At 59.7% G+C, this 56,366-nt stretch carries 54 protein-coding genes and 1 tRNA gene (2 of these 55 only partly in view); 36 read left to right on the top strand and 19 right to left on the bottom strand.

All coding sequences use genetic code 11. From position 1 onward, the window contains the following. From QMK58_RS18070 to QMK58_RS18010, 13 genes are all read left to right on the top strand, one after another. On the top strand, positions 1–1,044 hold the 3' portion of the coding sequence (locus tag QMK58_RS18070) for a phage tail sheath family protein (protein ID WP_320395179.1). It extends 120 nt beyond the left edge of the window; 1,044 of the gene's 1,164 nt are visible here — the last part of the coding sequence; its start codon lies off the left edge, out of view; the stop codon is at positions 1,042–1,044. Between the two features lie 12 nt (positions 1,045–1,056). Then, positions 1,057–1,560, top strand: coding sequence for a phage major tail tube protein (locus QMK58_RS18065; RefSeq protein WP_159390087.1), 504 nt, complete (start codon positions 1,057–1,059; stop codon positions 1,558–1,560). A gap of 11 nt (positions 1,561–1,571) precedes the next feature. Beyond that, complete coding sequence (locus tag QMK58_RS18060) at positions 1,572–1,880, top strand: phage tail assembly protein (RefSeq protein WP_320395178.1); 309 nt, start codon at positions 1,572–1,574, stop codon at positions 1,878–1,880. A gap of 143 nt (positions 1,881–2,023) precedes the next feature. Next, entirely contained in the window at positions 2,024–4,375 is a 2,352-nt protein-coding gene (locus QMK58_RS18055) for a phage tail tape measure protein (RefSeq protein WP_320395177.1), read from the top strand. A gap of 9 nt (positions 4,376–4,384) precedes the next feature. Beyond that, positions 4,385–5,242 carry a phage tail protein gene (locus QMK58_RS18050; RefSeq protein ID WP_320395176.1) on the top strand — a complete coding sequence of 286 codons (858 nt, stop codon included), beginning with the start codon at positions 4,385–4,387 and terminating at the stop codon, positions 5,240–5,242. Then, positions 5,217–5,423 carry a tail protein X gene (locus QMK58_RS18045; RefSeq protein ID WP_104449514.1) on the top strand — a complete coding sequence of 69 codons (207 nt, stop codon included), beginning with the start codon at positions 5,217–5,219 and terminating at the stop codon, positions 5,421–5,423. The genes QMK58_RS18050 and QMK58_RS18045 overlap by 26 nt, the downstream gene beginning before the upstream one ends. 80 nt (positions 5,424–5,503) lie before the next feature. Continuing rightward, positions 5,504–6,538 carry a phage late control D family protein gene (locus QMK58_RS18040; RefSeq protein WP_320395175.1) on the top strand — a complete coding sequence of 345 codons (1,035 nt, stop codon included), beginning with the start codon at positions 5,504–5,506 and terminating at the stop codon, positions 6,536–6,538. 200 nt (positions 6,539–6,738) lie between these two features. Beyond that, positions 6,739–7,533, top strand: coding sequence for a DNA adenine methylase (locus QMK58_RS18035; RefSeq protein WP_320395174.1), 795 nt, complete (start codon positions 6,739–6,741; stop codon positions 7,531–7,533). Positions 7,534–7,792: 259 nt separating this feature from the next. Next, the gene (locus QMK58_RS18030) at positions 7,793–8,131 is read left to right on the top strand and encodes a hypothetical protein (RefSeq protein WP_320395173.1); all 339 of its coding nucleotides are present in this window, start codon (positions 7,793–7,795) and stop codon (positions 8,129–8,131) included. A gap of 99 nt (positions 8,132–8,230) precedes the next feature. After that, complete coding sequence (locus tag QMK58_RS18025) at positions 8,231–9,487, top strand: TolC family protein (RefSeq protein WP_320395172.1); 1,257 nt, start codon at positions 8,231–8,233, stop codon at positions 9,485–9,487. Beyond that, complete coding sequence (locus QMK58_RS18020) at positions 9,484–10,965, top strand: efflux RND transporter periplasmic adaptor subunit (protein WP_320395171.1); 1,482 nt, start codon at positions 9,484–9,486, stop codon at positions 10,963–10,965. The genes QMK58_RS18025 and QMK58_RS18020 overlap by 4 nt, the downstream gene beginning before the upstream one ends. Beyond that, positions 10,962–14,120, top strand: a complete 3,159-nt coding sequence (locus tag QMK58_RS18015; RefSeq protein ID WP_320395170.1) for an efflux RND transporter permease subunit — start codon at positions 10,962–10,964, stop codon at positions 14,118–14,120. The genes QMK58_RS18020 and QMK58_RS18015 overlap by 4 nt, the downstream gene beginning before the upstream one ends. Next, complete coding sequence (locus QMK58_RS18010) at positions 14,117–14,467, top strand: copper-binding protein (protein WP_320395169.1); 351 nt, start codon at positions 14,117–14,119, stop codon at positions 14,465–14,467. The genes QMK58_RS18015 and QMK58_RS18010 overlap by 4 nt, the downstream gene beginning before the upstream one ends. Positions 14,468–14,665: 198 nt before the next feature. On the opposite strand, the gene QMK58_RS18005 is transcribed toward QMK58_RS18010, so the two are convergent. The 3 genes from QMK58_RS18005 to QMK58_RS17995 form a co-directional block, all read right to left on the bottom strand. Next, positions 14,666–15,637: a 2-hydroxyacid dehydrogenase gene (locus tag QMK58_RS18005; RefSeq protein WP_320395168.1), complete on the bottom strand. Its 972-nt coding sequence runs from the start codon at positions 15,635–15,637 to the stop codon at positions 14,666–14,668. Between the two features lie 80 nt (positions 15,638–15,717). Next, on the bottom strand, positions 15,718–16,488 hold the full coding sequence (locus tag QMK58_RS18000; RefSeq protein WP_320395167.1) for a class II aldolase/adducin family protein: 771 nt from the start codon (positions 16,486–16,488) through the stop codon (positions 15,718–15,720). 52 nt (positions 16,489–16,540) lie between these two features. Further along, positions 16,541–17,380, bottom strand: a complete 840-nt coding sequence (locus QMK58_RS17995; RefSeq protein ID WP_320395166.1) for a TauD/TfdA dioxygenase family protein — start codon at positions 17,378–17,380, stop codon at positions 16,541–16,543. A 211-nt stretch (positions 17,381–17,591) separates the two neighbouring features. Here QMK58_RS17995 and QMK58_RS17990 point away from each other — a divergent pair, with 211 nt between their 5' ends. Then, positions 17,592–18,272 carry a TetR/AcrR family transcriptional regulator gene (locus QMK58_RS17990; protein WP_320395165.1) on the top strand — a complete coding sequence of 227 codons (681 nt, stop codon included), beginning with the start codon at positions 17,592–17,594 and terminating at the stop codon, positions 18,270–18,272. Positions 18,273–18,391: 119 nt separating this feature from the next. On the opposite strand, the gene QMK58_RS17985 is transcribed toward QMK58_RS17990, so the two are convergent. Continuing rightward, positions 18,392–18,601 carry a hypothetical protein gene (locus tag QMK58_RS17985; RefSeq protein WP_320395164.1) on the bottom strand — a complete coding sequence of 70 codons (210 nt, stop codon included), beginning with the start codon at positions 18,599–18,601 and terminating at the stop codon, positions 18,392–18,394. Positions 18,602–18,896: 295 nt separating this feature from the next. On the opposite strand from QMK58_RS17985, the gene QMK58_RS17980 reads away from it, so the two are divergent. Beyond that, positions 18,897–19,364, top strand: coding sequence for an HNH endonuclease (locus tag QMK58_RS17980; RefSeq protein WP_320395163.1), 468 nt, complete (start codon positions 18,897–18,899; stop codon positions 19,362–19,364). A gap of 198 nt (positions 19,365–19,562) precedes the next feature. Here QMK58_RS17980 and QMK58_RS17975 read toward each other — a convergent pair. Continuing rightward, a tRNA-Ser gene (locus QMK58_RS17975) sits at positions 19,563–19,650 on the bottom strand. 122 nt (positions 19,651–19,772) lie between these two features. On the opposite strand from QMK58_RS17975, the gene QMK58_RS17970 reads away from it, so the two are divergent. After that, positions 19,773–20,444 carry a Bax inhibitor-1/YccA family protein gene (locus tag QMK58_RS17970; protein ID WP_053158434.1) on the top strand — a complete coding sequence of 224 codons (672 nt, stop codon included), beginning with the start codon at positions 19,773–19,775 and terminating at the stop codon, positions 20,442–20,444. A 65-nt stretch (positions 20,445–20,509) separates the two neighbouring features. Here QMK58_RS17970 and QMK58_RS17965 read toward each other — a convergent pair whose 3' ends face one another. Then, a complete protein-coding gene (locus QMK58_RS17965) occupies positions 20,510–20,947 on the bottom strand; it encodes an Lrp/AsnC family transcriptional regulator (RefSeq protein WP_007987480.1) in 438 nt (145 codons plus the stop codon). A gap of 135 nt (positions 20,948–21,082) precedes the next feature. On the opposite strand from QMK58_RS17965, the gene QMK58_RS17960 reads away from it, so the two are divergent. Then, positions 21,083–21,976: a DMT family transporter gene (locus tag QMK58_RS17960; protein WP_053158435.1), complete on the top strand. Its 894-nt coding sequence runs from the start codon at positions 21,083–21,085 to the stop codon at positions 21,974–21,976. A 15-nt stretch (positions 21,977–21,991) separates the two neighbouring features. Here QMK58_RS17960 and QMK58_RS17955 read toward each other — a convergent pair whose 3' ends face one another. Together QMK58_RS17955 and QMK58_RS17950 are read right to left on the bottom strand one after the other, a co-directional pair. Continuing rightward, positions 21,992–23,029, bottom strand: coding sequence for an FUSC family protein (locus QMK58_RS17955; protein ID WP_053158438.1), 1,038 nt, complete (start codon positions 23,027–23,029; stop codon positions 21,992–21,994). Positions 23,030–23,076: 47 nt separating this feature from the next. Further along, positions 23,077–24,702 (bottom strand): NADP-dependent glyceraldehyde-3-phosphate dehydrogenase, encoded by a 1,626-nt coding sequence (locus QMK58_RS17950; protein WP_320395162.1) that lies wholly within the window; start codon positions 24,700–24,702, stop codon positions 23,077–23,079. Between the two features lie 256 nt (positions 24,703–24,958). Between QMK58_RS17950 and QMK58_RS17945 the strand changes: the two genes are divergently transcribed. The 10 genes from QMK58_RS17945 (at position 24,959) to QMK58_RS17900 (ending at position 34,034) form a co-directional block, all read left to right on the top strand. After that, complete coding sequence (locus tag QMK58_RS17945) at positions 24,959–25,846, top strand: Dyp-type peroxidase (protein ID WP_320395161.1); 888 nt, start codon at positions 24,959–24,961, stop codon at positions 25,844–25,846. 237 nt (positions 25,847–26,083) lie between these two features. Continuing rightward, positions 26,084–26,836, top strand: a complete 753-nt coding sequence (locus QMK58_RS17940) for a GntR family transcriptional regulator (RefSeq protein ID WP_053158449.1) — start codon at positions 26,084–26,086, stop codon at positions 26,834–26,836. Next, entirely contained in the window at positions 26,833–28,563 is a 1,731-nt protein-coding gene (locus QMK58_RS17935; protein WP_320395160.1) for a fumarate reductase/succinate dehydrogenase flavoprotein subunit, read from the top strand. Before QMK58_RS17940 ends, QMK58_RS17935 begins: the two co-directional genes overlap by 4 nt. Positions 28,564–28,589: 26 nt before the next feature. After that, entirely contained in the window at positions 28,590–28,835 is a 246-nt protein-coding gene (locus QMK58_RS17930; RefSeq protein ID WP_003180418.1) for a ferredoxin family protein, read from the top strand. Positions 28,836–29,110: 275 nt separating this feature from the next. Beyond that, positions 29,111–30,535 (top strand): ABC transporter substrate-binding protein, encoded by a 1,425-nt coding sequence (locus QMK58_RS17925; RefSeq protein WP_320395159.1) that lies wholly within the window; start codon positions 29,111–29,113, stop codon positions 30,533–30,535. Between the two features lie 118 nt (positions 30,536–30,653). Further along, the gene (locus tag QMK58_RS17920) at positions 30,654–31,436 is read left to right on the top strand and encodes an ABC transporter permease (protein WP_320395158.1); all 783 of its coding nucleotides are present in this window, start codon (positions 30,654–30,656) and stop codon (positions 31,434–31,436) included. Next, positions 31,436–32,284 carry an ABC transporter ATP-binding protein gene (locus QMK58_RS17915; protein WP_320395157.1) on the top strand — a complete coding sequence of 283 codons (849 nt, stop codon included), beginning with the start codon at positions 31,436–31,438 and terminating at the stop codon, positions 32,282–32,284. The genes QMK58_RS17920 and QMK58_RS17915 overlap by 1 nt, the downstream gene beginning before the upstream one ends. Continuing rightward, entirely contained in the window at positions 32,281–33,243 is a 963-nt protein-coding gene (locus tag QMK58_RS17910) for a HEAT repeat domain-containing protein (protein ID WP_320395156.1), read from the top strand. Before QMK58_RS17915 ends, QMK58_RS17910 begins: the two co-directional genes overlap by 4 nt. Next, on the top strand, positions 33,240–33,518 hold the full coding sequence (locus QMK58_RS17905) for a DUF971 domain-containing protein (RefSeq protein WP_053158468.1): 279 nt from the start codon (positions 33,240–33,242) through the stop codon (positions 33,516–33,518). Before QMK58_RS17910 ends, QMK58_RS17905 begins: the two co-directional genes overlap by 4 nt. Before the next feature lie 147 nt (positions 33,519–33,665). Further along, the gene (locus QMK58_RS17900; RefSeq protein WP_053158471.1) at positions 33,666–34,034 is read left to right on the top strand and encodes a DUF427 domain-containing protein; all 369 of its coding nucleotides are present in this window, start codon (positions 33,666–33,668) and stop codon (positions 34,032–34,034) included. A gap of 142 nt (positions 34,035–34,176) precedes the next feature. Here QMK58_RS17900 and QMK58_RS17895 read toward each other — a convergent pair whose 3' ends face one another. Together QMK58_RS17895 and QMK58_RS17890 are read right to left on the bottom strand one after the other, a co-directional pair. Then, complete coding sequence (locus QMK58_RS17895) at positions 34,177–35,799, bottom strand: MFS transporter (RefSeq protein WP_053158474.1); 1,623 nt, start codon at positions 35,797–35,799, stop codon at positions 34,177–34,179. A gap of 199 nt (positions 35,800–35,998) precedes the next feature. Continuing rightward, positions 35,999–37,645 (bottom strand): GMC family oxidoreductase, encoded by a 1,647-nt coding sequence (locus QMK58_RS17890; RefSeq protein ID WP_320395155.1) that lies wholly within the window; start codon positions 37,643–37,645, stop codon positions 35,999–36,001. A gap of 133 nt (positions 37,646–37,778) precedes the next feature. On the opposite strand from QMK58_RS17890, the gene QMK58_RS17885 reads away from it, so the two are divergent. Continuing rightward, complete coding sequence (locus tag QMK58_RS17885) at positions 37,779–38,675, top strand: LysR family transcriptional regulator (protein WP_053158480.1); 897 nt, start codon at positions 37,779–37,781, stop codon at positions 38,673–38,675. 103 nt (positions 38,676–38,778) lie between these two features. Here the strand turns inward: QMK58_RS17885 and QMK58_RS17880 are convergent, their stop codons facing one another. Both QMK58_RS17880 and QMK58_RS17875 read right to left on the bottom strand, forming a co-directional pair. Further along, positions 38,779–39,879 (bottom strand): DNA alkylation repair protein, encoded by a 1,101-nt coding sequence (locus tag QMK58_RS17880; RefSeq protein ID WP_320395154.1) that lies wholly within the window; start codon positions 39,877–39,879, stop codon positions 38,779–38,781. Next, positions 39,876–41,699, bottom strand: a complete 1,824-nt coding sequence (locus tag QMK58_RS17875; protein WP_053158486.1) for a monovalent cation:proton antiporter-2 (CPA2) family protein — start codon at positions 41,697–41,699, stop codon at positions 39,876–39,878. The genes QMK58_RS17880 and QMK58_RS17875 overlap by 4 nt, the downstream gene beginning before the upstream one ends. 219 nt (positions 41,700–41,918) lie before the next feature. Between QMK58_RS17875 and QMK58_RS17870 the strand changes: the two genes are divergently transcribed. Next, the gene (locus QMK58_RS17870; protein ID WP_053158489.1) at positions 41,919–42,257 is read left to right on the top strand and encodes an FKBP-type peptidyl-prolyl cis-trans isomerase; all 339 of its coding nucleotides are present in this window, start codon (positions 41,919–41,921) and stop codon (positions 42,255–42,257) included. Further along, positions 42,250–42,756, top strand: a complete 507-nt coding sequence (locus tag QMK58_RS17865) for an MEKHLA domain-containing protein (RefSeq protein WP_082344454.1) — start codon at positions 42,250–42,252, stop codon at positions 42,754–42,756. The genes QMK58_RS17870 and QMK58_RS17865 overlap by 8 nt, the downstream gene beginning before the upstream one ends. Before the next feature lie 7 nt (positions 42,757–42,763). Here QMK58_RS17865 and QMK58_RS17860 read toward each other — a convergent pair whose 3' ends face one another. Then, positions 42,764–43,885, bottom strand: coding sequence for a cytochrome P450 (locus tag QMK58_RS17860; RefSeq protein ID WP_053158492.1), 1,122 nt, complete (start codon positions 43,883–43,885; stop codon positions 42,764–42,766). Between the two features lie 79 nt (positions 43,886–43,964). On the opposite strand from QMK58_RS17860, the gene QMK58_RS17855 reads away from it, so the two are divergent. Continuing rightward, positions 43,965–44,720, top strand: a complete 756-nt coding sequence (locus QMK58_RS17855) for an ArsR/SmtB family transcription factor (RefSeq protein ID WP_053158495.1) — start codon at positions 43,965–43,967, stop codon at positions 44,718–44,720. Between the two features lie 97 nt (positions 44,721–44,817). On the opposite strand, the gene QMK58_RS17850 is transcribed toward QMK58_RS17855, so the two are convergent. From QMK58_RS17850 to QMK58_RS17830, 5 genes are all read right to left on the bottom strand, one after another. Next, entirely contained in the window at positions 44,818–45,837 is a 1,020-nt protein-coding gene (locus QMK58_RS17850; protein WP_053158498.1) for a branched-chain amino acid aminotransferase, read from the bottom strand. A gap of 212 nt (positions 45,838–46,049) precedes the next feature. Then, a complete protein-coding gene (lpdA, locus tag QMK58_RS17845; protein WP_053158501.1) occupies positions 46,050–47,432 on the bottom strand; it encodes a dihydrolipoyl dehydrogenase in 1,383 nt (460 codons plus the stop codon). 18 nt (positions 47,433–47,450) lie between these two features. After that, positions 47,451–48,725, bottom strand: a complete 1,275-nt coding sequence (locus QMK58_RS17840) for a dihydrolipoamide acetyltransferase family protein (RefSeq protein WP_053158504.1) — start codon at positions 48,723–48,725, stop codon at positions 47,451–47,453. Continuing rightward, positions 48,726–49,784 (bottom strand): alpha-ketoacid dehydrogenase subunit beta, encoded by a 1,059-nt coding sequence (locus QMK58_RS17835; protein WP_053158507.1) that lies wholly within the window; start codon positions 49,782–49,784, stop codon positions 48,726–48,728. A 1-nt stretch (position 49,785) separates the two neighbouring features. Next, positions 49,786–51,021 carry a 3-methyl-2-oxobutanoate dehydrogenase (2-methylpropanoyl-transferring) subunit alpha gene (locus QMK58_RS17830; protein WP_053158510.1) on the bottom strand — a complete coding sequence of 412 codons (1,236 nt, stop codon included), beginning with the start codon at positions 51,019–51,021 and terminating at the stop codon, positions 49,786–49,788. 184 nt (positions 51,022–51,205) lie between these two features. On the opposite strand from QMK58_RS17830, the gene bkdR reads away from it, so the two are divergent. Next, positions 51,206–51,694 carry a Bkd operon transcriptional regulator BkdR gene (bkdR, locus tag QMK58_RS17825; RefSeq protein ID WP_007915088.1) on the top strand — a complete coding sequence of 163 codons (489 nt, stop codon included), beginning with the start codon at positions 51,206–51,208 and terminating at the stop codon, positions 51,692–51,694. A 144-nt stretch (positions 51,695–51,838) separates the two neighbouring features. Here bkdR and QMK58_RS17820 read toward each other — a convergent pair whose 3' ends face one another. Further along, entirely contained in the window at positions 51,839–52,702 is an 864-nt protein-coding gene (locus QMK58_RS17820) for an MBL fold metallo-hydrolase (RefSeq protein WP_053158513.1), read from the bottom strand. A gap of 118 nt (positions 52,703–52,820) precedes the next feature. Here QMK58_RS17820 and QMK58_RS17815 point away from each other — a divergent pair, with 118 nt between their 5' ends. From QMK58_RS17815 to QMK58_RS17800, 4 genes are all read left to right on the top strand, one after another. Further along, on the top strand, positions 52,821–53,162 hold the full coding sequence (locus tag QMK58_RS17815; protein ID WP_007976596.1) for an ArsR/SmtB family transcription factor: 342 nt from the start codon (positions 52,821–52,823) through the stop codon (positions 53,160–53,162). A gap of 175 nt (positions 53,163–53,337) precedes the next feature. Next, positions 53,338–54,582, top strand: coding sequence for an FAD/NAD(P)-binding oxidoreductase (locus QMK58_RS17810; protein WP_320395153.1), 1,245 nt, complete (start codon positions 53,338–53,340; stop codon positions 54,580–54,582). 9 nt (positions 54,583–54,591) lie between these two features. Then, a complete protein-coding gene (locus QMK58_RS17805; RefSeq protein ID WP_320395152.1) occupies positions 54,592–55,398 on the top strand; it encodes a sulfite exporter TauE/SafE family protein in 807 nt (268 codons plus the stop codon). Between the two features lie 248 nt (positions 55,399–55,646). Next, positions 55,647–56,366, top strand: the 5' portion of a protein-coding gene (locus tag QMK58_RS17800) for a porin (RefSeq protein WP_320395151.1). 465 nt of this gene lie beyond the right edge of the window; 720 of the gene's 1,185 nt are visible here — the first part of the coding sequence; it begins with the start codon at positions 55,647–55,649; its stop codon lies off the right edge, out of view.

The raw sequence follows: 56,366 nt of genomic DNA, 5'->3' as shown, positions 1-56,366 counted from the left end.
GCCGCGGCCAACGAACTGCTGCTGATTACTCGCGAAAGCGAAGCGGTTGCCGCCTGGGGCCCGGATGCGGCGATCACCCAGGACTGCAAGGCCATTTTCAAACGGGCCAAGGCCGTGATTGTTGCCGTCGGTGTGCCCGTCCTGGAGGACGAGGCGGAGCAACTGTCGGCCATCATCGGCGGGGTATGGGCCGACGGTAGCCGGACCGGCATGCAGGCGTTGCTCAACGGCAAAAGCCAATTCAACGCACAGCCGCGGCTGTTGGTGACGCCGCAGTACTCGGCGACGCTGGCGGTAGCCACCGAGCTGGTCGCGCTGGGCGACAAGATGCGCGCCATGGCCATCATTGACGGGCCGAACACCACCGACGAAGCGGCCATTGAGTATGCCGCCAACTTCGGCAGCAAGCATGCCTACATGGTCGATCCGGGGGTGCAGTTCTGGGACACCGGGACCAGTGCCACGATCAACGCGCCGGCTTCGGCCTGGACCGCCGGTTTGTTTGCCTGGACCGATGCCACTTACGGTTTCTGGGCTTCGCCGTCGAACAAGGAATTCGTCGGCATCACGGGCACCACGCGGCCGATTGAGTTTCTAGACGGCGATCCCTCTTGCCGGGCCAACCTGCTGAACAACGCCAACATTACCACGATCATTCGTGATGACGGCTACCGGCTGTGGGGCAACCGTACGCTGTCCAGCGACCCGAAATGGAAGTTCGTCACCCGTGTGCGCACGCTGGATATCGTCATGGACGCCATCCTCTACGCACACAAGTGGGCGGTGGACCGCTCGATCACCGCGACCTACGTCAAGGACGTGACCGAAGGCCTGCAGGCGTTCATGCGCGACCTGAAAAATCAGGGCGCGATCATTAACTTCGAGGTGTATGCCGACGAGGAGCTGAATACGTCCAGCGAACTCAGCGACGGCAAGGTGTACTGGAACATCCGTTTCACCGACGTGCCGCCGGCCGAAAACCCGAATTTCCGCGTGGAGGTGACCGATCAGTGGATCACTGAAGTGCTGGATACCGCTGCCTAAGGAGGCCGCTTTATGATTCCGGAAGTGCTCTACAACACCAATCTGTTCGTCGACGGCATCAGCCTGCAAGGCGATGTGCCGAGCCTGACCCTGCCCAAGCTGACCCTCAAAACCGACGAGTACAGAGCGGGTGGTATGGACGCCGCGGTGGAACTCGACATGGGTATGGAAAAGCTGGAAGCGAGCTTCCTCACCAATGGCGTGCGCCGCGAAGTGCTGAAGTTCTTTGGCCAGTCTGACCTGACCGGATTCAACGCCTCGTTCCGCGGCGCATTCAAAGGCCAGAAAGGCTCGGTCAAGTCGGTGGTCGCCACCCTGCGCGGCAGCCTCAAGGAAGTCGATCCGGGGGACTGGAAACCGGGTGAAAAAGGCGAGTTCAAGTACGCCGTCGCGGTGACCTATTACAAACTGGAGATCGACGGCAGCGTGATGTTTGAAATCGATCCCCTCAACTCGATCCGCGTCATCGACGGTGTCGACCAACTGGCCGCCGTGCGGTCTGCCCTGGGCATGTAAGGAGCCACACCATGAGCAATACAAAAGACAACGTCCTGCCCAAGTGGCTGCAACTGGGCGATGGTATTGCCACCATCATGTTATCCAAAGCGAGCCAGGCGAATGGCATTCAGGTCGACAAACTGACCCTGCGTGAACCGACAGTGCGCGAGATGCGCGCCGCCACGTTGCAGGGTGGGACCAACGAAGAAGAGCAGGAGATGGTCCTGTTTTGCAGTTTGGCGAGCATCGGCCGCGCAGATCTGGAGGGGCTGCTGATGCGGGATTACCGTCGTCTGCAGACCGCCTATTTTCGTGTGGGAGCAGATGACGGGGTTTAACCCCAAGCTGCAAAAAGCCCTGGCTAAACGTTTGGCCGTCGAGCTGAATTTTTCGGCGGCCGAGATTCAGGGGCTGTCGTTTTCCGAGATGGTCTGGTGGCTCACGGACTGAGCCCAACCCCCTTTGCAAACAGGTACCCTGCATGGCGAACAAACTCTCGCTCGGGCTGGTGATTGGCGGCGCCGTGGATTCATCCTTGGGCGCCGCCTTCAAAAACGTCAGCGGCGAAATGAAAAAGCTCGAGGCGCAAACCGTACGCGCCAAGGGCTTGCAGAAAGTCATCGGCGAGACCATGCGCCTGCGCGAGGAATGGAAAAAAGCCCATGACAGCGGCGCGGCCAATGCCGGCGCGCTGCTGAAAAAGCTCGAGGCCAACAACACCAGTCTGCGCAAGCAGGGTATTGAGGTGGGTCGCCTGCGTCAGGAGTATCTGGCGCTGGGCAAGGTGGTGCGCAGTGCCGAGTTCAAAGCGCAAGGCATGGCGCAGGTCCAAGAAGGGCAAGAGAGTCTGCGCAGCGGATTTGGCACGGCGGTGGCCGGCACCACCCTAGCGGCGGTGCCGACCAAAGTCAGCGCCGATTTTCAGGCGATTATTCGCGACATCGCGATCAAGTCCGGTACCGCCAACACCCAAGAGGAAGTGGACACTGTCCGCGACATCGTCCGAACCTCAAAAGACACCGGCATGGCCAACACCCAGGTGGCTGACCTGGTGAACCAACTGGTCGGTGGCGGTATGGACTTGGCAGAGGCGCTGAAGTACGCCCCGGTAGCCGCCAAGTTTGCAGTCGGGCAGGGCGCCTCGGGCACCGACACGGCGAAGATGATTCTGGCGATGCAGAACAACGCCAAGATCACCGACCCGCAAAAAATGGAACAGGCCTTGGCATCGGTGGCGTTACTGGGCCAGCAAGGCAGCTTCGAGGCGGCCGACATGGCCAAGTGGTTTCCGGAACTACTGGCGCAGATGGCCAGCAGCGGCATCACTGGGCAGGATGCGGTGACCCAGCTAGGCGCCATGTTGCAGGTGCAGATCAAGAGCGCCGGCAGTGCCGATGAGGCAGCGAACAACCTGAAAAACTGGATCGCGAAAATCGGTTCCGGGGAAACGGTGAAGGGTTATGCCGATGCCGGCATCGACTATCAGGGCTCGATGAATGCCGCCCTTGGCAAGGGGCTTTCGACCCTGGAAGCGAGCTTTGAACTGGCTCGTCAGTACGTGGCCAAGACCGACCCGAAAAAGGCTCAACAGCTGGAGCACGGGCTGACCCAGATCAGCCAGGAGACCGATCCGGCCAAGGCGCAAGTGATGGCCGACGCGCTGGCCGCGACCCTGCGTACGGGCGACGTGTTTGCCGACATGCAGGTGAAGACCGCGCTGATGGCGTACACCCAAAACAAAAAACTGTATGCCGAGCTGAAACGCGATGCGGTAAACCCCAACGGTCTGCGCAAGAACATTCTCGACAAAAACCTTAATGAACGGCGCGAAGCCTCGTCACAACGCTGGGCCGAAACCGGTCAGGCGTTCAACGATTCGCTGCGGGCCATCGGTGACGCCCTGCGACCGGCGACGGATGCACTGGCGACCGGGCTGGGTGGGGCGGCGCGGGGTTTGACCGCGTTGTCCGAGGAAACGCCCAAGGTAGTACTGGGGCTGGCTGCGGTGAGCGCCGGTGCCTTGCTCGCGGGCAAGGCCTGGGCGGCGTTGAAGATCGGCCGGGGGCTGATGAACATCGCCCGTGGTTCGGTCGACAGGTCCAACATCGTGCAGCGGGTGTTTGTAACCAACGCCGACGACGTCGGTAACGACATTCCGGATCACGGCAAAGAGCGGAAGAGAGGAAAGGGCAAGGGTGCCGCAAGTCGGGCCTCTCGCGGCACCCGCTTCCTGAAAGTGGGTGGGGCACTGGCGGCGGTCGGTGCCGGCGTGCAGGTGTTGGACACGTATCAGAACGCGACCACCCGTGACGAAAAGGCCGAAGGCTACGGCGAAGCGGCCGGTAGCCTGGCCGGTGGTCTGGCGGGTGCAGCGGCCGGTGCAGCTATCGGATCGGTCATTCCACTGATCGGCACCGCGATTGGCGGAATGATCGGTGGCGCGCTCGGCGCATGGGGCGGTGGTGACGTGGGCGCGACCCTGGGCAAGGCGTTGCTTGGCGGGCGGGACACGCCGGCCAAAGCGCCCATCGGCATCTTGCCCATGGCCGCCGGCCAAGGGGTGGGGGCGGTCGTGCGGTCGATGGAAAACACTCCAGCCGCGCCCGTGACGGCGGCGGCCTTGATGTCGACCACGGCAGCAAAGACACCCCAATGGCCGAAGGTCGATCAGCAATTCACCTTCGCCCCGGCCCCGGTTTTTCAGGTACATGGCGATGTGAAAGACCCGGCGCAGTTTGTTCAAGAAATGATGCCGTACCTGCGGCGCCAGTTTGACGACTTCGCCCGGGAAGCGCGTGACCGCCAGTTGTTTGATGCCCCTCATGTGGGCTAGGGAAAAGTGATGGCGGATGAAAAAAACTACCTGGAGCACCTGCAGGGCGGCCTGAAGTTTATGGTCGACGCCGGTGAAGCCGGCCGCACGGATATCGAGTCGATGACCGGGCCCATGAATGGCGCGCTCAATGAAATCAGCGGGGCAGCCGATGCACTGGAAGGTTTGCCGTTTCTCAGCGATGACCTCAGTGACAAGACCCGACGACTGCAAAGCGCAATCAACTCGGCGCAGGCCAAGCTCGGCAAGGTGTCCAGCTTCTACAACCAGACCCAGCGTGCGCTGGCACAGTTTGATGAGCACTTTTCCGCGCTGACCGAACAGATCGGCCGCTTTGGCGCGGCCTTCAACAAAGTCGCCGGAAAGGCCAATGCCGCGTTGGGCAACATCTTCCCCACCGAATGGTTTGCTGGCGACATGACGCCGATCCCCGATGCGGTGAAGCCGTTTCCGCACCTGCTGATTCTCTATCCGCTCAAGGCCAATGAGCGGCCGTATTACTTCAACCTGGACACCGCGGCGTTTGACGAGCTGCGGCGGCAGACCGCGTTTCGCTGGGCCGCACAGGAGCGTTTGACCCGGCGCCCGGCGCAGCAGGCCGTGGGGCTGGGGGAGGAGAAAATCACCCTCAAGGGCGCGATCTACCCGAGCTTCAAAGGCGGACTCAAACAGCTGGATAGGCTGCGCAGCATTGGTGCCAAGTTGTTGCCGCTGAACCTCACCACCGGTTATGGCGAGGTCTTGGGCAACTGGGTGTTGACCAATATCGAAGAAGAGCAAACCGCTTTGCTGCCCGGGGCGATCCCGCGCAAGCAGGGCTTTTCATTGGAGTTTGTGCGTTATGGCGATGACCTGCAGAACGGCTGATGGGGACTTGCTTGACACCCTGTGCCACCACTATTACGGCCACCTGAACCGCAGCGTCGAGGCGGTGCTGGCGGCCAATCAGGGGTTGGCGGATGAGCCACAGCCATTCCGGGCCGGCGTGCTGATCACGCTGCCGGACCTGGTGGTCGAGCCGGACAGCGTCATTTCGTTGTGGGATTGATGAACTACACTGGTGTCGCTCATCGTTTAATACTCCTTACTTTCTTGCCCGCCTCGTGCGGGTTTTTTTTGGAAAAATCCATGACACCTAATTTTCGTATCGTGGCCGACGGTGCCGACATCACCAATCTAATCAATGATCGTCTGGTGTCGCTGCAACTGTCTGATCGGCCCGGCATGGCCTCAGATTCCTTTGAGCTGCGCATCGATGACCGCGACGGCGCGGTGTCGCTGCCAGTGCGTGGCGCGAGCATCGAGGTCCATTTGGGGTATGCCGGCGCCGACCTGACCCGCATGGGCCGATACACCGTGGACGAAGTGGCCGTCTCCGGCCCACCGGACACCTTGGTGATCAGCGGCAAGGCCAGCGACATGCGCGGCAGCGGCAAAACTACGCGCAGCGGCAGTTGGGAGGACGTCAGTCTGGCGCAGATCGTCGGCGATGTCGCGGCGCGCAATGGCTGGCAGCCGTCGTGCCCGGTCGATACCTGGATACCGCGCATGGATCAGCTCAATGAATCCGACTTCAACTTCATCACCCGCGTGGCCAAGAAACACGACTGTACCGCCAAGGTGGCCGACGGCAAGCTGCTGGTCCTGCCGCGACAGGGCGGGCAGAGCTCCAGTGGCAAGGCCTTGGCTGTAGTCACCTTGCAACGCAATGACGTGACGCGCTGGCAGTTTCGCTTCAGCGACCGCAGCACCCATCAGGGAGTCAGTACCCAGTACCAGGACCCAGCCAGCGGCGAACTAGTGATCTCGCACCTGGACAATCCAAACGTGCCCGAGGGCTTGCCGCCGGTGCACACCGACCGCCATCTCTACCCAGACCGTACGGCGGCGGACGAGGCGGCCAAGGCGCGCCTAGCCGCGTTCAACCGATCCACCGCCTCGGTGCGCCTCGACTTGCCGGGCCGGACCGACCTGTTTGCCGAATGCATGATTCAGGCGCAAGGCTTCAAGCGCGGGCTGGATGGCGAGTACTTGGTGGAGTCGGTAGATCACACCTTCACCCCTTCCGGATGGACGGTGTCGGTGGAGTGTAATGGCGGCAAGGAGGGCAAGGCCAAGGCCTCCGGCAAACCACAGAAAGTGGTACTTGAAGTGGCCGATTGATCGCCCGGGCGCGCAAGTCGTTCCGAGTCAGCGTTTCAAAAATAAAAGTAAATGGAGCGGTCAGGCTGGATGCGTCAACATCCAGACTGGCCACCGTCCCCGCAGATTGACCCTGCAAGTCCCGCCAAGGCTCCTGCTCTGTGCACAAAGCACAGCGAGCCTAGCACCTGTTTATTTATACAGTAAAGGTCTTGCTATCCATGTCTACACCTATCATCCCTTGGATGGGCGGCAAACGCCGCCTGGCCGATCGCCTCATTCCGCTGTTTCCACCCCATGAATGCTACGTCGAAGTCTTTGCCGGCGGTGCCGCGCTCTACTTCATGCGGCCTCAGGCAGCGCCAGTGGAAGTGCTCAACGACATCAATGGCGACTTGGTGACCCTGTACCGCGTGGTGCAGAACCATCTCGAAGAGTTCGTGCGGCAATTCAAATGGGCGCTCAGCTCACGGCAGGTGTTCGAGTGGCAGAAGATGACCCGCGTCGAAACCCTCACCGATATCCAGCGCGCCGCCCGATTTTTCTACCTTCAGCACCATGCCTTCGCGGGCAAGGTGTCCGGGCAGACCTTCGGCACTGCGACCACCACCCCGTCGATCAACCTGCTGCGCATCGAAGAAAACCTTTCAGCTGCCTGGCAACGCCTGTCCGGCACCTACGTCGAGAACCTGCCTTGGCTGGAGTGCGCCGAGCGCTACGACCGGCCGCATACCTTCCACTACATGGATCCGCCGTACTGGCAAACCGCCGGGTATGGGGTGGATTTTCCGTTCGAAAACTATGAGCGCATGGCCGACTTCATGCGGCGGTGCAAGGGCAGGGTGATGGTCAGCATCAATGATCACCCGGACATTCGCCGGGTGTTTGAAGGCTTTCATGTTGAGACGTTGGACATCCGCTATACCACGACCAACCAGCGGCAAGGCAAAGCTGAAGTCAGTGGTGAACTAGTGATCATGAACTGGGAGCCAGCGGCGTTGGGAGGACTATTTTGATGTGACAGCCTAGATCGATTGCTGTCCTTCGTGACGGGCAGAAATCGACCCTTTGCGGACATTTGATAATGCCCCTTCGACTGCGCACTGTTGAAGGTTCGCCGTAATACGTCAGGAGATAGTGAACTGGCTGACCAAGTAATGTTGGCTTAATACTGAAGCGCTTATATCACGCGCAATCAGCGCCTTGCGGAAGGCAGCTACAAGCGTGTGCTCAATTGATTGTTAGTGCCATTTCTGACGACTACACTCCAACCCCATGAAACGCTATCTGCGGTTTTTCCTCATCTTCGTGATTAGCTTGGCGCTTCCCCTCAGCGGGATGGCGGGCGTTCAGGCACCGGAACCGTGCCCGATGAAGACGATGGGCATGGCGATGATGGATGACATGGGCATGGACTGCTGCAACGACATGAAGAGCCCGACCGAGCACGGCAAACCCTGCAAGCCAGGTCAGGAATGCAAGACAGGCGGTATGCTGCAAGTCTCGATCCTCAAACCTCCTGTTACCTTGTTCAGCCCCATAGTGCTTCCCTTTTCCAGCGATTTCGTACCTGTGCCCACCTCGCCCGGGGTATGGCGACCGCCTCGCGTCTGATTCCTGTCCCAAATTGAGCCTCATCCCGTTTTAGCGGGATGGCATAGCTGTGCGCATGTCTTTTGACGCGTGCAGTGGATCATCACAGGAATCGTAAACATGAACTCCAAGTGCTATTGCACAGGTTGGTCCCTCGTGGCCGGCCTAGCGGCAAGCGTACTGGCATTGCCGAGCTTCGCTGCCGCATTGACACTCGACGAAGCATTGCGGCTGGCCGAAAACAACGCGCCGTCGCTGGCTGCACAGGATGCAAAAATACAGGCCGCCAGCAGCGCGGCTATTCCAGCGGGTGAATTACCTGACCCCAAGTTGCTGGCCGGTGTACAGAACTACCCCATCGGCGGCCCGGACCGCTGGAGCATCAACGACGACTTCATGACTATGCAAATGGTCGGGGTCAGGCAGGAAATGCCCAACAGTGACAAGCGCAAGGCCCGTATCGAGGTCGCCAACTCCGCCGTTGATCGCGCTGCCGCCGAGCGTCGGGTCGAACGCCTGAACGTGCGCCAATCCACAGCGTTGGCCTGGATCAGCAGCTATTCGGTTGAACGCAAAGACGCGCTGTTCCAGGACTTCTACAAGGAAAACCGGCTGCTGACTGATACCGTCCGGGCGCAGATTGCCGGCGGTCGCGCTCAACCTGCCGACGCTGTAACACCCAAACAGGAAGCGGCTCAACTGGCAGAGCAGCAGGACGATTTGATTCGCCAGCGTGCTCAAGCGCGCGCGGCGCTCAAACGCTGGATTGGGTCTGCCGCCAACGAAAAGCCTGTGGGCAGCTTGCCGCAATGGCCGGTCGATACCTCGAACGTCTCCCATAAGCTACAACACCACCCCGAGTTGGCCGCGTATGGGCCGATGACCCTTGAAGCGCAAGCCAAGGTCCGGGAGGCAGAGGCGGAGAAGAAGTCAGACTGGAGTTGGGAGCTTGATTATCAGCATCGCGACCGTCAGTTCGGCGACATGGTCAGCGTGCAATTTTCCTGGGACCTGCCGCTGTTTCCTGACTCACGCCAAAACCCGAAAATCGCGGCCAAGAAGGCTGAACTCAGTCAGCTTGAGGCCGAGCGCGAAGCCTTGTCACGCGAGCATACCCAGCAACTGGAGAGTGAACTGGCTGACTATGACAGCCTGAATCGTGCGGTCCAGCGCAATGAGCAAAGCCTGGTGCCACTGGCCAGGGAAAAGGTCGAACTCAGCATGGCCAGCTACCGTGCTGGCAAAGGGGATTTGAATGCCGTTGTCGCCGCAAGGCGTGAACTCATTGAGGCTCGCCTCAAACAAGTCGACGTGGAGGAACAGCGAGCGCTGACCCGTGCGCGACTTTATTTTGCTTATGGGGAGTCCAGCCAATGAACCTCAAATGGAGCGGAGCATTGCTGGCGGGTGTTTCAATGGTATTGGGAGTTGCCGGTGGCTATTGGTTTGCTCACCAACGCATAAGCGGTGTGCCCGGTACTGCCTCTGAGCAAAGCCAGAATACACCGGACGAACGCAAGGCACTGTATTGGTATGACCCGATGTACCCGCAGCAAAAATTCGATAAGCCTGGCAAATCGCCCTTCATGGACATGCAGCTGGTCCCTCAATACGCCAGTGGAGGTAGCGATCATGCCACGGTCAGCATCGATCCAGGTCTGACGCAGAATCTTGGTCTGCGATTTGCGACGGTCAGCCGTGGGGTCTTTGAATCCAGCCTCAACGTAACCGGTGTCCTGGCCTTCAACGAACGCGATGTCGCCGTAATACAGGCCCGCACCCCAGGCTTCGTGGAGCGGGTCTATGCCCATGCCCCCGGTGATTTGCTTAAAGCCAACGCGGCGTTGGCGGATATTCTGGTGCCAGAGTGGGCGGCCGCACAGACAGAGTTCCTTGCCCTCAAGCGCAATGGTGATGCTGACTTGATAGCGGCGGCCCGCGAACGACTTCGGCTCACAGGCATGCCGGCAGCACTGATCGCTCAGGTAGAGCGTGGCGGCAAGGTTCAGCCTTACCTGACACTGACCAGCCCTATCGGTGGTGTGATACAGGAGTTGAACATCCGCGCGGGAATGACCGTCGCCGCAGGCGAGACGCTAGCGCGTGTCAATGGTTTGAGCCGTGTCTGGCTGGCGGTGGCCGTTCCAGAGTCAGAAGCTGGCTCCATCACCGTGGGGCAAACGGTTGAAGCACAATTACCAGCCTTCCCAGGAACAAAGGTCAACGGCAAGGTCAGTGCGATTCTGCCGGAAACCAACCTGGATAGCCGCACCCTGCGGGTGCGGGTGGAACTGCCCAACCCGGACGGACGCCTCAGGCCCGGTTTGACCGCGCAAGTACGTTTGAACCGTTCAACCGAGCAAAGTGTGTTGTGGGTACCGAGCGAGGCCGTCATTCGCACCGGCCGACGTGCCTTGGTGATGTTGGCCGAAGACGCGGGCCGCTTTCGCCCCGTGGAAGTGCAGATCGGCCAGGAAAGCGATGGCAAGACGGCCATCGTCAACGGTCTGGATGAAGGCCAGAAAGTGGTCACGTCGGGTCAGTTTCTGCTCGACTCGGAGGCCAGTCTCAAGGGGATCGTGGCCGGTTCAGTGCAAGAGTCGCCTCTCAACACAGCTACCTCCGGTTTGCATGAAGCTGACGGGCAGATCGTCGAGATCGACGATAAAGAAGTCACGCTCGCCCATGGTCCCTTCAAGACGCTGGGCATGCCTGGCATGACGATGACGTTTCCACTTGCTAGCCCGGCGCTGAAACAAGGCCTCAAGGCGGGGGACAAGGTCAAAGTCGCTGTGAGCCAGACCGACGATGGTCTTCGGGTCGAACGCCTAGATAAATCGGGAGGTCAGCCATGATCGCTGCCCTCATTCGCTGGTCAGTGGCCAACCGGTTCCTGGTGCTGCTGGCGACTTTGTTCGTCACGGCGTGGGGCATCTGGTCGGTACAGAGCACGCCCATTGATGCGCTGCCGGACCTCTCTGACGTGCAAGTCATCATCCGTACGCCATTTCCGGGACAAGCCCCGCAAATCGTCGAGAACCAGGTGACCTACCCGTTGGCCACCACCATGCTTTCAGTGCCGGGTGCCAAAACAGTGCGTGGTTACTCGTTTTTTGGCGACAGCTTTGTGTATGTGCTGTTCGAGGACGGGACCGACCTGTACTGGGCCCGTTCACGGGTTCTGGAATACTTGAGTCAGATACAAAGCCGCTTGCCGGCGAGTGCCAAACCAGCGTTGGGGCCGGATGCGACGGGGGTAGGCTGGATTTACCAGTACGCACTGGTGGATCGCACGGGTGGGCACGATCTGGCACAACTGCGCGCGCTTCAGGACTGGTTCCTCAAGTTCGAACTCAAGACCCTGCCCAATGTTGCGGAGGTCGCTACGGTCGGTGGCATGGTCAAGCAGTATCAGGTGCAGCTTGATCCGCTCAAGCTGGCCAGCCTCGGTATCACTCAGGCCGAGGTATCCGAGGCGATTGGCAAGGCCAACCAGGAAACTGGTGGTGCCGTGCTTGAGATGGCTGAGACCGAGTTCATCGTGCGCGCTTCCGGCTACCTGAAGTCGCTCAATGACTTTCGGGCGATCCCGCTCAAGCTCGGTGCGGGCGGCGTACCCGTGACCCTGGGCGATGTCGCGACGATCCAGTTGGGCCCGGAAATGCGCCGTGGCATCAGCGAACTTGACGGCGAAGGGGAGACTGTCGGCGGCGTGGTAATTTTGCGCAGCGGCAAGAATGCTCGCGAAACCATTGCGGCGGTCAAGAGCAAACTCGATGAACTGAAAAGCAGTCTGCCGGCGGGCGTGGAAATTGTCACCACCTACGACCGCAGTAAGCTGATCGACCGCGCGGTGGAAAACCTCAGCCACAAGCTGCTCGAAGAGTTCATCGTCGTTGCGCTGGTCTGCGGGATTTTTCTCTGGCACTTGCGCTCATCCCTGGTGGCGATCATTTCGTTGCCGGTCGGGGTGCTGATGGCCTTCATCGTCATGCGATACCAGGGCATCAACGCCAACATCATGTCCTTGGGCGGGATCGCTATCGCCATCGGTGCCATGGTCGATGCCGCGGTGGTGATGATCGAGAACGCCCACAAGAAAATCGAGGCGTGGCACACGGCCAATCCTGGAGAGGAATTGAAGGGTGAACGGCATTGGAATGTGGTGACCGAAGCGGCGGCAGAGGTCGGCCCCGCGCTGTTCTTTTGTCTGTTAATCATCACGTTGTCATTCATTCCGGTGTTCACGCTGGAGGCTCAGGAGGGCAGGCTGTTCGGGCCGTTGGCGTTTACCAAGACCTATGCCATGGCCGCAGCGGCGGGGTTGTCGGTCACGTTGGTGCCGGTGCTGATGGGCTACTGGATTCGGGGGCGAATTCCGGGTGAGCAACAGAACCCGTTGAACCGTTGGTTGATTCGGATCTACCAACCCGCCCTGAATGCGGTGCTGCGTCGTCCCAGAGTCACTCTTCTGGTGGCGCTCTTGGTGTTTGTCAGTGCGCTGTGGCCAATGTCTCGTTTGGGTGGAGAGTTTCTTCCGCCACTGGACGAGGGTGATCTGCTCTATATGCCATCTGCCCTGCCGGGGCTGTCGGCGCAGAAAGCCGCGCAACTGCTGCAACAGACGGATCGCTTGATCAAGACAGTGCCTGAGGTTGAGCACGTCTTTGGTAAGGCCGGCCGTGCTGAGACCGCCACCGACCCGGCACCGTTGGAAATGTTTGAAACCACCATTCAGTTCAAGCCCCATGAGCAATGGCGTCCGGGCATGACCCAGGAAAAATTGGTGGAGGAACTGGACCGCGTGGTGCGTGTACCCGGCCTGACCAACATCTGGATACCGCCGATTCGTAACCGCATCGATATGCTGGCGACGGGTATCAAGAGTCCAATCGGCGTGAAGGTTGCCGGCACCAACCTGACGGAAATTGATGCGGTCACCCAGGCGGTCGAGCGAGTGGCCAAAGACGTGCCCGGTGTCAGTTCGGCTTTGGCCGAGCGCCTGACCGGTGGTCGCTATATCGACGTGGATATCGACCGTAAGGCAGCGGCCCGCTATGGCATGAATATCGCCGATGTGCAGTCCATCGTGGCTGGCGCTATCGGTGGTGAAAATGTCGGGGAGACCATTGAAGGGCTTGCACGTTTTCCGATCAACGTACGTTATCCGCGTGAATGGCGCGACTCGCCGGGTGCCCTGGAGCAATTGCCCGTCTATACCTCGTCAGGCAGCCAGATCACCCTTGGCACTGTGGCGAAGATTAGGATCACCGACGGTCCGCCGATGCTCAAGAGCGAGAACGCACGGCCTTCAGGTTGGGTGTACATCGATGTGCGAGGCAGGGACATTGCTTCGGTGGTCGCCGATCTGCGTCGGGCCGTCAATGAGCAGGTCAAGTTGCAACCCGGCATGAGCCTGAGCTACTCGGGGCAGTTCGAGTTTCTCGAAAGGGCCAACGCACGCCTCAAACTGGTGGTGCCGGCCACGCTGTTGATCATCTTCGTGCTGCTCTACCTGACGTTCGCCCGCTTTGATGAGGCCATGTTGATCATGGCCACGCTGCCATTTGCACTGACTGGAGGGGCATGGTTCCTCTACCTGCTGGGGTTCAACTTGTCGGTGGCTACCGGGGTCGGCTTTATCGCGTTGGCCGGTGTCTCTGCGGAGTTTGGCGTGATCATGCTGCTCTACCTGAAGAATGCCTGGGCCGAACGTGAAGACCTTGGCGACAGCTCTGAACGCGGACTGGTTGCGGCGATTCGTGAAGGCGCTGTGCAGCGGGTGCGCCCCAAGGCCATGACGGTGGCCGTCATCATTGCCGGCCTGCTACCCATCCTGTTAGGCAGCGGTACGGGTAGCGAAGTGATGAGCCGCATCGCCGCACCCATGGTCGGCGGTATGGTCACGGCGCCCTTGCTTTCCCTGTTTGTCATCCCGGCGGCCTATCGCTTGATGCGCCGTCGAAATCTCCCAATAGAACCCGTCACCCTGGAAGGAAAAATCGCATGAAATTGACCCTTATTGCAGTTGCCGGCACTGCCCTTGTGTTCTCTCTTGTTACCCGAGCGGAGGACATGCAGGGAATGAAAATGGACGATATGGAAGGCATGGAAATGAAGCAGGAATCGAAGCAAACGCCTGTCGCCAGTGCCGAGGGCACGATCAAGGCTATTGATCCCGCAAAACATACGGTAACCCTCGCTCACGGCGCCGTTCCAGCGGTGCAATGGCCACCGATGACCATGGCGTTTTCCGTGGCAGAAAATCAGTTGGCAGGGTTGAAGGTTGGAGACCGCGTATCGTTTTCCTTCCGACTAGAGGGTGGAAAAGGAACGATTGTTTCCATCAAAAAATGAAACATTGATGTAATACGTAGTCGGCACGCATCGCCGTGCCGGCTTTAACCATTTTCACAATAATCAGCACTTCGCAGACGAAGCGTGAATGGCTGCTTCTGGCCGTTTTCTGCCTGTCACGATGGGCAGAAATCGACCCAAGGCTGCCCATCGCGAAAGGCAGAAAACGGCCAAAAGCAGTCAGTCAGAATGACCGCTTCAAGGTAGAACTTCGCTGCAAGTTCTACCTATGGCCGTCAACTGCACTTCACTCAATAAAGGTTCCCCCGCGAAATGAGCCGCCAAGTTATCGAGCGTCAGATCCAGCATCGCCTGAACTGTCGCTTGAGTAGAACTGGCCATATGTGGTGTCAGCACCACGTTGGGCAACGCCAGCAATGCCTGCGACACATTCGGCTCATTGCAAAATACATCTAGTCCCGCCGCGAGAATCTTGCGGGTGCGCAAGGCCTCGATAAGGTCATCTTCGTTGACGACAGATCCGCGCGCGATATTGATCAATACACCGCAGTGGCCAAGCTCTGCCAGCACGGCCGCATTAATCATGCCGTGCGTATCAGGGCCACCACTCGCGCACACCACCAGATAATCGACACTCGCTGCCAGTGCTTGCACATCATTGCACCAGCGATAGGGCACATCAGCTTTTGGCGTGCGTCCCGTATAGGCAATGCTCATCCCGAACGCCTGGGCTCGTAAAGCCACTGCCCTGCCAATGCGGCCCAGACCGACGATGCCCATGCGCCCACCGAATACTCGCCCGGTCATAGGGTGACGGCCAACGGCCCATTCACCTCGTCGCACGAATCCGTCGGCGTTTAGAATTTGTCGTGCGGTGCACAGCAACAGCGCGATGGCGAAATCTGCAATGTCTTCGGTGGACACCTCAGGGGTATGGGTGACACAGACGTTGTGCACGCGCGCGGCTTCCAGATCGATACCGTCGTAACCGACACCCAACACCGAGATGATCTCGAGCGCAGGCAGACGGGCGATCAATACACCGGACACGCTGGATTCGGCAGTTGCAACGATACCTCGCACGGTAGGAGCCAGTTCCATGAGTCGCTTGTCATCGAGCAGCGAATAAGAGTGACAATCGAAATGCTCGCGTAAGCGGGTGATGAAACTATCGGGCAAGCGGGAAAGAAGTAACAAAGTGGGCTTCATCGCGTGGTCAAGTCTCAGCAAAGTATTAAGTAATAGCGGCGTGCGCGCCTGCCATGCCGCCGCGAAAAATGGGAGAGGTTCTACTCAAGAACGGCTGGATCGCGCCGGATTTCCTCGCGAGCCATGGCTTCCCACAGGAATGGAAACCCATTTGCATCGGTGCGTTGTCCGGTGGCCAGCGCGACGCTGGCGGGTAGCGGTGGGCCACCGCCGAGTGCTTCGACATGCCAGGCCAGACGGCTGCGCCACTCCAGTGTGATAGCGCGTAAGTGTGCCTGGCGAATACCGTTGGCTACGACCAGCACGCCATGGTTGGCTAGCAATGCCCATTTTTGCTTACCGAGAGCGTCCACGACGGCGCGGCCTCGTTCCGTGTCTTCTACAGTGCCCTGATACTCGTCATAGAGCACCGGGTCAGTGTCAACCAATGCGGACGTTTGGTCATAGATCGGTGGAGTACGCCCAGCCGCCGACCACACTGATCCCCACTGCGGATGGTTGTGGATCACCACACCAACGTCATGCCGGGCGCTATGTACATCAATGTGCAGATTGATCGCCGGGGTTATGTTCCACTCACCCTCGGTCACCTTGCCGTTCGGATCGAGGCGCACGATATCGGAGGCGGTCACTTCACCCCAAGTGAGTTCCCAAGGGTTAGCCAGGTAAGTGCCGTCGTCCTGGCGTACAGTGATGTGACCAGCAATGTGGTCGTTATAACCCTCGCGATACAACACACGACACAGCAATGCTACGGTCTGGCGTGGAGTCAATTCGGGCAGCAGCGCATATCGACCTGGCCTGGGAGCGTAGCGGGCCAGCAGTTCCTTGTTTAGCGAGTCCTTCAACATAGTTCTTTCCTCTGGAGCGACTGTCACAAGCTTCAGTTGAGCAATAAATAATTCACGCGTGGAAAGGCCCGCGGGCGAAAACCGAAGTGCGCTGCATGCGCCGTTGGTGCGGTTGATAGTCCAGGATGGCGTTGTGGAGCACGCTACGATTGTCCCAGAGCACCATGTCACCGACACGCCAGCGATGGCGGAAACCGAATTGAACGTGTTGGCAATGCGCATTCAGGTAGGCGAGGATGGCACTGCCCTCGGCGCCGGCCAGGCCGTCGATGTGGGTGGTGTAGGTCGGACTCAAATACAGCGCCTTTCGACCTGTCACCGGATGCTGAATGACCAGCGGATGCAGGTGCCGTCGGTTTGCTTTGATGACCTCAACATAGCGCTCGTGCGTGACGACGTTTTGGTGCAACGCTGCGGTCATAGGCCCGTTCATGTCGTGCCAGGCGCTGAGGCCTTCCATGTAGTGCTTCATGCGCTCGGAAAGCGCGTCGTAGGCCGTCGTCATGCTGATCCAGCAGGTGTCGCCGCCACACGGCGGCAGGATCTGGGCGTGAGTCATGGTGACAATCGGTGGGCTGGGCAGAAAGCTCTCGTCGTGGTGCCACATATCAGCTCGATCACCCAGCTTGGAGTCGATTACGGTGATCTGTTCAAGGCCATCGCCCAGGTTGGGGTAGAAGGTGTGTACTTCTGGCTCACCGAAATACCGTGCAATCGCCAAATGTTGCTCGGGCCTCAGTTCTGGGACGTGCAGTACGATGGCTTCGTGTTTGAAAAGTGCAGCCTCAAGTGCTGCCAACGTTTCCGGTAAAACCAATGAAGCCGTATCTAGATCGAGAACTTCGGCACCCAGAGTTGGGCCAAGCTGCCGAACGGTAAAAGATGCTGGCATGGACAATCTCCCAGTAGGGTTGGAACATCCGATTTCAAGGGCGCATTACTACGCGTTTAGACGTTGTCTGATCGACGAAAATAATCATACTTACGTCGCGACTGTTGAGATATTCGCATTCACCAAGCGACAAACATGCTGATTAACGAATTGATTTGGTTGAAGAAATTAGAAATTTTGAAGCCTCGATTAACGCGACCCTCGGATTTACATGAATAAGAAAAGTGATGAAACTACGATGGGCTCAGGGCCCTCATCGGAGCAGTTGCCCGCTTTACGCAAGCGACCGTCCCAGTCACGCTCTCGCGCACTGGTCGCTGCCGTGGAGCAGGCGTGCCTGCGGATCTTGGATGAGGCGGGCGAGGAAGCGCTAACCGTCGCGCGCGTCGCGGAGATATCAGGGGTCGCAGTCGGCTCGATCTACCAATATTTCCCCAACAAGGATGCGATCATTGCCCTGCTGTACGAGCGTGTTCTCGACGAAGAATCCGAGGAGCTACTTAGGGTGCGCGAAAGACTGATTGGCGTACCATTAAAAATGGCGCTGCGCGATATTCTGGCCAACATTATTCGCGTCGAAACACGTCTGTTCAAATTGAACAAGGCCTTTCACTTGCGTTACCACTCTGCTCTGCACTTGGGCATGTGGCGGGGCCCTTACCACACGACGAGTGAATTCATCGAAGCGACCTGGCTCCCACTCCTGCGTATGTACGAGCATGAGATCACTACAGAGCACCCGGATTTGTCGGCTTATTTGCTCGGACAGGGGTTACGCAGTGTAATCCGGTCGGTGTTGGAGGATATTCCAGCGCAGTTAGAACATCCCGGCATGCTCGACAGCCTGGTCGCCATGGCTATCGGTTGCCTGCGTCCATGCGCATTGGACTGAATGGGACACATGAAGCACCAGGATTTCGTCGCCCCCCTCATGCCATATGTGCCCAACGTTCTGATATCAGCTGCCACGTTCGCTGTCTCCACCAAAATGCCCCTCTTGGCCGATTAGAGTCACTCCGGTGCCATCATTACAGCGAGCGTCATCTTGATGAACTCTTCATTCTTATCGATGGCTTCCAGGGCTCCGCGCACGTTGTCGGCGACGTCCGCCGATCCGCGCTGCTCGACCCAATTCGAAAGCTCCATGATGGCGGCTTCTAGGGCGAGTTGGTTTTCGTTGAGCTTGTAGAGCAGGGAAGGGAGCAGATCAGAATTTGGCATTGCGAAATCCTCCGTGGAGATTTCAGCGTAGCAGTCGTCAATTTGGGGGGAAGGGAAGAAGTGGGTAGTCCGGCAGAAAGCCGTGAGGGTTGTGCGCAAAACCTCCTCTGGAGGCCGTGTGTTTCCGTTTGCATAAGCACAAAAAAACGGATGTTTTGCCATCGCTGAAGGTGGTTGTATCCCTTTTAAAACAATAGGTTAGGCTTCTACAGTCCCCAACATGGGGTGCTAGTGCGTTACTTCAGGTTGACGAGTGATAATCCATTGCCCGCCATAACTATCCGGAAATCATGAAATGGCCAAAGACACACCATCTATGGCAAAAAATAAAATGCGCCGATGTCTCGCCGCGATTCTTGATCCACACCCATCGGGGGTTGAAGTTGAAGAGCTCTGGAATTACTTCCAGTCTTCTTGCGCCTATTGTGGCATTCCTCTGACTCGTGCTTCGCGTACCGGGCACCTGGACCATATCGTATCGTCCGCTTTGGGTGGCTCGAACGAAATCCACAACCATCTTCTTTCATGCAATAAGTGCAATGGGGATGAAAAAAGGGAGGAGGATTGGCAAAGCTTTTTGGCGGGAAAGGTGGCGGATAGCGACCTGGCGTCTGAACGGCGTGCTCATATTTCAGTCTGGATCGGACGCGCCGGTCGCGAACCTCTTGATCCATCGGCCAAGGCTCAAGCTGAAATTATCATCAGTCAGGCATTGGAAAGCTTTGACGAGGCGGTAAAAAAGATTCGAGCGCTGCGCCCCTGATCGGAGCATCGGAAGTACCCGGACTGCGTCAGCTACCCTCCGAAAATGGGAGTAGGGGCGGCGGTCGGCAGGACGGAAACGGGCTGAGTTCTGGAACACTTCCAAAATAGTTATGGAACACATGCAGAGCGTCGAGATTTTCGGCAAACCCCAGAAACGACAAAGCCCTGAATAATCAGGGCTTTGTCGGTACAAATATGGCGGAGGCGATGGGATTCGAACTCATGGACCTGTTACAGTCGACGGTTTTCAAGACCGTTGCCTTAAACCACTCGGCCACACCTCCGTTGCGTTGCGGGCGCCATAATACCTGAATGAAACACACTGTCAAACTCTCTGCATGGCTAGTTTCAGGGTGTCTGTTATGATCTTTGCGACTGAACGTTTCAAACCAACAGGAGTGTCGCCATGCGCGAACAGGATTACGCAGTTAATAACAGCGTGCAGGCTGAGCAGCTAGAGGTTAGCCGCGTCCTGCGTAACACATATGGCTTGCTCGCCCTGACCCTGGCTTTCAGCGGTGTGATGGCCTACGTTGCCCAGCAGATGCGTGTTGGCTACCCGAATATTTTCGTGGTGCTGATCGGCTTTTACGGTCTTTTCTTCCTCACCAACAAACTCCGCGATTCCGCCTGGGGCCTGGTGTCGGCATTTGCCCTGACCGGTTTCATGGGTTTCCTGCTCGGCCCAATCCTCAACCGTTATCTGGGCATGCAGGGTGGCGCTGAAGTCGTCAGCTCGGCGTTCGCGATGACAGCGCTGGTGTTCGGTGGTCTGTCGGCCTACGTATTGATCTCTCGCAAGGACATGAGCTTCCTCGGTGGTTTCATTACGGCAGGCTTCTTTGTACTGCTGGGTGCGACGCTGGCGAGCTTCTTCTTCCAGATCAGCGGCCTGCAACTGGCGATCAGCGCGGGCTTCGTGCTGTTCTCCTCTGTTTGCATCCTGTTCCAGACCAGCGCCATCATTCATGGTGGCGAGCGTAACTACATCATGGCGACCATCAGCCTGTATGTATCGATCTACAACCTGTTTGTCAGCCTGTTGCAGCTATTCGGCATCATGGGTCGCGATGATTGATCGTCAGCCTTGAATGAAAAAACCCGCTTCGGCGGGTTTTTTCTTGCCGCTGATTGGGTGAAATTTCAGGCCATCGGTGGCAATCGGCGTTTGACCGGTGTTTTCTTGACGATCGCGGTATTGGTTTCGGCGTGGGTATTGAGGCGGTCGAGCAGGGTATCGAGTTGTTCCATTGAGCGAACGTGCAGACGCGCTATGAAGCAGTCGTCGCCGGTCACCTTGTCGCACTCGGTGAACTCGGGAATGGCCATGATCTGCCGTTCGACTTCCTGCAGTTGGCCAGGAAGCGGGCGAATACGCACAATGGCCTGGAGTTGATAGCCGAAGCATTTCGGGTCGATTTCAACGGTGTAGCCTTTGAGCACACCACGCTCTTCCAGGCGGCGCAGGCGCTCGGCAACACTGGGCGAAGACAGGCCGCTGATCTGGGCCAGCGCCTTGAGTGAACGCCGCGAGTCTTCCATCAGGGCCGTGATCAGTACCTGGTCGATGTCATCGGTCATGCTGAAACCTCTATTAGGCATTTTTTCAATATTGCCTTTGCAAAAAAGGCAGATGCCGAGTTTAGCCTTATTTTTGCTCTGGAGATGCCCCTCGGACGGTTGGCATACTTTGTCCACAAACAGAGGAGCCTGATGATGGACAAAACCCTACGCCGCGGTTCGTTTGAAATGACGGCCGCCATGCTGATCTCCGGAACCATCGGCTGGTTTGTGCTGGTATCCGGTCAACCGGTGCTTGACGTGGTGTTCTGGCGTTGCCTGTTTGGCGCTGGCACGTTGTTGTTGATTTGCGCGGCATTCGGCTTTCTGCGCCCCGGCATTCTGACCCGCACCACGTTTCTGCTGGCGGTACTCAGCGGGGTGGCGATTGTCGGTAACTGGGTGCTGTTGTTCGCCTCCTATTCCCGCGCTTCGATTGCCATCGGCACTGCGGTTTACAACGTGCAACCGTTCATGTTGGTAGGACTGGCCGCGTTGTTTCTCAACGAGAAGATAACCGTGCAGAAACTGGTCTGGCTGGGTGTTTCGTTCCTCGGCATGTTGGCGATTGTCAGCGCCCATGGCGGGCAAGGGGAGGGTGGCAGCGAATACTTGCTGGGCATCATTCTGGCGTTGGGAGCGGCGTTCCTCTACGCGATTGCTGCGTTGATTATCAAACGCCTGACCGGTACGCCGCCGCACCTGATCGCACTGATCCAGGTCGGCACGGGCGTGTTGCTGCTCGCACCGTTCGCGCACTTCTCGGCGCTGCCGCAAGCCCCCAGCGCCTGGGCCAGTCTGCTGACCCTGGGCATTGTGCACACCGGCGTGATGTACGTATTGCTTTATGGCGCGATTCAAAAACTGCCGACCGCGTTGACCGGGGCGTTATCGTTTATCTATCCGATTGCGGCGATTTTCGTCGACTGGTTCGCCTTCGGTCATCGCTTGGAGCCGCTGCAATGGATAGGTGTTGCAGCGATTCTGTTGGCCGCTGCCGGTATGCAACAGGGCTGGAACCTGAAGTTTCGCCGGACAGTCACGCAGTAAACCGCACCGGTAGCGTCAGATGCTCCAGCGCGTCGCGCTTTTCGCCAGGCGCTGGCGCATCTCACCGATGTTGGCGGCCAGTTGCTGGGTCAATAACCGGTAGCCGTCCAGCGCGTTATAGACCGGCGCATCCAGGCTGACCGCGGGCAATTCCACAGGTCGACTGAGGCGCAGGGATAAACCGGACTTCAGTGCCCGGGCCATGCCAATCAGTTGTACGCGAATCTGACGATGCTCGGCTTTCAAAGCCGATTGAAGATGAGTCATCGCTTCGGGGTCATTGGAGTCCGGTCTGGTATTGCCGAGGATTTCCAGAGTGCTGACGCACATACGCAGGTTGCGCTGGATGGCGTCCAGTTCGGTCATTGAAATCTTCACTTCCTTGGACACCGACGGCATCAACGAACGCAGTTGCACCATCACGCTATTGAGGCGATTCATCAGTTTGAGGTGTTCGTCGGCGGTGATGGGCTGGCCGTCGATGATGCGCCCGTAGACTTTCGCACAGTCGCGCAAGGCATCGGCCAGGTTGTAGCGCCAGGAATAGACTGCGTAGAGGGGCAGGGCGAAGGAGAATGCCAGGGCCAGGGCGATGCCGATCAGGATGTCCACCCCACGCCACAAACCATCGGTGATCGGATTGTCGCCATGCCCGGCGACGATGAACACGGTAATGGCCGACAGCAGCGCGGTATATCCGCCCTTGCCGATGGCGTGATAGGAAAAGAACCCGCACACCACCGACATCGCGAAATAGGTCAGCCACGGCATCCCGAGCCAGGCCTGTTGCAGCACGAGCAGAAGTCCGACCGCCGCGCCAATCAACGTACCGGTGGCGCGCTCGGCGGCTTTTTTACCAATATTGCCGTGGTGCTGCAAGCCGCCGATCACCACCAGCATCGTCACCGACGCCCATTCGCCATGGGGCAGGTTGATCCCGGTGGTCAGCAGGATCGTCGCCAGCAATCCCAGTGCCACCCGCACCGCGTGGATCACACGCGCATGGCGATAGCGCTGATAGGGATCGAGCAGCGGGCGCAGTAACCGTCGCATCCACAGCGGCAGTCGATGGCTTGTCGATGTAGTCAGACCCGGTCTCCTCAGAAAATGTAATCGGTGGTCAGGAAACTTGAACGGCGGCCGCTGATGATCTCGCTGATCAGGTCCTTGTTGGTCTCCTGGAATTTGGTCGCGACCAACGTGCGGATTGAAAACACCCGCAGTGCGTCATGTACCGACAGTGTGCCCTCGGCGGAGTTCTTGCGGCCATTGAATGGGTAAGTGTCGGGGCCGCGCTGGCATTGGGCATTGAGGTTGATCCGGCCGACCTGGTTGGCGAAGGTATCGACCAGTCGCCCAACGGCCACCGGGTTGGTGCCGAAGATGCTCAACTGCTGGCCGAAGTCCGATTCCAGGACGTAATCGATCACCGTGTCCAGATGGCGGTAAGGCACAATGGGTACCACCGGGCCGAACTGCTCCTCCTGATAGACACGCATCTGTGGCGTGACCGGGTAAAGGACCGCCGGGTAGAAAAACGAAGCACGGGCTTCACCCCCATTGGGGTTGACCACCCTGGCGCCTTTGGCCTCGGCATCCGCTACCAATGAATGCAGGTAATCGACCTTGCCCGACTCCGGAAGCGGTGTCAGCGCTACACCGTTTTCCCATGGCATGCCGGGTTTCAGCGAGGCGAGTCTGGCGTTGAATTTTTCGATGAAGGCCTCGACAACGTCTTCGTGGACGAAAAGGATTTTCAACGCGGTGCAACGCTGACCGTTGAACGACAACGAGCCGGTGACCGCTTCACTGACCGCGTTGTCCAGATCCACCTGGGGCAGGACGATGCCAGGGTTTTTTGCATCCAGACCCAGGGCCGCACGCAGGCGGTGCGGTTTCGGGTGAAGTTTTTTAAGGTCACTGGCAGCTTTGTTGGTGCCGATAAAAGCGAAGATATCGATTTTTCCACTGGCCATCAGAGCACTGACGGTCTCGCGGCCGCTGCCGTAAATGACGTTGATCACCCCGGCCGGGAAGCTGTCGCGGAAGGCTTCCAGCAGTGGCCGGATCAGCAATACCCCGAGTTTGGCCGGTTTGAACACCACGGTGTTGCCCATGATCAATGCCGGGATCAGCGTGGTGAAGGTTTCGTTCAGCGGATAATTGTACGGTCCCATGCACAGGGCTACGCCAAGGGGAACTCGACGGATCTGGCCGAGGGTGTCCTGTTCCAGTTCGAAACGACTGGAGCGGCGGTCGAGTTCCTTCAACGCGTTGATGGTGTCGACGATGTAATCGCAGGTGCGGTCGAACTCTTTTTCCGAGTCCTTGAGGTTCTTGCCGATTTCCCACATCAGCAACTTGACCACGGCTTCACGCTGTTCACGCATGCGCGCGAGGAAGGTTTCGACGTGCTGGATGCGTTCAGCCACGCGCATGGTCGGCCAAAGGCCCTGGCCTCGATCGTAGGCTCGGACGGCGGCGTCGAGCGCGGTCAATGCGGTCTCGGCATCCAGCAAGGGTGTGCTGCCGAGAATGACTTGTTCATCGCCATTCGGGCCGCTCAGATAGACCGGGCTGCGGACCTGAGCGAGCGGGCCGGGCCAGATTTCCAGCGTGCCGTCGACCAGGTATTCACGCTGCTCGGTCGCGCCGTCGAGACGGTATTTTTCCGGGATGCTGCCGGCGTCGGGAAACAAATTGCCAAGAATCGGTGCTGTGGTCATGTCGCTACCCCGTAGGTGGTGTCAGCCATGCGCTGGCGACTGCCGTTCAAATTCACTTCAAAGGTTATACGCCTCAATGGCGGTTTGTATTAAGGCCATTGAGCGCTGATGGGCAGAGTAGAGGGGTTGAGTGCCTGGATCTTTTGCTTCAAGCGTAGACCGCAATCGCTATGGGGTGAAATCGGTTCTTTTGACCTGAGAGCACACAAGGGACGGTGCCGGGGGTAAACTTCGCGCTCTTTCAAAAGGAGTTCATATGAGTTACTACCAGCCGGGCATCCTCGCCACCCCTGTTCCGCCTCAAGCCCGCCATATGTTCTTCGCCCTGGTATCGGCCGCTGCACTGCCGGCCGCGCTGGACACACTGCAAGGTCTGGTGGACGGCAAGTCGGCGGTGATCGGCTTTGGCGAATCTCTGGTCAAGGCCCTGGACGGCCACATCGATGGCCTGCGCGCCTTTCCGGCATTGACCGGAGTCGGCGTCGACAACCCGTCGACTCAACACGCTCTGTGGTGTTGGTTGCACGGTGACGACCGTGGCGAGTTGCTCAACCGCAGCAACACCATTGAAGCCGCATTGGCACCGGCCCTGCGCCTGGTGCAGATGAACGAAACCTTTCGCCACATGAGCGGCCATGACCTGACCGGCTACGAAGACGGCACCGAAAACCCCCACGACGAAGCCGCCGTCGCCGCCGCATTGGTGGGTGAGGGCCCGGACGGCACGGTCGGCGGCAGCTTCGCCGCGATCCAGCAGTGGCAGCATGACCTCAAGGGTTTTCATGCGATGTCGTCCGAGGACAAGGACAACATCATGGGTCGCCGCTTGAGCGACAACGAAGAGATCGATGACGCGCCTGTGTCCGCCCACGTCAAACGCACCGCCCAGGAAAGCTTCGCCCCCGAGGCGTTCGTGGTGCGCCGTTCGATGCCCTGGATCGAAGGTGACCGCGCAGGCCTGATGTTCCTGGCCTTCGGTTTCTCCCTCGACGCGTTCGAAGCCCAACTGCGACGTATGAGCGGTCTGGAAGACGGGATTACTGACGGCTTGTATCGCATCAGCCGGCCGATCACGGGTGGCTATTACTGGTGTCCGCCGATCAAGGATGGCCGTCTCGATTTGCGTGCGCTGCGCATCGGCTGAGTAAAAGCCAACGATCGCAGGCTTCCGCAGCTCCTACAGGTGGGCGATCACTGTAGGAGCTGGCTTGCCAGCGAAGAGGCCGGCGAAATTGATGCAAAGCTCAAGGCCGCCTTCGCCGGCAAGCCGGCTCCTGCAGGTCCGGTCGCTCGAATCTAACCTTATGCTCATTCGGTATTTCTCAAGCTTGTCATAACGTCTCTAAGATCACGTCATAACTCGTTATAACAAGTGATCTTCATGACCGATAACGTTCTATCCCTGAGCAGTGTCCCGCTGCACACCCAGCTTCGCGACGTGCTGCGTGCCCGCATCCTCGACGGCCAATATCCGCAAGACAGTCAGATGCCGTCCGAGAGCGAACTCGGTGCGTTGTTCAAGGTCAGCCGCATCACCGTGCGCCAAGCGCTTGGCGATCTGCAAAAGGAAGGGCTGATCTTCAAGATCCACGGCAAGGGCACCTTCGTCGCCAAGCCGAAAACCTTCCAGAACGTCAGCACCCTGCAAGGGCTCGCCGAGTCCATGACCGGTCGCGGCTACGAGGTGATCAACCGCCTGCGCAGCTTCAAGTTCATTGCCGCCGACAAACTGGTCGCCGAGCGACTGCAGGTGGCTGAAGGCGAAACCGTTGCGCAGATCAAACGGGTGCGGCTGATCAACCGCGAGCCGATTTCGCTGGAAATCACCTACCTGCCCAAAGCCATCGGCGAACGCCTGGAGAAGGCTGATCTGGTCACCCGCGACATTTTCCTGATTCTGGAAAACGACTGCGGCCTCGCCCTGGGACATGCCGATCTGGCCATCGACGCGGTCCTGGCCGACAGCGACCTGACCCAGGCGCTGAATGTCGAACCCGGCTCGCCGATCATGCGCATCGAACGCCTGACCCACGACGCCAATGGCCAGCCGCTGGATTTTGAACATCTTTACTACCGTGGCGATGCGTTCCAGTACCGCCTGCGGATCGACCGGCAAAAAGGGGATCAGGCATGACTCGAAACACGCTTGAGCAGGAATACGACATCGTCGTGATCGGCGGTGGCACCGCCGGGCCGATGGCGGCGATCAAGGCCAAAGAACGCAACCGCGACCTGCGGGTGTTGTTGATCGACAAGGCCAACGTCAAGCGCAGCGGCGCGATCAGCATGGGCATGGACGGGCTGAACAACGCCATCATCCCCGGCCACTCGACGCCGGAGCAGTACACCAAGGAAATCACCATCGCCAACGACGGCATCGTCAATCAGGCCGCGGTGTACGCCTACGCGACCCATAGCTTCGAAACGATCGAGCAACTGGACCGCTGGGGCGTGAAGTTCGAGAAGGACGAGACCGGCGACTACGCGGTGAAAAAGGTCCACCACATGGGCGCCTACGTGTTGCCGATGCCGGAAGGGCATGACATCAAGAAAGTCCTGTATCGCCAGTTGAAACGGGCACGGGTCAGCATTACCAATCGCGTCGTGTGCACCCGTTTGCTGAAGGATGAAGAGGGCACCGTCAACGGCGTGATGGGTTTCGATTGCCGCACGGCGGACTTCCACGTGATCAAGGCCAAGGCAGTGATTCTCGCTTGCGGTGCCGCCGGGCGTCTGGGCTTGCCATCCTCGGGCTACCTGATGGGCACCTACGAAAACCCGACCAATGCCGGCGACGGTTACGCCATGGCCTATCACGCCGGGGCTGAACTGGCGAACCTGGAATGCTTCCAGATCAACCCGCTGATCAAGGACTACAACGGTCCCGCCTGCGCCTACGTCACCGGCCCTCTGGGCGGCTACACCGCCAACAACAAGGGCGAACGTTTCATCGAGTGCGACTACTGGAGCGGGCAGATGATGTGGGAGTTCCACCAGGAACTCGAAAGCGGCAATGGTCCGGTGTTCCTCAAGCTCGATCACTTGGCCGAGGAGACCATCCAGAACATCGAAGAGATTTTGCACAGCAACGAGCGCCCGAGTCGCGGTCAGTTCCACGCCAATCGCGGCACCGACTACCGCACGCAGATGGTCGAGATGCACATTTCCGAGATCGGCTTTTGCAGCGGTCACTCGGCCTCCGGTGTGTGGGTCAACGAGAAGGCCGAGACCTCGGTCAAGGGCTTGTACTCGGCGGGCGACATGGCCGCCGTACCGCACAACTACATGCTGGGTGCGTTTACCTACGGTTGGTTCGCCGGCAACAACGCGGCGGAATTTGTCGTTGGACGCGAGTTTTCTGCGCTGGATGCCCAGCAGATCGAAGTCGAAAAGCAACGGGTCTACGCACCGCTTGACCGCGAACACGGCCTGCCACCGGCCCAAGTCGAGTACAAGCTGCGGCGCTTCGTCAATGACTACCTGCAACCGCCGAAAGTGACCAAGAAGATGCAGATCGGCCTGCAACGCTTCAGCGATATCCAGCGTGACCTCGACCAGATCAAGGCCCACAACGCCCATGAACTGATGCGTGCCATGGAAGTCAGCATGATTCGCGACTGCGCCGAAATGGCCGCCCGGGCATCGCTGTTCCGCGCTGAAAGTCGTTGGGGTCTGTATCACTATCGGGTCGATCACCCGCAACGCGACGATAACGAGTGGTTCTGCCATTGCCATCTGAAGAAAGATGAAAACGGCCTGATGACCAGTTTCAAGAAAGCCGTGGAGCCTTACATCATTGCGCTGGACGCCGAAGAAATGCAGATCTACGACCGACTGCGAGTCCGTGCGGATGCAGCCTGAGCCTCACACAAAAGAGAGACCGTGAAATGGCCTATCAACCCCAGGAAATCTTCTTCCGCTCCAACGCCCCCGTCACCGTCGACGAGGACAAATGCATCGCCCACAAAGGCTGCACCGTTTGCGTCGATGTCTGCCCGATGGACCTGTTGGCAATCAATCCGGCCACACAAAAGGCCTACATGGCATTTGATGAATGCTGGTACTGCATGCCCTGTGAAAAAGACTGCCCGACGGGCGCTGTGAAAGTCGAAATTCCGTACCTCCTACGCTGAAACAAGAACCTTGTAGGAGCCGGCTTGCTGGCGATGGCGAGCCAGTCACCATCAATTCAGCTGGCACTCCATCGCCAGCAAGCTGGCTCCTACAGGGGGGCGAGGCCAGCCGCAGAACGTGTGTTCACCGGAATAACTGTGGGAGCTGGCCTGCCAGCGATGAGGCCAGCCCAGACCACGAAAAACCGCCATCCGGCCACCACCGGACGCCTGATTCAAAAACACCCCTCGTTTCCCACCGCGCCCTGATCGTGGCGGAGACGAACATCCTATAAATGATTCGAGGGGATACACTCATGTTGCGTGCAGCGTTTGCCGGTCTGGTACTGGCGTCATTGACTTTGTCGGCCTCGGCCGAAACCATCCGCATAGCCATCGGTACCCAGGACACCACAATCAACTGCGCCGCTGGCGGTCTGTTGATTCGCGAACTGGGCCTGCTGGACAAATACCTGCCCCATGAAGGCGCCTACAAGGACGCCAAATACGATGTGCAGTGGAAGAACTTCACCAGCGGCGCGCCCCTGACCAATGAAATGGTGGCCGGCAAACTCGACTTCGGCGCCATGGCCGATTTCCCGGGCGCCTTCAACGGTGTGGCGTTCGAAACAGCCGGCAAGCACAGCCTGTTTATCAGCGTGTTGTCGGGCAGCACACAGGGCAGTGGCAACGGCATCGTGGTGCCGAGTGCGTCGGGCGTGCAGTCCCTGGCGGAACTGAAGGGCAAGACCATTTCCGTGCCGTTCGCGTCTACCGCCCATGGCATGTTATTGCGTGCCGTGGCGGCTCAGGGCTGGGATCCTTTGAAAGACGTAAACATCATCGCCCAGCCACCGGAAGTCGCCGGCTCCGCATTACAGGCCGGGAAGATCGACGCCCACGCGGACTTCGTGCCGTTTGCCGAACTGTTCCCCAGCCGTGGTTTTGCACGCAAGATCTACGACGGGTCCCAGGCCGCAGCGCCGACATTCCACGGCGCGTTGGTCGATCAAAGCTATGCGAAAAAGTACCCGGAAATCGTCGTCGCTTACCTGCGGGCGAGCATCGAGGCCAATCAACTGCTCGCCGCTGAACCGGAGAAGTACAGCGAACTGATCGCCAAAGTCACCGGCGTCGATGCCGAGGTCAACTATCTGTTCCACGGCCCGCTGGGTGTGCAAACCCGCGACCTGAGCTGGAAACCGGAATATCGCCAGGCCGTCGGCACCGCCATCGACACGCTCAAACTGTTGAAGAAAGCGGATCGCGGCCTCGATCTGAACAGCTTCATCGACGACCAATACATCCGCACAGCCTTCAAGGCCTCAAACTTGGACTACACCGCGCAATTGGCGAACTACGGGCAAACGCCACTCAAGGCAACCGATGCAGCGAGCGGCAAAGCCATCACCGACTTCAGCCGTGTGGCCGAAATCTGGGTGCGTGGCGAGCCGAAAGTCCGCCAGTACGCCTCCGCGGAGTCAGCGTTCAAAGCGCTGGCCAGCCTCAAGCAGGAAGGTAAAAACATCCGCGCCGTGTATGCCCAGGCCAGCGACAGCGGGATCAAATTGCTGGCGGATCAGGCGTGGTTTGCCAGCGATGCCAAGGGCCGTTTGAGTGCGTTTCTGCTCAAGGGCCAGGCCCAGCAGTACGCCACGGCGCAGGGCGGCAAAGTGTACGACTTCACTGATGCCACGACCCAGGCCGTGGCCGTTCGCTAAACCTGTAGGAGCCGGCTTGCCGGCGATTGCTGACGGACATTCGACATTGATGTCGACTTAACTACCGCTATCGCCGGCAAGCCAGCTCCTACGGGTTTTTTGGTTGAGAGGAATAACTGTGTACCGATCCTATGCACGCTGGATACCCAGGGCCGCGTCACTGCTGCTCTGCCTTTTGTTTTGGCAACTCGCCGCCAGCCACCACTGGAACCTCGGCCTGGTGACCTTCGCCAACGTCCCAACGCCGCTTGCCGTGATCGAGGCCGCACTGGGGCTGGGCGACTCCGGTAAGCTCGGCCGACACCTGAGCAGCAGTATCGGCCGGGTGTTCGCCGGTTATCTCGCTGCGCTGATCATCGGTATCGCTTTGGGGCTGGCCATCGGGCGCTCGAAATGGGCCGAAGACGTTTTGCTGCCGCCGCTGGAAGTGCTGCGCCCGATCCCCGCGGTGGCGTGGATTCCCCTGGCGATCCTGATGTTCCCGTCGTCTGAACTGTCGATGGTGTTCATCACCTTCACCGGCGCGTTGTTCCCGATTTTGCTCAACACCGTGCATGGCGTCGAAGGCGTCGACCCACGCCTGATCGCCTCGGCGAAAAGCCTCGGGGCAGGGCGCCGGGCAATCCTGCTGGAAGTGATCTTGCCCGGTGCTGCGCCAAGCATCATTACCGGCCTCGCCATCGGTATGGGCACTTCGTGGTTCTGTCTGGTGACGGCAGAAATGATCTCTGGCCAGTACGGCATCGGTTACTACACCTGGGAGTCCTACACCATCCAGAACTATGCCGACATTGTCGTCGGCATGTTGCTGATCGGCGTGCTGGGAATGGGCAGCAGCCTGTTGATCAAACGCCTGGGCGGGCTATTCACGCCTTGGCACCGTCCACGAGGGAAAAGCTGATGAGCGTGTTTCAACACCCTGAAGGGCGAATAGATATTCGCGGCTTGTCGATCAGCCTGGGCGAAGGTCAAGCGGCGTTCGAAGCCGTGCAAGGTCTGGATTGCCAGATCGAACCGGGCCAGTTCGTGTGCATTCTCGGCCCTTCCGGTTGCGGCAAGTCGACCCTGCTCGGCGCGCTGGCTGGTCACTTGCAACCGCGTATCGGAACGCTCACGGTGGATGGAGCGCCGGTGTCTGGACCCTCGTCGCAGCGCGGCATGGTGTTCCAGCAGCACACGCTGTTTCCGTGGCGAACGGTGCGCGACAACGTCGCCTTCGGCCTGAAAATGCACGGCATCGGCAAGCACGAGCGCCATAAAGCAGCCGACGAAATCCTCGCGCTGGTGGGCCTCGAAGGCTTTGCCGAACGCTGGCCGGATCAACTCTCCGGCGGCATGCAGCAACGGGTGGAAATCGCCCGGGTGCTGGTCAATCGTCCGCGCCTGTTGCTGATGGATGAACCCTTTGGTGCCCTCGACGCCTTGACCCGCTTGAACATGCAGGAACTGCTGCTGGACATCTGGACGCGCATCCGCACCACCGTGGTGTTCGTCACCCATGACATCGATGAAGCGCTGTTCCTCGCCGATCGGCTGTTGGTCATGAGCTCACGACCGGGCCGGATCATCGAAGACCTGCGCCTCGATTTCCACCGGCCACGCACCACCGAACTGGTAACGAGCCACGAATTCTCGCGCCTGAAGCGCCATTGCCTCGAACTCCTGCGTCACGAAGACGGTCGGCAGTTGCCACGCCTGAACCCTCTCGGACTGCCTCCTGAAAACAAACTGCCGCGGTTTGCCCTATGACTTCATTTTTTGATTTGACCGACAACGACGACATTCTCGCCCTGCAACCACGCTTGACCGATGAAGACGCTGGCGTGCGCCGGATCGCTTTGATCGAACTGGCCGACCTGGAAGAACCGGACGGCCTGCTATGGCTGGTGGACCGACTGGCGCAGGCCCCCACCGAAGAGGTGCGCGCTGAAGCTGCGCGGCTGCTGGAAGCGTGGGAGGACGAACCGGTGGTTCAAGCGTTGTGCCGAGCCCTGACCGATCCGAGCGAAGCGGTGCAGGCCGCCGCTGCACAAAGCCTCAGTCTGCTGAAAAGCGCAGCGGCGGGGCGGGTGATTCTGCCGTGGACCGGGCATGCCGACATCCGTGTGCGCATTGCCGCGTTCCGGGCATTGCGCGAGCTGCGTTGCGCCGATGCCGCTACGGCGGCCGCCAACGCGCTGAATGATGAAGACGCTGGTGTACGCCGCGAAGCCGTCGGTGTTTTGGGCTGGCTCAAACAACTCGATGCCTTGCCGGCCTTGGCGCGTCTGGCCAGCAATGACCCGGACACCGAAGTTCGCCGCGCCGCCACCGGCGCCCTCGGTCTGGCATCCGACGCGCAGGTGCTGCCGTCGTTGCGCCTGGCGTTGCAGGATCAGGCCTGGCAAGTGCGCGAAGAAGCTGCGACCACCCTGGGCAAGGTTGGACACGTCGATGCCGGCCCGGCACTGGTCCAGGCCCTGGGCGACGATTACTGGCAGGTGCGTTTGCGCGCCACCCGTAGCCTGGGCCGTTTGCGCTACGCACCCGCACTCGATGCGCTGATCGAAACCCTCGGCCATCGCATCAGCAATCTGCGCAAGGAAGCGGCGTTGGCCTTGGGCGAATTGAGTGATCAAAGGGCCATCGCCGCGTTGCAAGCCGCGCAGGATGATGGCGATCCTGAGGTGCGCAAAGCGGTGCGCATTGCCTTGAGTCAGCTGCAATGAATCCGCTGTCGGTAGGGAATTCGCCAAGCACCGGGCAATTGCGCCTGAACTGGCCGGACGGTCGGGAACAACGGCTCGATCACGCCGAGCTGCGCCGCCAGTGTCCGTGTTCGCAATGCCGGGCGTTTCGTGTGCAGGGGCTGACGCCGAGGGTCGATGCGCGGGTTCGGGTCACCGAACTGAACCCGCAAGGCTATGGCCTGCAACTGGTATTCAGCGATGGGCACGAGCGGGGCATCTATCCCTGGGCCTATCTGGCACAACTGAATGCTTGAAGAGCATGGCTCCCGTTCGGCTGTGAAGCCGTCGTGATGGCGGAACCTGGGTTATACCTGATAGGTCGGCATACATAGATTTTGGCGCGGCGACCGTTACCGGCTGCCTTGCCTTCAGGTCCATCACCGTCATGAGGAACGTCGTCCATGAAAAGCACCGGTCCTAGCCCTGTCATCACCATCGCCGAGCAGCCTGGCTGCCTGTTGGTGAAGTTTCACGGAATCCAGGTGGCCGCTTCGGCGCGGGCGTTGGTACTGCTGGAGGCCAACTACCCGCCGGTTTACTACGTGCCACGCGAGGACATCGACGAGAAATATTACGCGCGCACCGACCACACCAGCTATTGCCCCTACAAGGGCGACGCCAACTATTTCAGCTTGCAGGTGCCGGGGCATGAAGGTGCCAATGCGGTGTGGAGCTACGAGAACCCCAAGGTGTCCGTCGATCAGATTAAAGGATATGTGGCGTTCTACCCGGATCAAGTGAAGTTCGAGTTGCTCGACGAAGAGGTTTGAGACGGTTTTTCTATTTTGCACTGTCACTGTAGGAGCGAGCCTGCTCGCGATGGTCGTTAACGAAAACGCGTGCTTTCTGGTTGAACACGGCGCTTTCGAGTCCATCGCGAGCAGGCTCGCTCCTACAGGTTTCGGGTTGACGTCAGTTCTTGTCCAGATCCACGTTACGCGTCTCACGCAAACAGATCATCCCCACCACCAGGCTCACCCCGGTGATCACCACCGGATACCACAGCCCGTAGAAAATATCCCCGGTATACACCACCAGCGCGAACGACACCGTCGGCAGGAACCCGCCGAACCAGCCGTTGCCGATGTGGTAGGGCAGGGACATCGAGGTGTAGCGGATGCGAGTCGGGAACAGCTCGACCATCAGCGCTGCCAGCGGGCCGTAGCACATGGCGGAAATGATGATCAACGCGACAATCAGCGCCACGATCATCGGCTTGTTGATTTGCTGCAAGTCGGCCTGTTGCGGGTAACCGGCGAGGGTCACGGCACCGCGCAGGGCGGCTTCGTCGAAACCGTCTAGCTTCACGTCACCCACGCTGACCTGCACACCGCTGCCGGCCGGGGCCGCTGCGCTTTGATACGGCAGGCCCTGCTTGACCAGGAAGGTCTTGACCTTGTCGCACGGGCTGTCGAATTTGGCCTTGCCCACCGGGTCGAACTGGAAGGTGCAGGTGGCCGGGTCAGCCATCACTGTGATCGGTGCCTGACGGCTGGCTTGGTCGATAGCAGGGTTGGCGTAGTGGGCCAGGGTCTTGAAGATCGGGAAATACAACACAGTGGCCAGCAGCAGGCCAATCATCAGCACCGGTTTACGCCCGACCTTGTCCGACAGCCAGCCAAAGAAAATGAAGAACGGCGCACCGATGGTCACGCTGATAATCAGCAAGCCGTTGGCCACCGCCGGGTCCATCTTCAGGAACTGGGTGAGGAAAAACAGCACATAGAACTGCGCGGCATAAAAGGTCACCGCTTGCCCGGCGTTGATGCTGAACAGCGCGATCAGCACCACCTTGAGGTTTTCCCATTTACCGAAGGAATCGCGAATCGGCTGTTTGCACAGCTTGCCTTCTTCTTTCATTTTCACGAAGGCCGGCGATTCGTGCAGGCTCATGCGGATCCAGGTCGAGATGCCCAGCAGCACGATGGAAAACAGGAACGGAATGCGCCAGCCCCAGACTTCGAACTGGTCGCCGGTGAAGTAACGGCAGCCCAGTACCACCAGCAGCGACAGCAGCAAGCCGAGGGTCGCGGTCGACTGAATCCAGCTGGTGTGGAAACCGCGCTTGCCGATGGGCGCGTGCTCCGCGACATAAGTGGCGGCACCTCCGTACTCACCGCCCAGGGCCAGGCCCTGGAGCATGCGCAGCACCACCAGAATGATCGGTGCGGCAATGCCGATGCTGGCGTAAGTCGGTAGCAACCCGACGCAAAACGTCGCCAGGCCCATGAGGATGATGGTGGCGAGGAAGGTGTACTTGCGCCCGATCATGTCCCCCAACCGGCCAAACACCAGTGCACCGAACGGCCGTACGATGAAACCGGCGGCAAACGCCATCAGGGCAAAAATGAACGCCGTGGTGTCGTTGACCCCGGCGAAAAACTGTTTGCTGATCACCGCCGCGAGGGCGCCATAGAGGAAAAAGTCATACCACTCGAAGACCGTCCCGAGGGACGAGGCAAAGATGACTTTCTGGGTTTCCTGACTGGTGCCCGCGCTGCGCACGGCTTCCAGGGTTTGAACGTTCTCTGACATACCGGTATCCCTCACAGTGATTGTTTTTGTTGTTCCACTGTCGGCGCCTGCCTTGTGGGCGGGTGCCGCTACTGTCGATGCATCGGACATCCCTGTAGGAGCCGGCTTGCTGGCGAAAGCGATCGTCGAGTCGACATCGACGTTTACTGATACGCCGCTTTCGCCAGCAAGCCGGCTCCTACATGTTTGTGTACAGAGTTCAGGTGTTTGCGACCAGTTCCATCGGTGGTTTCACGCTCCTTGTGTCTGGGTTAAGGATCATCTGTGCCGCTTTCTCGGCGATCATCAGCGTCGGTGAGCAGGTGTTGCCCGAAGTGATGCGCGGCATGATCGAGGCGTCGGCGATGCGCAGACCGGGGATGCCGCGCACGCACAGTTGGGCATCGACCACCGCAGCGGCATCGTTGCCCATGCGGCAGGTGCCCACCGGGTGAAAAATCGTCGTACCGATTCGTGCGGCGGCTTCGTGCAGTTGTTCTTCGCTTTGCAGGCTGTCACCGGGCAGGTACTCGACCGGTTTGAATGCCTTCAGGGCCGGGGCGGCCACGATGCGTCGGGTCAGGCGGATGGCGTCGGCGGCGACGCGCAAATCCTGCGGATGACTCAGGTAATTGGGTTGAATCAGCGGCGCTTCCTGCGGATCGACGGAGCGGATTTCCACCCGGCCTCGGCTTTGCGGGCGCAAATCGCAGACCGACGCGGTAAACGCCGGGAACGCATGCAGCGGTTCGCCAAAGCGCTCCAGCGACAGCGGTTGCACGTGGTACTCAAGGTTTGCTGAAGTCTGTTCCGGGCCGGAACGGGCAAACGCGCCAAGTTGACTCGGCGCCATGGACAGCGGGCCGCTGCGGTCATAGAGGTAGCGCAGGCCCATGCCCATCTTGCCCCACAGGCTGCCGGCAATCTGGTTCAGGGTACGGGCGTTTTCCAGCTTGTAGATCAGCCGCAGTTGCAGGTGATCCTGCAGGTTGGCGCCCACGCCGCATAGCTCGTGGGCGACACCGATCCCCAGGCGCTCCAGTAGTGGACGCGGGCCGATGCCGGACCGTTGCAGGATGCTCGGCGACCCGACGGAGCCTGCGCACAGGATGATTTCCTTGCGCGCCTTGAACGTCCTGGGCTGATCTTGCCAACGGGCACTGACCGCCGACGCGCGACCGTTTTCCAGCAGTACGCGGTCGACTTCAACGCCGGTCAGTACCGTGAGATTGGCGCGCTTGCGCGCAGGCTTGAGAAACGCCTTGGCCGCATTCCAGCGAATCCCGGCCTTCTGATTGACCTGGAAGTAGCCGCACCCTTCGTTGTCGCCCTGGTTGAAGTCATCGATGCTGGCGATGCCGCTTTGCTCGGCGGCGCTGCGGAAGGCATCGAGGATCGGCCATGACAGACGCTGGCGTTCGACCCGCCAGTCACCGCTGGCGCCGTGAAACTCAGAATCGCCGGCAAAGTGGTTTTCGCTTTTCTTGAACAGCGGCAGCACGTCCTGCCAGCCCCAACCCGGATTGCCCTCGGCCACCCAGCCGTCGTAGTCACCGGCCTGGCCGCGCATGTAGATCATGCCGTTGATCGACGAACAGCCGCCCAGCACTTTACCCCGGGGATAGCTCAGGGCGCGGCCTTGCAGGCCCGGTTGCGCTTCAGTCTTGAAGCACCAGTCGGTGCGCGGGTTGCCGATGCAGAACAGGTAACCCACGGGGATGTGAATCCACGCATAGTTGTCGCGGCCCCCGGCTTCGAGCAACAGCACGCGGTGCTGCGGATCGCTCGACAGTCGATTGGCCAGCAGACACCCGGCCGGCCCGGCCCCGACCACGATGTAGTCGTATTCATCTAGGGAAGTCTGCATCCCTGACCTCGGTTTGTTGTTCTTGTTGTCTGTCATCCTAGTTGTTAGCTTTCGTCAAAAGAATGTTAGTTTTTGCGCAGCCGCTGTGCGTTTTTAAACAGTGCCATCAACAGCGAACAACCAGGGACGAATCATGTTTGACTGGAACGACTTGCGGTTTTTCCTCGAATTGCAGCGCAGCGGCCGTTTGCTCACGGCGGCACGCCGGTTAAACACCACGCACGCCACCGTGGCGCGGCACATCGAGGCCATTGAAAAGAGCCTCGGCACAGCGTTGTTTGTTCAACACGCCCAGGGCTATGAATTGACCCCGGCCGGGGAAGCGTTGCTCAAACACGCTGAGGCCATGGAAAACGTCGCGCTGCTGGCGCAGGAGGAAATCACCCAGTCCACGGCACCGTTGGGCAAGATCCGCGTCGGCGTGACCGAGGGGTTGGGTATCATGTTCCTCGCCAGCCGCATGAAAGGACTGTTCGAACGCTATCCGGGGCTGGAAGTGGAACTGGTGGCGGTGCCGCGCTTTGTCAGCATCCTCAACCGGGAGGCGGAGATCAGCATCCACCTTGAACGCCCGTCCGCCGACATGCTGGTCACCCGCAAGCTCACTGATTACCGCCTGGCGCTCTACGCCAGTCAGGCTTATCTCGACCGTTCACCGCCGCTGCGCAACCGCGAAGACCTGGGGCGTCACGCGTGGATCGGTTATGTCGACGATTTGCTGTTCAGCCAGGAGTTGATGTTCCTCAACAGCTTCTGCCGCAACCCGCAAGTGGTGTTCCACAGCACCAGCGTGATCGCCCAGCAACAGGCTGCACGTTCGGGGCTGGGGATTGCGGTGCTGCCATGCTACATGGCCAACGCCGATCCGGATCTGGTGCCGTTGTTGCCGGACGAAAGCATCCAGCGCAGCTACTGGATCAGCACCCGCCGCGAATTGCACAAGTCTGTGCGGCTAAGAGTGCTGTGGGATTATGTGGTGGAGTTGTGTGAGCGGGAGCAAGCCCTGCTACTGCCCCCCAATCCCCTGTAGGAGCCGGCTTGCCGGCGAAGAGGTCTCAAGGTTTTCATCATGTTCAAGGCCCATTCGCCGGCAAGCCAGCTCCTACAGGTCCGGTTCTAATGAAGAAATGCAGTCAAACGATCTCGAATTGCGTGCTGGCCAGCCGCTCCCCATTCACCATGATGTGCACCGCATGAACGCCCGCATAATGCCTGCGGGTGGTGAGTTCCTTGATCTGCTGCCCACGGCTCACCGTTTCGCTGGCCATGCCGGGCAGTGTCAGCGCCTTGAGCTTGAACACCTTCGCTGACGTGCCGCCGTTGGCCTTGACGTAATCGATGGAGTAATCGATCACCAGACGCTGAGTGTCTTCAACAGTGGATTTGACGACAAAGGACAGGGTGATCTTTTCACCCAGGCCAATCACTGGCGGATTGACCTGCACCTCGCTGATCTCAACTTCAGGCTTACCGCTTGCGCCAATGATCGCCAGCGCCCGCGAGTTCCCCTGTTTGATCAGGCTGCGCAAGGCGTGCCTGGCGATCCACGCGGTGTGTTTGTTGTCCAGCGACCAGCCTTCGATCAGTTCCAGCACCCACTCGGGATGGTCCTTGGTGATGTCGTTGAGGTGGTTGGCCACGGATTTGCGCACGTAAAGGCTGGTGTCGGCCTTCAGGTTGTCGAGAATTTTGACGGCGAGGCGCGGGTCGGCCTGGACTTGCTCCAGTCGAAACGACCAAGGCAAGCGCGGTCGGCAGCCTTCGCTGGCCAGACGTCGCACGTGTTCGTTGTCATCCAGCGACCAGCCATGCATCAGCGTGAGCGTACGCTCGAAGTCGCTGCGCAAAAAGTGCCGGATCGCGAACTCCGAGGAACCGAAGGCGGTGAAATACTTCAGTGCATCCATCGACTGCTCGAATGCATGAGCGCCGTAGCGGGCGACGTAGTGCGGCAGGCACATGCTGACAAAACCGCTGTTCAGGCGCGGGGCGAGGGTGCGCAGGACGTCCACCGAAGCTTCATAGTCCAGCGGCAACACCGCGTGGAGGCATTCACTGACCCGGGCCATGCGCTGCATCACGCTCAGCTCTGCCAGGCCGGATTGGGCCAGTTTCAGGAATGCCTTGGCGTCGAACGCGGGATAAACCGCCGTCATTTCGGTGGCGATGTGTTGGAGGCGCTCGAGGTTGAAGATTTCCTTGAGGGCAGGCGAAGTCGAGTCAGAGTCACTCATTGGGGCGTCCTTTCTTTGCTTGCCGTTCGCTCTTGGAGCTCATCGGATTCAAACAGGCGCGCCAGTTCCTCCCGCGCTTCCTGGGCTGTTTGCAGGACCTTCGCGGCGTCATCATAGACGGCATGCTGGGCTTCGAGCACTTGTTCATCGTGATGCTTGAAGCGCTTGATCCGCGAGTCGGCCTGGGCCTGGGTCAGCCCCAGGCCGATCAGGGTTTGCCGGCTCATTTCCAGACTCGAATAAAAAGTCTCGCGTACCGCTTGCGCACCGACGTCCATCAAGCGGTGTACATGCTGGCGGTTGCGGGCGCGGGCGATAATTTTCATGTGCGGATAGAGCTTGCGCACCAACTCGGCCGTCTTGATGTTGGTGTCCGGGTCGTCGGTAGCGATCACGAAAAATTCGGCTTCCCCCACTTTGGCCGCGCTGAGGATTTCCGGGCGCATCGGGTCGCCATAGAACACCGGCACGCCACCAAAACTGCGAGACAGCTCGATGGTCTCAATCGAGGTATCGAGGGCGACGAACTTGATGTTCTGCGCCCGCAGGATCCGCGCAACGATCTGCCCCATGCGGCCCATACCGGCGATGACCACCCGAGGGGTATCGGTATCGATTTCACGGAATTTCTCCGGCACTTCGACCGGTTGCACCTTGGGGCTGACCAGCCGTGCGCACACCAGCAGCAACAGGGGCGTCACCGCCATCGACAGGGTGATCGTCAGCACCAGCAGGTCATACATCTGCGGCACGAACAGTTCATGGTCGCGGCCGATCTTGAACACCACGAAAGCGAACTCACCGCCGGCCGCCAGCACGATCCCGAGGCGAATCGCGCTGACCTTGTTCAAACCACCGGCCAAATGCCCGACGATGAACAGCAGCGGCAGCTTGATTGCAATCAACAGCAGGGTCAGGCCCAGCACCGTGACAGGCGCGCTCAGTAACAGACTCAGATTGGCGCCCATGCCGACGCTGATGAAAAACAGCCCTAGCAGCAGGCCTTTGAAGGGCTCGATCTGCGATTCCAGTTCGTGGCGATATTCGGAGTCCGCCAACAGCAGGCCGGCGAGAAAGGCCCCAAGAGCCATGGAAATGCCAACCAGTTCCATCAGCCAAGCGGTGCCGATCACCACCAGTAGCGCAGTGGCTGTGGACACTTCCGGCAACGCGGTTTTGGTCACTACGCGAAAGATCGGACGCAACAGATAGCGTCCGCCGATCACCACCACCGCAATGCTGCCCAGCACCTGCAAGCCGTGGTTGAGGTTCTCGGCGGCACTGACGCTGTGACTGCCCTCGGCAAGCAATGGCACCATGGCAATCAGCGGGATCGCCGCGATGTCCTGGAACAGCAGAATCGCAAACGCCAGACGCCCGTGGGGGCTGGTCAGCTCCTTGCGCTCGGCCAGGCTCTGCAGGCCGAATGCGGTGGACGACAACGCCAGCCCGAGGCCCAGGACAATCGCGCTGTTCAAGGGCTGGCCGAAGACAAACAGCGCCACCACGCCAATCGTCGAACCGGTCAGCAACACCTGAGCCAAACCCACGCCGAACACTGACTTGCGCATCACCCACAAGCGTCGGGGTGACAACTCCAGGCCAATGATGAACAGCAGCAATACCACGCCAAGTTCCGAGATATTGGCGACGCTTTGCGGATTGTCGATCAAGCCCAGCACTGAAGGGCCAATGATCACCCCGGCAAACAGATAACCCAGTACCGCTCCCAGTTGCAGGCGCTTGGCCAGGGGGACGATCAGCACGGCCGCGCACAGAAATACGACAGCGGCTTGCAGCAGATTGCCTTCATGGGGCATGAACGGAAACTCCATCAACTGGTACGGCAGGGCGTCAAGGATAAGGGTTAGGGTTGCTGAAGATCCACTGTCCACGAGAGGCGTCATAGCACGGTGCAGAGCAGGCAGTTTTCACTTGAACCTTCGTGCGCAAAGGGGATGGTTGCCAATCGAATGCAAATCTGGGAAAACGGCGTCCATCAGACCCTTTTGGGTGAGTGAACAGACGAGTGAAATTCAATGAATGACGAGCTTCAGGTAATCGATCTTCATATCGGCGAGGGTAAAGCCGCCGTCAAGGGCGCTTTAATCACCACCCAGTACCGCGGTTGGCTGGAAGACGGCAGCGAATTCGATTCTTCCTATAGCCGTGGCAAACCTTTCCAGTGCGTGATTGGTACGGGAAGGGTCATCAAGGGGTGGGACCAGGGCATCCCGGGCATGCAGGTCGGCGGCAAACGCAAACTGTTGGTGCCGGCGCATCTGGCGTATGGCGAGCGCACCATGGGCAGCATTCCACCGAACGCCAACCTGACGTTCGAAATCGAGTTGCTGGAAGTGCTGACGCGCGATGATTGATCGCGATTGCCTGGGAGGGCGCACGTTGCTGATTGATGAATACACTGCTGCGATTGAGCTGATCGACGCGTCTTATCGGCATTGGACCGGGAAACACCTGCCGACCCCGCAGTCATTGACCGCAGCCGAGCGCCTGCATTGGCTGCACGCCCACGCGCCCTACAGCCTGCTGGCCCATGGCACCCAGGACGATCCGCTGTTTTTCTACGCCAACGAACAGACCCTGGCCTGTTTCAAATACCCGCGCTCCGAATTTCTCGGCATGCCGTCACGCTTCAGCGCCTCGCCGCTCGACCGTGCCATGCGCCAAACCCTGCTGGAACAAGTCACGGCCCACGGCATTGCCCACGGCTACAGCGGCTATCGGGTGGACAAGGCGGGCAATGCCTTCATGATTCATGAAGGCAAGGTGTGGACGCTGATTGACCAGAATGGCCAGCGCAAAGGGCAGGCAGCGTTGTTTTGGCCGGATGCCGGGCGGGTGGGGTCGTTGGATTGATTGCCGATCAAACCTGCCTTGTGTCGCTGAACACGGGAACCCGCCCATTCAAGGACGGCCGGTAATCCCAACTCAGCCGTTCCAGCACCGGTTTTGTCTTCAAAAACTGTCGCAACGTCGCGCTGGCGATATTCAATGCCAAGGTTTGCCCCGGACATTGATGGCGTGCCGCGCCGAAGGTAAAGCTGCGGCGGTTTGGACGGTTCAGGATAAAGGCATCGGGGTTGTCGTTGAGTTGCGGGTCGCGGTTGGCCGAAGCCAGCAACACCAGGATCACGTCTGCGGTCTTGAGGCTGACGCCGTTGATTTCGCACGGGGCGGCGACGAAGCGTCGGGTGTTCTGGACAGACGGGTCGAAGCGCTGGACTTCGGCCAGAAATTCGTCGATTTGCGCGGTTTCGCGCAGAACCGATGGGTTCTTTATCAGTGTCAGGATCGCGTTGCCGATCAGTCCGGCGGTCGCCTCATAGGTCTGGGAGAACAGGCCGATCAAGTTGGCATTCAGCGTTTCTGGGGTGCCACCGGTAAAGCGCTGGCGGATGCCACTGAGCAAAGGGCTGTGGTTGTCGGGATCTTCCAGACGCTCGATAACGTAGCCGCTCAGCTGTTCTGCTGCGGCGTGGGCGGCGCTCAGTTGAGCCAGGGTGCTCAAGGGCGACAGGCACGCGACGAAGTCCCCCGTCAGTTCGCTGATGGATCGGCCTTGTGCAGGGGAGAAACCCAGCAGGGCCGCCATTACGCAGACCGGTCCGCGGAACATGGCGTTGTACAGGCCTGCGGCGTCAGGCGTGATCAACCGCGCGCCGACCAGCGTCTCGACTTCCTGCGCATCGATCACCTCCAGGCCCGGGGCAATCGCCGACCTTGGGCAGCGTTGGCGTTCACCCTCGTTCATCCGCATCAGTTGGCCAAATACCTTGCCGGCCATGCCATCGGAAATCATATGGGGCACGGGCTCGTTTGTGGGCCGCACATGACAGTCGGGATTCGCCAGAACGGCCGCAACCGCTTGGGCGCTGCTGGCGACCCACATGTTCAGTTGCGGATGGAAAATCAACCCGACCTCGGCACGCAGCTGTGCGTAATAGGGGTAAGGGTCGGCATGGGTCGCAGCGAGAATCGGGTCCATGGTTCGCAGCCTTTTGTTGTTGGAAAGTGTTGTTACTATCTCCAGTTCGAAAAGGCGTTGATTCGTCCGGGAGCGAAATATGACCGCAGAACATCACGACATCGGCGTTTCGCAGGTGGCCGCAGCCATTGCCGAGCCCGCACGGACGAAAATCCTCTGCTCGCTGATGGACGGCCACGCTCGTACCAGCACCGAGCTGGCGGCGGTGGCCGAGGTCAGTGCGTCGACCGCCAGTGCCCATTTGGCGAAACTCAAGGAGTTGGCGCTGATTCGCTTGCACATACAGGGGCGTCATCGCTATTACAGCCTGGCGGGCAAACGCGTGGCCCAGGCGCTCGAAGCATTGATGGTGATCGGCCAGAACACGGCGCCGACATTCAAACCGCACACACCGGACCGTTTGCAGTTCGCTCGCACGTGCTACGACCACATGGCCGGCACCCTGGCGGTGCTGTTGCATGACTGTCTGCTGGAAGCGGGTTGGTTGCAGGAAACCGACGAACAGGCCTATCGCTTGAGCGACAGCGGTACGGCATTGTTTGAGGGGCTGGGTGTTGATGTGCAGGATTTGAGCACGCGGCGCCGCCGTTTTGCCTGCCCTTGTCTGGACTGGAGCATGCGCCGGCCGCATCTGGGCGGATCGCTGGGGGCGGCGTTGCTGCAAGTGGCGCTCAAACGAAAGTGGGTGACGCAGGATCTGGACAGTCGGGCGTTGGCGTTGACGATGTTGGGACGAAAGGAAATAGCGGGGCGGTTTGGGGTTCAGTTGCCCATTGAGCGTGATGGCAAAAGATCGCAGCCTTCGGCAGCACCTACCGGGTTGGAAGGACTATGACTGTAGGAGCTGCCGCAGGTTGCGATCTTTTCATCAGGCCATGAAAAAGCCCCCCATCGGTCACCCGATGGGGGGCTTTTGTGCGTCTGGCGTCAGGTCAAACCTTGACGATCCAGCCCGCTGGCGCTTCGATGTCGCCGGTTTGCACGCCTGTCAGCTCTTTGTAGAGCTTCTGGGTGACCGGGCCGACTTCGGTTTCGCTGTGGAACACGTGCAGATGATCGTTGTAGTCGATGCCGCCTATCGGCGTAATCACCGCCGCAGTACCGCAAGCGCCGGCTTCCTTGAAGTCGGATAGCTTGTCGATGAACACGTCACCTTCAACCACTTCCAGGCCCAGACGGGTCTTGGCCAGCTCGATCAGCGACAGACGGGTGATGCCCGGCAGTACCGATGGCGAGTTCGGGGTCACGAACTTGTTGTCGTGGGTGATCCCGAAGAAGTTGGCCGAACCGACTTCCTCGATCTTGGTGTGGGTCATCGGATCCAGGTAGATGGCGTCGGCGAAGTGGGCTTTCTTGGCCTTGGAGCCCGGCATCAGACTGGCGGCGTAGTTGCCACCGACCTTGGCGGCACCGGTGCCTTGAGGCGCGGCGCGGTCGTAGCTGGAGATCTGGAAGTTGTGCGGGGTCAGGCCGCCCTTGAAGTACGCGCCGACCGGGATGCAGAAAATCGAGAAGATGAACTCGGGAGCGGTACGCACGCCGATGTTGTCACCCACGCCGATCACGAACGGACGCAGGTACAGCGCGCCGCCGGTGCCGTAAGGCGGGATGAAGCGCTCGTTGGCGCGGACCACTTCTTTACAGGCTTCGATGAACTGCTCGGTTTCCACCTGCGGCATCAGCAGGCGGGCGCAGCTGCGTTGCATGCGCAGAGCGTTCTGATCCGGGCGGAACAGGTTGATCGAGCCGTCCTTGCAACGATAGGCCTTCATGCCTTCGAAGCACTGCTGGCCATAGTGAAGGGCCGTGGAGCCTTCGCTGATGTGCAGCACGTTATCTTCGGTCAGGGTGCCTTTATCCCACTCGCCATTGCGGAAATATGACAGATAGCGCTTGTCGGTCTTGATGTAGTCAAAACCCAGCTTGTCCCAATTGATGCTTTCGTTACCCATGACACCCTCTATCACTGAACAACCGTCGAAACGGTTCAAGGCTTCTGACGTTTTTTGGATGGGGACAACAATACTTCATTCCGGGCCCATTTCGCAGCCCAGATTGCGATCCCTGTAGGAGCTGGCTTGCCGGCGATCAACGCGACGCGGTGTATCAGATTGACCGCCATCTCCAGCAAGCCGGCTCCTACAGAGTTAGAGCGTGCTTTGAATCACAGATGCAGCGCATGCCCCAAGGCCCGCAAAGCCGCTTCCTGCACCGCTTCACCCAGCGTCGGATGGGCATGGATGGTGCCACCGATGTCTTCCAGTCGCGCGCCCATTTCCAGGCTTTGCGCAAACGCCGTCGACAACTCCGATACCCCGACACCCACCGCCTGCCAGCCGACAATCAGATGATTGTCCCGACGAGCGACCACGCGCACGAAGCCGCTTTTGGACTCCAGCGTCATCGCCCGGCCATTGGCGGCGAACGGAAAGCTCGAGACGATGCAATCCAAACCTGCTGCCTTGGCTTCGTCCGGGGTCTTGCCGACCACCACCAGTTCCGGGTCGGTAAAGCACACGGCGGCGATTGCGGTGGGGTTGAACTCGCGGGATTTACCGCTGATCAGCTCGGCAACCATCTCGCCTTGGGCCATGGCCCGGTGCGCCAGCATCGGTTCGCCGCTGAGGTCGCCGATGGCATACACGTTGCGCATGCTGGTCTGGCAACGGTTGTCGATCTTGATCGAGGAGCCGTTCATGTCCAGGTTCAGCGCTTCGAGGTTCCAGCCCTGGGTGTTCGGCTTGCGACCCACGGCCACCAGCACCTGATCGGTTTCCAGGTTCAGCGTGTCACCGTTCGGATCCAGAACTTGCAGAGTATTTACCGTTGAATCAAAGCTTTGCACGCTATGTTTCAAGTAAAGCTTGATACCTAGTTTTTTCAGTTCTTCATGGACCGGTTGGGTCAGTTCAGCGTCATAGGCCGGCAGGATGCGTTCCTGCGCCTCGACCACGCTGACCTCGGCACCGAGCTTGCGATAGGCAATGCCCAGTTCCAAACCGATGTAACCGCCACCGACCACGATCAGCCGTTTGGGCACGGAGGTCGGTGCCAACGCTTCGGTGGACGAAATGATCGGGCCGCCAATCGGCAGCATCGGCAGGTTCACGCTTTTGGAGCCGGTGGCCAGCACCAGGTGCTCGCACTGAATGCGCGTGTCGCCGACGTCCACGGTCTTGCCGTCAACCACCTTGGCCCAGCCTTGAACGACCTGGATTTTGTGTTTTTTCAGCAGTGCCGCGACGCCGGTGGTCAGGCGATCAACAATGCCGTCCTTCCATTCGACGCTCTTGCTGATGTCGAGGGTCGGCGCCGAAACGTTGATGCCCAGCGCCGAATGCTGGCTGTGGTGTTGCGTCTGGTGAAACTGCTCGGCGACATGAATCAACGCCTTGGAGGGAATGCAGCCGATGTTCAGGCAAGTGCCGCCCAACGATTGGCCTTCTACCAGAATGGTCGGGATGCCCAACTGACCGGCACGGATCGCCGTCACATAACCGCCAGGGCCGCCGCCGATGATCAGCAGCGTGGTGCTCAGAGTTTGCATGGAGCTCTCCAACAAAAATCAGTCCACAAACAAGGTGGCGGGTTGTTCGAGCAGGCCGCGAATGGCCTGGATGAAGAGCGCCGCGTCCATGCCGTCGACCACGCGGTGATCGAAGGAGCTGGAGAGGTTCATCATCTTGCGGATCACGATCTGGCCTTTGATCACCATCGGCCGTTCGACGATCTTGTTCACGCCGACAATCGCCACTTCCGGCAGGTTCAGCACCGGGGTGCTGACGATGCCACCGAGCGCGCCGAGGCTGGTCAGGGTGATGGTCGAGCCGGACAGTTCATCGCGGCTGGCCTTGCCGTTGCGCGCAGCCGTGGCCAAACGAGCGATTTCTGCCGCGTTGTCCCACAGGCTGCGGGCTTCGGCGTGACGCACCACTGGCACCATCAGGCCGACAGCGCTTTGGGTGGCAACCCCGACATGCACCGCGCCGGGGCGGGTGATGACCTGGGCTTCGTCGTCATAGCGGGCGTTCATTTGCGGGAAGTCGCGGAGGGCGACGACCATGGCGCGGACCAAAAACGGCAGCAACGTCAGCTTGCCGCGGGTCGCACCGTGTTTTTCGTTCAGGTGCGCACGTAGCTCTTCCACAGCCGTCACGTCGATTTCCTCGACGTAGCTGAAGTGCGCGGCACGCTGGGTGGCGTCCTGCATGCGCTGGGCAATCTTGCGGCGCATGCCGATCACCGGGATCTGCTCTTCATCGTGACGCTGAGCGTAAGCGGCCGCGACGGGGGCCGAAGCGTTCGATTGGCCTTGGGCCAGATAGGCTTCGAGGTCGTCGTGCAAAATCCGCCCGGCGGGGCCAGTGCCACGTACCAGACGCAATTGAATGCCGAGGTCCAGCGCATGTTTGCGCACGGCCGGGGAGGCCAGCGGGCGTTCATCGGCTTCGCGGGCGACCATCGGCCCTTGGCAAACGGCCGCTTTCGGCGCGGCGGCAGCCACCGGTTTGCTTTCCACTGCGGTTTCGACTGTCGGCGTTGCAACCGGCGCTTCTTTAACAGGGGCCGGTTGCGCCGACGCCTTAACGTTGCCAGCGCCTTCGACTTCAATGCTGATCAGCACACTGCCGACCGCCATGACTTCGCCTGGCTGGCCACCAAGTGCAATGACTTTGCCGTGCACTGGCGACGGAATATCGACCATCGCTTTATCGGTCATGACATCGGCCAGTACCTGATCCTCGACGACCATGTCGCCGACCTTGACGTGCCATACCGACAATTCAACTTCTGCAATGCCTTCGCCAATGTCCGGCATTTTAATAACGTGCGTGCCCATTCAGACCTCCATGACCCGTTTCAGAGCCGCGCCCACTCGGGACGGGCCAGGGAAATACGCCCACTCTTGCGCGTGCGGGTAGGGGGTGTCCCAGCCGGTGACGCGTTCGATTGGCGCTTCCAGGTGGTGGAAGCAGTGTTCTTGCACCAGCGACACCAGTTCGGCGCCGAAACCGCAGGTGCGGGTGGCTTCATGGACCACTACGCAGCGGCCGGTTTTCTTCACCGACTTGACGATGGTTTCCAGGTCCAGCGGCCATAGGCTGCGCAGGTCGATGACTTCGGCGTCGATGCCGGTTTCTTCAGCGGCGACTTGCGACACGTACACGGTGGTGCCGTAGGTCAGGATGGTCACGTCCTTGCCCGGACGGGTGATGGCGGCGACGTCCAGCGGCACGGTGTAGTAACCGTCCGGTACCTGAGCGGCGGGGTGTTTCGACCACGGGGTTACCGGGCGGTCGTGGTGGCCGTCGAACGGGCCGTTGTACAGGCGTTTTGGCTCGAGGAAGATCACCGGGTCATCGTTTTCGATGGAGGCGATCAGCAGGCCTTTGGCGTCATACGGGTTGGACGGCATGACGGTACGCAGACCGCACACCTGAGTGAACATCGCCTCGATGCTCTGGCTGTGGGTCTGGCCACCGTAGATGCCGCCGCCGCACGGCATGCGCAGGGTCATCGGTGCGGTGAATTCGCCGGCCGAGCGATAACGCAGGCGGGCGGCTTCGGAAATGATCTGGTCGGAGGCCGGGTACACGTAGTCGGCGAACTGGATCTCGGCCACCGGACGCAATCCGTAGGCGCCCATGCCCACGGCGACGCCGACGATGCCGCTCTCGGAGATCGGCGCGTCGAACACCCGCGAGGTGCCGTACTTGTTCTGCAAGCCTTCGGTGCAGCGGAACACACCACCGAAATAGCCGACGTCCTGGCCGAACACCACAACGTTGTCATCACGCTCAAGCATCACATCCATGGCCGAGCGCAGGGCCTGGATCATGGTCATGGTGGTCGTGGTCATGGCGGTTTCCAACTCGATATTGTTGTTGTGATCGTTCATGTCAGATCCCCAACTCCTGGCGCTGGCGCTTCAAGTGCTCCGGCATCTCTTTGTAGACGTCTTCGAACATGGTCGCGGCGCTCGGAATCTGGCCGCCGGCGAGCGTGCCGTACTGCTCGGCTTCTTTCTGTGCAGCGATCACTTCAGCTTCAAGTTCGGCGCTGACGGCGGCGTGTTCCTCTTCGGACCATTGGCCGATCTTGATCATGTGCTGCTTGAGGCGTGCAATCGGGTCGCCCAACGGGAAGTGGCTCCAGTCGTCGGCAGGACGGTATTTCGATGGATCATCGGAGGTCGAGTGCGGGCCGGCCCGGTAGGTGACCCATTCGATCATGGTCGGGCCGAGGTTGCGGCGCGCGCGTTCGGCGGCCCAGGCAGAGGCGGCGTAGACCGCGACGAAGTCGTTGCCATCGACCCGCAGGGAAGCGATGCCGCAGCCGACGCCACGACCGGCAAACGTGGTGGCTTCACCACCGGCAATCGCCTGGAACGTCGAGATTGCCCACTGGTTGTTGACCACGTTGAGGATCACCGGCGCACGGTAGACGTGGGCAAAGGTGAGGGCGGTGTGGAAGTCGGACTCCGCAGTGGCACCGTCGCCGATCCACGCCGAGGCGATTTTAGTGTCGCCCTTGATCGCCGAGGCCATGCCCCAGCCCACGCCTTGCACGAACTGAGTGGCAAGGTTGCCGGAAATGGTGAAAAACCCTGCGTCCTTGACCGAGTACATGATTGGCAACTGGCGGCCCTTGAGCGGATCGCGCTCGTTGGACAACAGTTGGCAGATCAGGTCGACCAGCGGTACGTCGCGGGCCATCAGGATGCTTTGCTGGCGGTAGGTCGGGAAGCACATGTCGTCGATGTTCAACGCCAGGGCCTGGGCGGTGCCGATGGCTTCCTCGCCAAGGCTCTGCATATAGAACGACATCTTCTTCTGACGCTGGGCGACGACCATGCGGTTGTCGTAGATGCGCGTCTTGAGCATGGCGCGCATGCCTTTGCGCAGGATCTCGACCGGAACGTTTTCGGCCCATGGACCGAGGGCGTTGCCCTGATCGTCGAGCACGCGAATCAGGCCCTTGGCCAGGTCGGCGGTGTCGGCCGGTTCAACGTCAATGGAGGGTTTGCGCACCGTGCCGGCGTCGGTCAGACGCAGGTAGGAGAAGTCGGTTTTGCAGCCTGGGCGGCCCGAAGGTTCAGGGACGTGCAGGCGCAGCGGTTCATACGCTTGGGTCATGGCTTCTACGCTCGATCTTGTGAATTTCTTGTAGTGAGCTGACAGGATTCTTCGGTAAAAGAAATCTTGTCCTACAACAATCATAGGCCCGGCCAAGAAGAATATTTCTCTCTGTTTCATTGCGCTCAAGATCATTTGCAGATAAAAAATCTGCATAAGCATAAAAAACAGGTGGTTTTGTCTCATGCGCAAACTGGACCGTACCGATATCGGCATTCTCAATAGCCTTCAGGAGAATGCGCGCATCACCAATGCCGACCTCGCACGTTCGGTTAACTTATCGCCGACGCCGTGCTTCAACCGGGTCAAGGCCATGGAAGAGTTGGGCCTGATTCGCGAGCAGGTGACGCTTTTGGATGCCGACTTGCTGGGATTGCACGTAAACGTGTTCATCCATGTCAGTCTGGAGAAACAGGTAGAGGAGGCGTTGCAGCATTTCGAGGAGGCGATTTCCGATCGCCCCGAAGTGATGGAGTGCTACCTGATGGCCGGCGACCCGGATTACCTGATCCGGGTGCTGGTGCCGACCATTCAGTCGCTGGAGCGCTTCATGATGGACTTTCTGACCAAGGTGCCGGGGGTGGCGAACATTCGGTCGAGTTTTGCGCTCAAGCAGGTGCGCTACAAGACCGCGCTGCCGTTGCCGGCAAACGGCTTGACCCTTGGCAATTAGACACAAGCATCTTTATCGCCTGATACGCCGCCTTCGCTGGCAAGCCAGCTCCTACAGGGGCCTCGGGTGTGCGCAAACCTTGTGTAGGAGCTGGCTTGCCAGCGAAAGGCCGCAGGCCGCTTTCAGCATTTCAAGTTTTTGTGTTCAGAGCTTGTTCAGGGGAATTTTCAGGTAGGTCACGCCGTTGTCTTCGGCCGGCGGCAAATTCCCCGCCCGCACGTTCACCTGGATCGCCGGCAGCAACAGCGTTGGCATCCCCAACCCGGCATCGCGCCGGGTGCGCATCTCGACAAACGCTGTTGCGTCGATGCCGTCACGCACATGAATGTTGCTTTGGCGTTGTTCACCGACCGTGGTCATGCAGGACGGTTCTCGGCCTTCGGGCGGGTAATCGTGGCAAACGTAGAGCCGCACGCTGGCGGGGAAGGCCAACAGTTTGTGGATAGAGGCAAACATCTGGTTGGCATTGCCACCGGGAAAGTCGCAGCGCGCGGTGCCTACGTCCGGCATGAACAACGTGTCACCCACCAGAATCGCGTCATTGCCAACCAGGTACGCCATGTCCGCCGGGGTATGGCCGGGTACGTGCAGGGCGGTCGCCTTGAGGTTGCCGATCATGAACGATTCACCGGGGGCGAACAGATGATCGAACTGGGAACCATCGACGCAAAAGGATGGCTCGAGATTGAACAGCGTCTTGAACACGTCCTGGACCTTGCTGATCGATTCGCCAATGGCGATTTTGCCGCCAAGCTCCTTGCGCAGATACGGCGCGGCGGACAGGTGATCGGCATGGGCGTGGGTTTCGAGCAGCCATTGCACCTGCAAATGATGGGCGCGAACGAAGGCGATGATCCTGTCGGCCTGGTTGGTCGCGGTACGCCCGGCGGCTGCATCGTAGTCGAGCACCGGATCGACAATCGCACACTGCCCGCCATCAGCCTCGTAGACAACGTAGCTGTAGGTCGAGGAGGCGGGGTCGAGGAAAGCTTCAATCAGTGCGGGCATGGACACGAACCTGTGCAGGGGTAGAAAAGTCAGAAGACGAAAAGTCAGCGAACGGTTGCAACACTTTATCTAAAGACATAATGTTCGCAGCTTAAGTGACGTTGAAGGCATCCTGCAAATGCAATCCAGTCTGACCGAATGTGAAGTCGCCCAACTGCGCGCCTCGGCTTCCAAAGCCTGTGCGCTGCTCAAGGCCCTGGCCAATGAGGATCGTCTGTTGATCCTGTGCCAGCTGACCCAGGGCGAGCGCAACGTAGGCGAGCTGGAAAAAATGACCGGCGTGCGCCAACCGACCCTGTCCCAGCAATTGGGCATCCTGCGCGATGAAGGACTGGTCGCCACCCGTCGTGAAGGCAAGTACATTTTTTACGGTCTCGCCAGTCACGAAGTGATCCAGGTGATGAAAACCCTCTCCGGGCTTTATTGCGGGGCGGTGCTTAAAAGCTGGGTTCAACCCTGATGCCAGCTAACACACCGAACCTGTAGGAGCGAGCTTGCTCGCGATGGACGTAATGGCACCGCGTTTATACAGATAACACGCGTAATCGTTAGCGACCATCGCGAGCAAGCTCGCTCCTACAGTCGTTTTGTGTCGCGGCTGGAAGAAAATTTGCGTGCAGCAAAAGGAACAAGCAATGAACGATCAACACTGGGGCCCATCCATCAGTGCAGATATCGTGGTCATCGGCGGCGGCACGGCAGGCATCGGCTTTGTCGCCAGCCTGCTCAAGCGTAGCCCACATCTGAACGTCACCGTCATCGAGCCCGACTCCCGGCACTACTATCAACCGGCCTGGACGCTGGTCGGCGGCGGCGCCTACAACGTGGAAAATACCGTGCGGCCGATGGCGTCGGTGATGCCACGCGGGGCCCATTGGCTGCAGGCTGCCGTGACGGGTATCGATCCCGACAAGCGCCAACTTACCCTCGGTGATGCGCGTACGGTCAGCTATCAAAACCTGGTGGTCTGCCCGGGCCTGCGCCTGGCCTGGGAGAAAATCGAAGGCCTGGAGGACACACTCGGCCAGCACGGTGTGACCTCCAATTACAGCTACCGGCACGCGACTTACACCTGGGATCTGGTGCAGAAACTTCGCGGCGGCAAGGTGCTGTTCACCCAGCCAGCCATGCCGATCAAGTGTGCCGGCGCGCCACAGAAGGCGCTGTACCTGTCCTGCGATCACTGGAGCAAGAGTGGTGTGCTGAACACCATCGACGTCGAATTCAACGTTGCGGGCGCGGCGCTGTTCGGCGTGCCGACCTTTGTTCCGCCGCTGATGAAATACATCGACAAGTACAACGCCCGGGTGGCGTTCAACTCGAACCTGGTCAAGGTCGACGGCCCGGCGAAAACTGCGTGGTTCGACGTCAAGGATGCCGATGGCAATGTCACCCGCCAGGCAAAGACTTTTGACCTGCTGCATGTCGTGCCGCCTCAGGTGGCGCCGGATTTCGTTGCCCGCAGCCCGTTGGCCGACGCCGCCGGCTGGTGCGAGGTCGACCCCCACAGCCTGCAGCATCCGCGTTATCCCGACGTCTTTGCGCTGGGTGATATCTGCGGCACTACCAACGCAAAAACCGCCGCGGCGGTGCGCAAGCAGATCGTGGTGGTGGCCGAAAACCTGCTGGCCTTGCGCAAGCAACAGCCACTGCCGCTGAAGTACGACGGTTATGGCTCCTGTCCGCTGACGGTGGAGAAGGGCAAGGTGATCCTTGCCGAGTTCGGTTACGCGGGCAAGTTGCTGCCGACCTTTCCCCTTGATCCGACGACCCCGCGCCGCTCGGCCTGGTGGCTGAAGGCGACACTGCTACCGTGGTTCTACTGGAACGGCATGCTCAAGGGCCGCGAGTGGCTGACACGTGTATCCAAGGTCGACTGAGAACTCCCTATGTTGCTGGCAAGTCTGTTTGGTTTGGTGATGGGCCTTGTGCTGGGTTTGACCGGTGCCGGGGGCGGCATTCTTGCGGTGCCAGCCCTGGTGTTGGGGTTGGGCTGGAGCATGACCCAGGCCGCGCCGGTGGCGTTGTTTGCCGTCGGCAGCGCGGCAGCGGTCGGCGCCCTCGACGGTTTGCGCCATGGCCTGGTGCGCTATCGAGCGGCGCTGCTGATCGCGGCCCTCGGTGCCGTGTTTTCACCGCTGGGCATCTACTTCGCCCATCAGTTGCCAGAAAAAATCCTGATGATCCTGTTCAGCCTGCTGATGGTCATGGTGGCCTGGCGGATGCTGCGACGTGAGCGCAAGGAGGAGGGCCCAAGCGACCACGGTCAGGCCAACTGGGGCCAGAAGAACTGCATGCTCGATCAACAGACCGGGCGTTTTTCCTGGACCGCCAAGTGCACCGCGACCCTCGCGGCGCTGGGCGCGGTTACCGGGGTGGTGTCGGGGTTGCTGGGAGTGGGCGGCGGCTTTTTGATCGTCCCGGCCTTCAAGCAACTGACCGATGTGCAGATGCGCGGAATCGTCGCCACGTCGCTGATGGTCATCAGCCTGATTTCGGCCGTCGGCGTGATCGGCGCATTTCATGCCGGGGTGCGCATCGACGGTTTGGGCATTGCCTTCATCGTCTCCAGCATCGTCGGCATGATCATCGGCCGCAAGCTCTGCGCCCGGGTGCCGGCGCGGGCGTTGCAGGTCGGGTTTGCCAGCATCTGCGTGGTGGTCGCCGCCTACATGCTGATAAAAGCGAGCGTTTGACCTGTAGGAGCCGGCTTGCCGGCGAAGGGGGCTTCAAGTGCGCCTTCGCCGGCAAGCCGGCTCCTACGAAAAGCGGTTCTTTACAACTTTAGTGGCTTGCCCTGCCGATCCGCGGTCTTACGCCCTAGTGGTCACGCACCGCCGGCCCATCCAAAGCACCTGAAAACCAGCCCCAAGGCAGCGTATGGCGCCGCCCGTCAGCTTTCGATAATCGCCTCCGACACTTGTCCCCCGTTTCGGAGCGCGCCATGCACAACAATAAGAACTTCACGCATCGTTTTCTGCCGGCCTTCATTGCCAGCCTGTCCTCACTCGGCCTGGCCCCAATGGCCGAGGCGGAAATCGTCCTGTACGACAAGGACCAGACCACGTTCTCCACCGACGGCTATATCAATGCCTTCTACGTGAACAGCGATGTCGATCGCGCCGGCGAGCAGTACGACCGCCGCCAGTCACGGGTGAAAATGGGCTTTTTGCCCAACTACCTCGGTTTCAACATGGGCAAGCAGGTTGATGACCTGAAGCTGGGTGCCCGCTCTTCCTTCTGGGTCACCATCAACGACAGTGAAACCAACGGCACTGACACCGCCATCGATGTGCGGCAGTTCTACGGCACCGTGGCTAATCCGCAATGGGGTGAAGTGCTGATCGGTAAAGATTTCGGCCTGTTTGCCCGCTCCAACATCCTGCTCGACGAGATGCTCGCCGGTTACGGCCAGGTCAGCGATACCCTGGGTCTGGTGGACGGCGGCGGGGTGTCGTTCGGCAATATCGGCACGGGTTATCCGTATCCGTTCCCGACTTCGCAGATCACTTACCGCACGCCGGTGCTGGAGGGTTTACGCGTAGCGGTCGGCATCATGGATCCGGTGGACACCAACGACAGCAGCCCGACGGGCAAGGCTTATCAGGAAAGCCCGCGTACCGAGAGCGAGATCACCTACCAGTTCGACCTGGCCGGGGCCAAG

It is taken from the genome of Pseudomonas sp. P8_241, assembly GCF_034008315.1.
Classification (GTDB): Bacteria; Pseudomonadota; Gammaproteobacteria; order Pseudomonadales; family Pseudomonadaceae; genus Aquipseudomonas.
This window is presented reverse-complemented; position numbering and strand designations above follow the sequence as displayed.

Bases quoted from the DNA above. Each gene is read 5' to 3' on its own strand.
- QMK58_RS18065 (WP_159390087.1), top strand. From the start codon at position 1,057: ATGATTCCGGAAGTGCTCTACAACACCAATCTGTTCGTCGACGGCATC.
- QMK58_RS18060 (WP_320395178.1), top strand. From the start codon at position 1,572: ATGAGCAATACAAAAGACAACGTCCTGCCCAAGTGGCTGCAACTGGGC.
- QMK58_RS18055 (WP_320395177.1), top strand. From the start codon at position 2,024: ATGGCGAACAAACTCTCGCTCGGGCTGGTGATTGGCGGCGCCGTGGAT.
- QMK58_RS18050 (WP_320395176.1), top strand. From the start codon at position 4,385: ATGGCGGATGAAAAAAACTACCTGGAGCACCTGCAGGGCGGCCTGAAG.
- QMK58_RS18045 (WP_104449514.1), top strand. From the start codon at position 5,217: ATGGCGATGACCTGCAGAACGGCTGATGGGGACTTGCTTGACACCCTG.
- QMK58_RS18040 (WP_320395175.1), top strand. From the start codon at position 5,504: ATGACACCTAATTTTCGTATCGTGGCCGACGGTGCCGACATCACCAAT.
- QMK58_RS18035 (WP_320395174.1), top strand. From the start codon at position 6,739: ATGTCTACACCTATCATCCCTTGGATGGGCGGCAAACGCCGCCTGGCC.
- QMK58_RS18030 (WP_320395173.1), top strand. From the start codon at position 7,793: ATGAAACGCTATCTGCGGTTTTTCCTCATCTTCGTGATTAGCTTGGCG.
- QMK58_RS18025 (WP_320395172.1), top strand. From the start codon at position 8,231: ATGAACTCCAAGTGCTATTGCACAGGTTGGTCCCTCGTGGCCGGCCTA.
- QMK58_RS18020 (WP_320395171.1), top strand. From the start codon at position 9,484: ATGAACCTCAAATGGAGCGGAGCATTGCTGGCGGGTGTTTCAATGGTA.
- QMK58_RS18015 (WP_320395170.1), top strand. From the start codon at position 10,962: ATGATCGCTGCCCTCATTCGCTGGTCAGTGGCCAACCGGTTCCTGGTG.
- QMK58_RS18010 (WP_320395169.1), top strand. From the start codon at position 14,117: ATGAAATTGACCCTTATTGCAGTTGCCGGCACTGCCCTTGTGTTCTCT.
- QMK58_RS18005 (WP_320395168.1), bottom strand. From the start codon at position 15,637: ATGAAGCCCACTTTGTTACTTCTTTCCCGCTTGCCCGATAGTTTCATC.
- QMK58_RS18000 (WP_320395167.1), bottom strand. From the start codon at position 16,488: ATGTTGAAGGACTCGCTAAACAAGGAACTGCTGGCCCGCTACGCTCCC.
- QMK58_RS17995 (WP_320395166.1), bottom strand. From the start codon at position 17,380: ATGCCAGCATCTTTTACCGTTCGGCAGCTTGGCCCAACTCTGGGTGCC.
- QMK58_RS17990 (WP_320395165.1), top strand. From the start codon at position 17,592: ATGAATAAGAAAAGTGATGAAACTACGATGGGCTCAGGGCCCTCATCG.
- QMK58_RS17985 (WP_320395164.1), bottom strand. From the start codon at position 18,601: ATGCCAAATTCTGATCTGCTCCCTTCCCTGCTCTACAAGCTCAACGAA.
- QMK58_RS17980 (WP_320395163.1), top strand. From the start codon at position 18,897: ATGGCCAAAGACACACCATCTATGGCAAAAAATAAAATGCGCCGATGT.
- QMK58_RS17970 (WP_053158434.1), top strand. From the start codon at position 19,773: ATGCGCGAACAGGATTACGCAGTTAATAACAGCGTGCAGGCTGAGCAG.
- QMK58_RS17965 (WP_007987480.1), bottom strand. From the start codon at position 20,947: ATGACCGATGACATCGACCAGGTACTGATCACGGCCCTGATGGAAGAC.
- QMK58_RS17960 (WP_053158435.1), top strand. From the start codon at position 21,083: ATGGACAAAACCCTACGCCGCGGTTCGTTTGAAATGACGGCCGCCATG.
- QMK58_RS17955 (WP_053158438.1), bottom strand. From the start codon at position 23,029: ATGCGACGGTTACTGCGCCCGCTGCTCGATCCCTATCAGCGCTATCGC.
- QMK58_RS17950 (WP_320395162.1), bottom strand. From the start codon at position 24,702: ATGACCACAGCACCGATTCTTGGCAATTTGTTTCCCGACGCCGGCAGC.
- QMK58_RS17945 (WP_320395161.1), top strand. From the start codon at position 24,959: ATGAGTTACTACCAGCCGGGCATCCTCGCCACCCCTGTTCCGCCTCAA.
- QMK58_RS17940 (WP_053158449.1), top strand. From the start codon at position 26,084: ATGACCGATAACGTTCTATCCCTGAGCAGTGTCCCGCTGCACACCCAG.
- QMK58_RS17935 (WP_320395160.1), top strand. From the start codon at position 26,833: ATGACTCGAAACACGCTTGAGCAGGAATACGACATCGTCGTGATCGGC.
- QMK58_RS17930 (WP_003180418.1), top strand. From the start codon at position 28,590: ATGGCCTATCAACCCCAGGAAATCTTCTTCCGCTCCAACGCCCCCGTC.
- QMK58_RS17925 (WP_320395159.1), top strand. From the start codon at position 29,111: ATGATTCGAGGGGATACACTCATGTTGCGTGCAGCGTTTGCCGGTCTG.
- QMK58_RS17915 (WP_320395157.1), top strand. From the start codon at position 31,436: ATGAGCGTGTTTCAACACCCTGAAGGGCGAATAGATATTCGCGGCTTG.
- QMK58_RS17910 (WP_320395156.1), top strand. From the start codon at position 32,281: ATGACTTCATTTTTTGATTTGACCGACAACGACGACATTCTCGCCCTG.
- QMK58_RS17905 (WP_053158468.1), top strand. From the start codon at position 33,240: ATGAATCCGCTGTCGGTAGGGAATTCGCCAAGCACCGGGCAATTGCGC.
- QMK58_RS17900 (WP_053158471.1), top strand. From the start codon at position 33,666: ATGAAAAGCACCGGTCCTAGCCCTGTCATCACCATCGCCGAGCAGCCT.
- QMK58_RS17895 (WP_053158474.1), bottom strand. From the start codon at position 35,799: ATGTCAGAGAACGTTCAAACCCTGGAAGCCGTGCGCAGCGCGGGCACC.
- QMK58_RS17890 (WP_320395155.1), bottom strand. From the start codon at position 37,645: ATGCAGACTTCCCTAGATGAATACGACTACATCGTGGTCGGGGCCGGG.
- QMK58_RS17885 (WP_053158480.1), top strand. From the start codon at position 37,779: ATGTTTGACTGGAACGACTTGCGGTTTTTCCTCGAATTGCAGCGCAGC.
- QMK58_RS17880 (WP_320395154.1), bottom strand. From the start codon at position 39,879: ATGAGTGACTCTGACTCGACTTCGCCTGCCCTCAAGGAAATCTTCAAC.
- QMK58_RS17875 (WP_053158486.1), bottom strand. From the start codon at position 41,699: ATGCCCCATGAAGGCAATCTGCTGCAAGCCGCTGTCGTATTTCTGTGC.
- QMK58_RS17870 (WP_053158489.1), top strand. From the start codon at position 41,919: ATGAATGACGAGCTTCAGGTAATCGATCTTCATATCGGCGAGGGTAAA.
- QMK58_RS17865 (WP_082344454.1), top strand. From the start codon at position 42,250: ATGATTGATCGCGATTGCCTGGGAGGGCGCACGTTGCTGATTGATGAA.
- QMK58_RS17860 (WP_053158492.1), bottom strand. From the start codon at position 43,885: ATGGACCCGATTCTCGCTGCGACCCATGCCGACCCTTACCCCTATTAC.
- QMK58_RS17855 (WP_053158495.1), top strand. From the start codon at position 43,965: ATGACCGCAGAACATCACGACATCGGCGTTTCGCAGGTGGCCGCAGCC.
- QMK58_RS17850 (WP_053158498.1), bottom strand. From the start codon at position 45,837: ATGGGTAACGAAAGCATCAATTGGGACAAGCTGGGTTTTGACTACATC.
- lpdA (WP_053158501.1), bottom strand. From the start codon at position 47,432: ATGCAAACTCTGAGCACCACGCTGCTGATCATCGGCGGCGGCCCTGGC.
- QMK58_RS17840 (WP_053158504.1), bottom strand. From the start codon at position 48,725: ATGGGCACGCACGTTATTAAAATGCCGGACATTGGCGAAGGCATTGCA.
- QMK58_RS17835 (WP_053158507.1), bottom strand. From the start codon at position 49,784: ATGAACGATCACAACAACAATATCGAGTTGGAAACCGCCATGACCACG.
- QMK58_RS17830 (WP_053158510.1), bottom strand. From the start codon at position 51,021: ATGACCCAAGCGTATGAACCGCTGCGCCTGCACGTCCCTGAACCTTCG.
- bkdR (WP_007915088.1), top strand. From the start codon at position 51,206: ATGCGCAAACTGGACCGTACCGATATCGGCATTCTCAATAGCCTTCAG.
- QMK58_RS17820 (WP_053158513.1), bottom strand. From the start codon at position 52,702: ATGCCCGCACTGATTGAAGCTTTCCTCGACCCCGCCTCCTCGACCTAC.
- QMK58_RS17815 (WP_007976596.1), top strand. From the start codon at position 52,821: ATGCAATCCAGTCTGACCGAATGTGAAGTCGCCCAACTGCGCGCCTCG.
- QMK58_RS17810 (WP_320395153.1), top strand. From the start codon at position 53,338: ATGAACGATCAACACTGGGGCCCATCCATCAGTGCAGATATCGTGGTC.
- QMK58_RS17805 (WP_320395152.1), top strand. From the start codon at position 54,592: ATGTTGCTGGCAAGTCTGTTTGGTTTGGTGATGGGCCTTGTGCTGGGT.